Here is a 57,671-nt window from a genome sequence, read left to right as displayed (position 1 = left end):
TTTTTTATTTGTAACTAAAGGGCGCCCTAATTCAGCACCAAATCCGTTTACAATATTTAAAACTCCGGCAGGCAGAATATCTCCAATTAACTCCATTAAAACCAAAATCGAAATTGGAGTACTTTCAGCTGGTTTTAAAACTATCGTATTACCTGCCGCAAGTGCTGGTGCAATTTTCCAGACTGCCATTAAAATTGGAAAGTTCCACGGAATAATTTGTGCCACAACTCCTAATGGTTCGCTCAAAGCGATAGAAACGATTTGAGAATCAAGTTCTGCTATAGAACTTTCTTCTGCACGAATTACTGATGCAAAATATCTAAAATGATCAATTGCCAGCGGAATATCTGCTGCCAGTGTTTCGCGAATTGGTTTACCGTTATCGGTAGTTTCGACAGTTGCTATATATTCTAAATTATCTTCTATTTTCTGCGCAATCTTATTGAGTAAAATACTCCTTTCTGTAGCCGAAGTTTTTCCCCATGTCTTAAATGCTTCATAAGCTGCATCAACCGCTAATTCTAAATCTTGTTTTCCGGAATGTGCAGCCTTTGTAAATACTTTTCCGTCTATAGGCGAAATAACATCAAAGTATTCTCCACTTACGGGCGCTGTAAATTTTCCGTTAATATAATTGTCATATTGTGCCTTAAATTCAGGTCTTTGTGCTGTTGTGCTCATAATATGTTTTTTTGATTCATTTCAAATTTACTTTCATAAACTGACTAAGAATAGCATTTTTCAGTCATGTAATAGCACAAATAATACACATTCGTTTTTATAACTAATTTTTAATATTAAATTAATAAAATATTAGCACCTAAATTACAAAATACTCATTTTTAAAAGATTTTATTTGAATATGAAGCAGTTTAAAAAAACCAAATAATTTCTTTCTTACTACAACGCGCAATCCTTATATTTGTATCCTTATACAAGAATAATTAATATGAAAATATCTTACAACTGGTTAAAACAATTTATCAAAACAGATTGGACGTCTGAGCAAACTTCAGAATTACTAACAGATTTAGGTCTTGAAGTTGAAGTTGTAGAAAAATACCAATCGATAAAAGGCGGTTTACAAGGAGTTGTTGTAGGACATGTACTGACTTGTGAAAAACATCCTGACGCAGACAGATTGAATGTTACAACCGTAAATATTGGTCTTGAAGCCCCTGTACAAATTGTTTGCGGCGCTGCTAATGTGGCCGCAGGACAAAAAGTGCCGGTTGCTACAATCGGAACGGTTTTATATGATAAAGATGGTGCGGAATTTACAATAAAAAAAGGAAAAATTCGCGGACAAGAAAGCCACGGAATGATCTGTGCAGAAGATGAACTAGGCTTAGGAACAAGTCATGAAGGTATTATGGTGCTTGCTGAGGATTTAATTCCGGGAACTCCTGCTTCAACTGTTTTTCAAATTGCAGATGATGAAGTTTTTGAAATTGGATTAACTCCTAATCGTGCCGATGCCATGAGCCATTTTGGTACTGCACGCGATTTGAGAGCAGGAATGCTGCAGCGTGGTGTAAACGTAGAGTTAATCACTCCGTCTGTTAGTAATTTTAGAGTAGACATGCGTACCTTAAAAATTGACGTAAGTGTTGAGGAACCAGCTTTGGCTCCCAGATATTGCGGTTTAACAATTTCGGGGATTTCTGTTGGAGAATCACCAGCATGGCTGCAGGATCGATTAAAAGCTATAGGGTTAACTCCTAAAAACAATATTGTAGACGTAACTAATTATGTTTTACACGAACTAGGACAGCCATTGCATGCTTTTGATGCTTCTAAAATAAACGGAAAAGTAATTGTAAAAACTTTACCAGAAGGAACCAAATTTGTAACCCTGGATGATGTTGAAAGAACTTTGCATGCAGAAGATCTAATGATTTGTGATGAAAAAGGACCTCTTTGTATCGCAGGTGTTTTTGGAGGGAAAAAATCTGGAGTAAGTGACGGAACAACTGCAATATTCCTAGAAAGTGCTTATTTTGATGCTGTAAGCGTTCGTAAAACTGCAAAAAGACATCAATTGAACACAGATGCTTCTTTTAGATTTGAAAGAGGAATTGATCCTACTATTACGGAATATGCATTAAAACGTGCTGCGCTTCTTATTCAGGAAGTTGCAGGAGGAAAAATAACATCTGATGTTGTTGAAGTATATCCTAAAAAAGTAGAAGATTTTTCTGTGCTGTTAAACTTCAGTCATGTTTCAAAAATTATTGGGCAGGAAATTCCAAAAGATACTATCAAAAAAATATTAGTTTCTTTAGACATTAAAGTAAACAGCGTTTCTGATTCTGGATTAGGATTAACGATACCTGCTTACCGTGTTGATGTACAGCGTGAAATAGATGTAATCGAAGAAATTTTAAGAGTTTACGGTTATAATAATATCGAATTTTCGAAGAAATTTAACGCGACAGTTTCTAATTCTCCAAGAACAGAAGATTATAAAGTACAGAATATCATTGCTTCTCAGTTAAACTCACAAGGTTTTCATGAAATGATGGCAAATTCTCTGACCACTGCAGCTTATGCAAAATTGTCTACTGTGCTTAAAGAAGAGCATAATGTAACAATGCTTAATCCTTTAAGCGGTGATTTGGCAACAATGCGTCAGTCGTTATTATTTTCTGCCTTAGAAGCTTTATCGTACAATATAAACAGAAGAAATTCGGATTTAAAATTGTTTGAATTCGGAAAAACATATCATAAATATCTAAATGGTTACGAAGAGCATAAACATTTAACATTATCTATTTCTGGAGATCGCAATAGAGAAAGCTGGACAAATCCGCAAAAAACTACCGATTTCTTCTTATTGAAAGGTTATGTAAAAGCGATATTGTCTCGTTTAGGAATTGATAAAATATCAAATGCTCCCGTGCAGTCCGATATATTCTCTGAAGGAACCTCAATTTGTTATAACAATGACACATTGGTTGAAATGGGGGTTGTTAAAAAATCAATTTTAAAGCATTTCGGAATCAAGCAAGATGTTTATTTCGCTGATTTTAACTGGGATTTAATTTTAAAAATAATTACAGGAAAAATTAAGTATTCTGAAATTCCAAAATATCCAGAAGTTCGCAGAGATTTAGCTTTATTAATTGATCAGAAAACTACTTACGAAAGTATTTACAACTTAGCAAAACAAACTGAAAAAGCACTTTTAAAAGATGTTAATTTGTTTGATGTTTACGAAGGTAAAAATCTTCCCGAAGGAAAGAAATCATATGCTTTGAGTTTCACAATTCAAGACAATACCAAGACGCTTACAGATTCTCAAATTGACAAGATTATGTCTAAATTGCAACAAACATTTGAGACTGAACTTGGAGCGACTTTAAGATAATTTGATTCAACTGCAGTATAAAGAAACCCGATTCTTAATTGAATCGGGTTTTCTTATTTTAATATGATATGGCTGCAAATATTGGATACTCCTTTATTTTATCTCTTCCGTTTAAAAATGTTAGTTCCATTAAAAAATTACATTGTACAATTGTACCTCCAAGTTTTTCTACCAATTCACAAACTGCACCTGCCGTTCCGCCGGTTGCCAAAACATCATCATGAATTAGAACACGATCTCCCGCTTTTATAGCGTCTGTATGCATCTCTAAACTATCAAAACCATACTCAAGTTCGTACGATGCTGAAATGGTCTCATAAGGAAGCTTATTAGGCTTACGAACGGGAATAAATCCGGCATTTAATTCTTGCGCCAGCAGCATTCCGAAGAAAAACCCACGACTTTCTGCTCCTACAACTTTATCAATTTTCTGATCTTTTAGAGAATTTAGCAAAATTGACAAGCATTCTTGTCTTGCTTCAACGTCATTTAGCAGCGGGGTGATATCTTTAAATAAAATTCCTTCTTTAGGAAAACCCTGAATATCACGTACATAATTTTCAATCTTCATTTTTTTTTATTTTTATGTTATTTTATGCTTGTATATCTCGTATTTATGTCTATCTTTGCACCCGCAATAAGCAATCAACAAAGCTACGAAAAATTAGCTAATTGATAACAAAAAGGCCTCGTGGCGCAACTGAATAGCGCACTTGATTACGGCTCAAGAGGTTACTGGTTTGAATCCAGTCGAGGTCACTACTCGGGACAAAAGAGAAATATCATCTTTTGTCCCGTTTTTTTTTGCCCGTAACCTGTTGTTTACCAGGTAAATACAGTTAATGATTTCGTTCACTCTAGCGGTGCGGATTTTGTTTTCTGAAAATGTAAAATTTTCAGGGAAAATTAAACCAATTATCTCCCTAGAATCTGCTAAAGTACCACCATCAAAGGCTTCACCTAACTTTAAAAGGTTTTCCAATCCAGTTGTCGTTAAGTGCTCTATAGTGGTTCTGTCGTCCTCTACATTTCCTATCTCTTTTTCCAGATTACTGATAACAGCATTGTATTCAATTTTCATAAGATTATAATCCTCAGGATCAATTTTCTCACTTACTAACAGATTTCTGGCAACCGATAATTTCTTTTCGTAAGTTTCAATTTGCTCCAGTGACTTCTTTTTTTCATTAGCGACTAATCCAGTATGTTCTCTGTATCCTTCAAGCAGAACTGCTGAATATAGTTTCTTCACCTCCGGTAAAGGTTTAAATTTATTTAAATGCTCTTTAAAGACCTTGTTAGCTATTTCGGAATTCACTCTCCATTTACAAACTTTATCACAGTGATAATAGTAGTAATATTTATTCCTTCCTTTACATTTACTCCCTGTTAACTTCTGACCGCAATTTGGACAAAGAAAAAAACCTCGCAAAGGAAAATTCTCAATAGTCTTAATTTTTGGTCTATAAGTTCGCGCTTTACTATCAAGAACATCCTGTACCCGATAAAATAATCCCTCACTGATTATTGGCTCATGCTGACCATTGACCCACCTCTCCTCTTCATCTCTATACTTAGGAACAACTATCTTTCCGCAATAAAGTGGATTTCTTATAATAAGCCACAAGTTATTCTTAGAAATGGCAAAACCTTTTTCTTTGGCCATTTGATAAATAGATTCAGTGCTAAAAATATTTTTCGCAATCTGTTCAAAAACCCAAATAACTTTTACAGCTTTATCCGGTACAATGGCAATATACTTTTTCCCATCCTCCGTTATTTTATTAGCGTATCCATAAGGAGCCATTCCCATATGCCTACCCTCTTTCTTTCCACGTCTAAGCCCTTGAAATGTATTTAGTGCCCTTCTGTCATTTTCAACCTCAGGTGCAGCCAAATAAAAAGCCAGCATCATTTTGTTCTCTGGAACACTCAAATCAAGTGGCTGTTCAATAGCCTGCGGCTCTACACCCAGTTTCCTTAAAACATTTATCATTTGGTAAGCATCACCCGCATTGCGGCTGAACCTATCCCACTTCATAAAAAGAACCAGGTTAATTTTATTTTTATTTTTTTTTACATCAGCAAGAAATTTTTTCCATTGCGGCCTGTTAAAAGTCTTTGCTGAATGATCTTCATAAATTACATTACGTATCGGCAAATTATATAAAGTATTTATTTAAGACTGTTCGTAAGTTCTTTGGCGAGGCCATTGTGGTGACCCAAGAAGTTGATGACATTATCCAATCCCCTATTGTTAAGGAAAGCATCATCAATAATTCGGACTGCAAGATACTTCTCGATCAGCGCAAATACATGAACAAGTTTGATGAAATACAGGCCATGCTCGGACTAACAGACAAGGAAAAAGCGCAGGTGTTATCCATTAATATGAACAACGATGCATCACGTCTTTACAAAGAAGTATGGATCGGGCTTGGAGGGACGCATTCGGCTGTCTATGCCACAGAAGTGTCCGCTGAGGAATATCTCGCGTACACGACAGAAGAAACAGAAAAAATGGAGGTGATGCAGCTTGCCGCTGAACTTGGCGGCAATGTAGAGATCGCCATCAAGCATATCGCCAGTAGGCGTCGCGAACAGGAAAATCAGTAATCAATAACAATTTAAAAACCGATAACAATGAAAAAAATACTATTTATGGTGTCTGCGGCAATTATGCTTGCCTCGGCGCCATCAGCAAAAGCCCAGTTTGTGGTTACCGATCCGGCCAATCTTGCCTCGGGGATTCTCAACAGCGCCAACGAGATCATACAGACTTCCTCAACTGTTAGCAATGTGGTCAAAAATTTCAAGGAAGTAGAAAAGGTATACAAGCAGGGCAAAGAATATTATGACAAGCTTCAGGCGATTAACAATCTGGTAAAAGACGCCCGCAAGGTACAGCAGACCGTCCTTTTGGTGGGCGATGTATCGGAAATGTATGTGCAGAATTTCGGTAGGATGCTCAATGATCCAAACTTTTCAGCAAGGGAACTCACCGCCATTGCCAAGGGATATTCGGCGCTGCTGGGAGAGAGTACCGAGCTTTTGAAAGAACTCAAGCAGATTGTAACCTCCTCGAGCCTGTCACTCAGTGATAAGGAACGAATGGACATCATCGACCGTGTATACAAAGAGGTAAAAGAATACCACAGCTTGGTGCGCTACTACACCAATAAAAATATTTCGGTTAGTATCCTGCGAGCTAAAAAGCAGAATAGCACCAAAAGGGTTCTTGAGCTTTACGGCACCCCAAACCAAAAATACTGGTAATATGGAATTCAATAATCTTCATGAGGTCCTTCGCTCGCTGTATGATGAGATGCTGCCATTGTCCGCCGATATGGCGGCGGTGGCCAAAGGACTGGCAGGACTCGGGGCGCTGTTTTTTATGGCCTTGAAAGTCTGGCAGGCACTCAGCCGGGCTGAACCTATTGATGTCTATCCGCTTCTGCGCCCTTTTGCACTGGGTCTCTGCATCATGTTTTTTCCGACGATCGTGCTGGGTACAATCAATGCCGTATTAAGCCCGATAGTTCAGGGAACACATAGCATTCTGGAAGATCAGGTATTGGACCTGAACGATCTGCAGGCAAAAAAAGACCTGTTGGAGCATGAAGCGATGATCCGCAATCCCGAAACCGCCTATATGGTATCGGACGCTGAGTTCGACAAGAAACTGGACGAGCTGGGCTGGTCGCCTTCGGACATCGGGACTATGGCCGGAATGTATATGGACAGGCAGACCTATGAGATAGAGAAAATAATAAAAGAGTGGTTTCGCAACCTGCTCGAAATACTATTTCAGGCTGCAGCGCTGGTGATCGACACCATACGCACTTTCTTTCTCATAGTGCTGTCCATCCTGGGGCCTATCGCATTTGCCATATCAGTCTGGGACGGATTCCAGTCAACTCTCACGCAGTGGATTACACGGTATGTCAGCGTTTATCTGTGGCTTCCCGTAGCGGACCTGTTCAGCTCGATGCTGGCCAGGATCCAGTCCCTTATCATTGAAAGGGACATAGAAATGCTTACTGATCCCACTTTCCTTCCCGACACCTCAAACACCGTATATATCATTTTTATGATTATCGGCATCGTGGGATATTTTACCATTCCAACTGTGACAGGCTGGATTATCCAGGCAGGCGGCGCAGGGAATTTTTCACGCAACATCCACCAGACTGCCATGAAATCCGGAAATATAGCAGGCGCAGGCGCTGGTTCGGCCGCAGGCAACATTGCCGGAAGGCTGGTCAATAAGTAATCAATAAACATTCATTTAAATGGAATTTAAAACACTCAGAAATATAGAAAACAGTTTTCAGCAAATCAGGCTGTATGCCATTGTATTTGCCGTGCTATGTGCAGTAGTGACCGTATACGCGCTTTGGAGATCGTATGGTTTCGCCGAGCAGCAGCGCCAGAAAATTTACGTGTTGGACAATGGCAAATCGCTCATGCTAGCACTCGCTCAGGACGCCTCAATCAACCGTCCTGTGGAAGCCCGAGAGCACGTTAGGCGTTTTCACGAGCTGTTCTTTACCCTGGCGCCCGACAAAAATGCCATTGAAAGCAATATGAAAAGGGCATTTAGCCTTGCCGATAAAAGTGCCTTTAACTACTACAAGGATCTTTTGGAGAAAGGCTATTACAACCGGATCATATCGGGCAATGTGCAGCAGCGTATCGAAATGGACAGCGTGGCCTGCAATTTCGAGACATATCCTTATGTGGTGCGGAGTTATGCAAGGCAAATTATCATACGCTCGAGTAATGTAACCCGGCGCAGTCTGGTTACATCCTGCCTTCTGGTAAACTCGGTGCGCTCGGACAATAATCCGCAGGGCTTTAATATTGAAAAGTTTGCGGTGGTTGAAAACAGGGATATAGAAGTCATCGAACGCTAAAAAAAATCTTATGGAAGCATTATTAGATTTAGACACATTTGCGAGAATCCTGACTGAAAAAGGATTTAACGGCTATTTCCATACGCAGGGTGCGCATGCTGGAAAGTTAAAAGACAGCATCAGCGAATACCTTGAAAACTGCAAAAATGGAAAAGACAGTTTGCCTAAAGAGGACTTGCTGCTGACAGGCTACCTGCAATGGTCGGGTGAAGACAAGCCCATTGTACGATGCAATATGCTGGTAAAATACCTGAAAGGTAAATTTTCTCTCAACAGAATGGAGGTGGCAAGGAAAGACCAATTTGGACAGCTGCTGAAAAAAGCGGAACTGACAAAACTGTCTGTTATATCTGCGCCCAGCGCGTCTCAGGCAGTCGCCTTGGTCAATGATGAGCAGCACCAAAAAACAGATAAATGTCCAAAGCGTTTTAAGCTTTAAAAACAAAAATAACAAGGTTATGAATAAATTAAGAGCAAATATAGACCAGTGGCTGGAAGGGCTTGACAAGAATTGGGAAGCAATGCCAATAAAAAGGCAACATCAGGTGATACTGTACTTTTTTGCGGCGTACGTGCTGCTGACCGCAGTTGTCATTTTTAACGTATGCCGCGATACGGCATACGCGAGAAACAATATGGCTGTAGAACATATCGAAAACCCTGCCTCGGCAGGGAAAGAAAGTCCGGCGTCCCTACAGGACTCCCTGAAGCCAATTAAAAAAATAGGATTATGAAAGAAAATAAAAAAAAGGTCAGCCTTCTCTCAGAAGAGGCTCGCCAAGACACTTCCTCGTTTCTGCCTGATGAAAAAAAGACAACTGTCGAGCGCATTAAAAAACCGTTGATTTTCACACTGATGGGAATTGTATGTATCGGCTGTATGTATTTGATCTTTAAGCCGTCGAAGGATAAAAAGCAGATCGAAAGCATTGGTCTGAACGACAGCGTACCACAGGCAAGCGGATCTGTACTGCAGGCAGACAAACAGAAAGCGTATGAGCAGGAAATACTCGAAGACAAAGAAGAGCAAAAAAAGAACACTTTAACCACGCTGTCCGATTACTGGAATGAGGGCAACGCTGAGCAGAAACAATCACTGCCCGATGACGCGGAAGGAACTAACAATCCGGCGCTGAACACTTACCGTACTGCCCAAAGCACGCTGGGCTCATTCTATCAGCAGGATAACGGAGAAACAAATGAACTTCGCCGACAGCTCGATGAACTGAAACAGGAACTCGCGCAAAAGGAAATTCCCAAAGCTGCCACGGTTGATGACCAGCTGGCACTTATGGAAAAATCCTATCAGATGGCCGCCAAATACCTTCCCTCAGGCTCCGGTTCTGTCGAGACTGCAGGAAAAAACACTGCAGTAACAAAGGCGGAATCAGAAGAGAAGAATTTTTCGGCACTGGTCCCTGCAAAAAAAAGCAAAGTCTCCTCGCTGTATCAACGTGCGTCAGACAGCACTTTTATTGCAGAATGGAACACGGGCAGAGGGTTTAATTCAGCAGGCTCAATGCAAGAAACGCTTCAGCCAAAAAACAGCGTCAAGGCCTGCGTGCACCAAACACAAGCTATTATTGGCGAGGCAGGCGTTTCCCTTCGTCTTGTAGAACCTGCAAGGATTTCAGGTCGTATCATAGCAGCGGGCACAATAGTGACGGCAAATGCGAAGATACAGGCAGGCCGCCTGCAGTTGAAAGTCACTTCCATCGAACTGGAGGGCTCCATCATTCCTGTAGACATTACTATTTATGACCTTGACGGCAAGCAGGGAGTGCCAGTTCCCTATTCTGCCGAAAGAAGTGCCCTAACTGAAATGGCGGGCAACATGAGCCAGCAGTCCGGCACGAGCCTTATGATGACACAATCTGCAGGACAGCAGGTGGCCGCTGACCTGAGCCGCGGGGTGGTTCAGGGCATCTCGGGCTATTTCGCAAAAAAAGTGAGGACGCCTAAGGTTACCCTAAAAGCAGGACATCAGGTGTATCTGGTTTCCAAAAAATAACAGCAATCTAAAATAAATTAATTATGAAAAATCAATTTAAACTATTTTGGGCAACAGCCCTTTTAATAACATATTCATTAGCCGCATCTGCGCAGGAAAACGAAGCCACGAGCCTTGATTTAGGAACGATACCGCCCTACCATATGCAGGTTACTTATGACAAAACTTCCCACCTTATTTTCCCGTCCGCTATCCGATACGTGGATCTTGGAAGTGAATACCTGATCGCCTCAAAGGCCGAGGATGCTGAAAACGTCCTTCGCGTCAAGGCATCGGTCAAGACTTTTGAAGAGGAAACCAACTTTTCGGTGATTACAGATGACGGCCGTTTTTACAATTTTAACGTGCAGTACAGCGCCAACCCGCCTACCCTCAGCTATGATCTTATGGCGATGCAGAAGAACTTCGACAAAGTCAGTGCAAGCGATGTTCTTTTTGAGGAGCTTGGAAAAACACCGCCCTCACTGGCAGATTTGATCCTGGAAACTATTTACAAAAACAACAAGCGAATCGTAAAGCACATTGCATCGGAGAGTTTTGGCATTCAGTTCAGCTTAAAGGGCATCTATATCCACAACGGCAAGTATTATTTCCATACGCAGCTTGAAAACCAAACCAATGTACCTTTCAGCATTGACTTTATGAGTTTCAAGGCGATAGATAAAAAAACAGCCAGACGAACTGCCTCGCAGCAAAGGCCGATTGTGCCGCTCCGCATTTACAAAACCCTTGATGAGATTCCCGGAAAAGCCACAGATCAGAATGTGTTTCTCTTTGACCAGTTTACAATAGCGGATGACAAACTGCTGCTAATTGAGATTTTTGAGAAAAACGGAGGGAGACACCAGACACTTAAGATTAAAAATTCAGATCTGGTAAAAGCCAAGGTAATAAACAGTATGCACCTTAAATTTTAATAACTATTAAAAAATTAGAAATGAAAAAGTATTACAGCCCGAAGCATTGCTTTGGGCTGTTTTGTTTCCTGAGCTTAAGCCTTTCCTGCAAATACATTGCATAACTCAATTAACGTTAGTATCTTAGCATTAAAACAAAAGAACCAAAACCTATTTAACAACAAGGATCTAACTTGTACTGTTATGCAAAATGTTATCGACCGCACCAACAGCTTTTATCTCGAAATGTCCAGAAAAGTACTTTCTGAAAAGGAATACGATGTACTTGAGAAACTCTTGATAGAAAAGATGTCCCTGAGCGAGGTGGCGGAAAATTATGGGGTTACATCCGAATATGTAAACGAGCTTTACGAGATAACATATAACAAAGTAAAAGCGGTGACCGAACTGTTTTTAGAAATTGACCATTACATAGCAAAACTGCAGGAGTTAAAACACGAATTGAATCCAAGTCCCGCTCAAATCAGAAAAGAAAAAGCAGAAAAAGACCGGCAGAAACTGCTTTACAACAGCGAATTTCCTTTCAGCAGAAGACTGCAAGGTGTACTTGAAACTTTAGAAATCAGAACTATTGGAGATCTTGCCGATATACCGCTGAAGGATTTTCAACATTTCAGGGGATTTAAGATGAAGTGCAAGGCAGAGTTTATTGCCTTTATAGAATTTGAAAACATAGCCTATCTTTTCAAAGGCTTTTCCCGTTGGAAAACAGAGCCTATTGTACAATTAAAATAAAAGCCACTATAACAAGGCGGCCTTCTTTTGCTTCTTTTCTTTGGCCGCCTCGGAAAGAAAAGAAGTCCGTCCAAAAACAGCAAAAGGGATGATAAGCATCCCTTAAAAAAAACGCAGCGGGTTTGGTAAAATAGCGGGCACTGCATTTTGACAAAAGCGCTCCACCGTTTTAAACGCAAAAAGACGCTCCGCCCGAAAGGAAGGAGTATCTTTTTGCCGCCCGATTTCGGGCTTATATTGGAATGGGCTGTGATCGAAAATCTTTTAAATTCAGGAAAAATCCCCTGTTTGCTGTCATGCCCTCACGAAACAAGTTCCACAAAAGCGAGCATCCCATCTGCGCCAAAGCGGAATTAATAAACAAATCCTGTTTCTCTAGTGCCTCGGCAAGCGAACAGCTCGGCGTGTCGTCCTTCGTTTCAGATTCCTGTAAAAGCTCCCCAAATTCCTCTGTCACAAATGGCAGGCGCTCCACGGTTTCAAATTTTTCGGACTTGGGCTGTGGGATTTCCCCAATAGTCGATAATACAACCTGTCCTGTATACTGGCTGTTGCCAAAATCCATCCAGTATTTGGGGTCGTCCCTGTGATGTCTTTGGTTACTGTTTTTTAAAATATGGGCTATGTCAAAACGGGACTTTGCACTGTCTGTGCAGGTTATATAAATTTTAGCCTTCGCATTGGCGGGCAGTTTGCCGAAACTGTCCGTCTCAAATTTTACGGTTTCCGCTTTCCAATTTGTACCCGTAAAACGATTCGCTCTGTTGATAAGTGCCACGGATTTGTTCAGTCCGACCTCACTGGGCGCAAAACGCTGTCTGCCAAGGTTGGCATTTGTGATAGTATCATCATCCCAAAGGCGTACCGACAATCCTGCATGTCCTAGAGCCGTGAGGCTGTGGTTCATTTCCATAAGAGCGGTCAGCACTTTTGAGCCTGTACCTCCCGCCCCTATCAGGTTAACGGCAATGGGATTGGTCGGGCTTATGAAATATGGGTCTGTAAAATGCATTTTGGTTTTGCTTGTTTTCATGACAATAAATTTTTAAGTGTTTTGTTACTGCTTTTCAATAATGCTGTCGGAAAGGTCCTGTCCGATGTAACAAGGTCTTTCCACAGGGTTACACAGTTGCCCTTTACAGGGCTGTTTTCTCCCATCAGGTGACTGAAGTAGCTGTTAAAGAAATAATCCTCCCACGCCCTTGTAAATTCCTCCACCGATGCAGAGTTTTTAATATCGATACTGACTGAACCCATACATACCCTGCCATCCTCATAGATATTAAAAAATGGCGCATAGTACAGTAGTGTTTTTTCCGTAGGTCTTCTGTTACTTAAAAGGGCAAATACCCGCAGGCTATTTTTGGTAGCCTGCCAGACCATAGCAGGCACAAACCCCTGACCGCTCGGAATCCCTAGACCCTCTATAAAATAAAGCGGTCTTTTTTGTGATTTGGTGTACCATATCACAGCGCCTTTGTCCCTGCTTGGATTGATATGCAGTATATTTGTTGGCAGAATCCCGACGGGTTTTAAAAAAGCAGACTGCTTCTGCTTTTCAGTCGTAAGGGCTTTTGCGAGCACTCCTGCTTCACGCTCAGTAAGTGGGTGCGCATTAATAGGCGTACCGTTTTTATCCATATCGAAATGCTCTACATACATATCTTTATCTAAACCTTTACTTTCATAGAAAACAAGGGCGGATTTCGGGTGGTAAAGCGTCCCAAAATCCTCTGTTCTATCCATTGCATTATTCATTTTCGTTCTGTTTATAGTTATACAGTAAAGCGCACATATCGTCCAAAAGGTTAAACAGACGGCTTTCAAAATCAAGGCTGTTCTCTGTCAGTTCCCTTCCGTCAAAGCATTTTATAATGGTCGGTTCGTCCATTGCCCCGTACTCGTTAAATTCATTGTTGATACCTTCTTCAATGCTTTCATACAGCCATCCTTTGGTATCGGAAATAAAGGAAATGTACTTTTCCATTCCGATGCTCTCACTTTCCGTTTCTTCGTCTTGCTCCTCGTCATGTGTTGGTGCATTTCGAAAAATGCTCTCATTAGGATAATCGGTAAATAATGCAAAAGCTTTTTTCGCTATATCCAAACACTGCTTATCAAAGGCATCAAGGCTTTTAAAACCTTTTAAACGCCCTTCGAACACTTCTAAATTCATGCGGTTGAAAATCTTCTTTTCGATACAGTCCCCGATAAATTCTGCCTTGTCAAACTCCCGAATATACCGCTCGTTTTCCTCTCTGTCCTGCTCCTCTTCTGTCCAATCTCGGTGCATTTCATAGAGCCAGTACAGATAACTTGCCTGCTGTCTGAAATACGGTACATCTGCAATATGATACAGATACGAGCAGACCGATAAAAGCAGGTGCGCATTTTGTTTGTGCTTCGGTTCTCTGAGCATTTGATAAATCGGTTCTATGGGGATATAATACAGCGTTGTGCCTGTACTGTATTTTTCCTCGCTGAGCAAATACGCACTGTGGCTATCCTGCAATACACGCAGTTCGGAAAAGTTCTCTACACTTTTTTTGAGCTTCTCTTCCAAATCCCACACAGCCAATGCCATATTTAAAGGATATTCAAAATGACGGGTCGCCATCGGCATAATGCGGTAATGCCCTGCTAGGCTGTCGAGGGAGGCATAAAAATCGCTTTCCATTTTGGAAATATCCTGACAAGCCTGTAGCGTTTTATTCTCCAGTAATATGGGCAGAAATGAAACCTTTAGAAAACCATCGGTAGCATCCCCGCAGGCACTGACCTTGGTTTGTCTTTTTGCACCTCGTTGGCGTCCTTGGGTCTCTGCATCCAATGCATAAACCCTGCGAGCTGTGCATGAAGCTGTTTTTGTCTTTTTCGCTCGGGCAGTTGCACTGTTCCCGATATGACTGTCTGTTGCATAATTCATGGCTTTAAATTTTGGTCAGCCTTTTGTTCCCATTACCGTTTCAAATCGGTACTCGACCGCATCATCCCTGATTGCAGGGGCGGATATTTTGGCGGTGGTCAGTATCGGATAGGTCGGCGCATAAAAATTCAGTACCGCTTCGGTGCTCCATCTTGGCTCGGGGTCGGAAAGCCTGATTTCCTGCCCTTTGTCTTTGAGTATAAAAACCCGCTGTAATTGTGTCGCTAATAACATGATTTGTATTTTAGATTAGTATCGTTCCTCTTCGGGGTCTTCCCAGTTTTCCATGTCCCCTGCGTCCGTTTCTTCCTCGTCCGTTTCATGCCCCTGTGCATCACTATTATCATTAGCATACTCGGGAAAAAGCGCCTCTCGGGGCGGTTCGGTCTTTGCAGTTTCTGTTGTACTGCCGAACAGATCGGGCGCAAATTTTGCCGACAGTTCGGATTTGCGTCTGCGTATTTCCTCCGACTTAAAGGGAAACTCATGTATTTCGGGCACTTTTATCCATGCCTCACGGAATTTCCCCTCTTTTTCCAGTTCCTCGGCCTTTGCCATAGCTTCGCTGAATTTTTTGTCCTTGGCTTCCTGCTCTTTTTTCTTGCTATCGGCTTTCTCCTTCTCCATAGCCGACTGCTTTTTGGTATCTTCAAGCTGTTTCATATAACCTTCCATGTCAACCATAAGACCCGAAGCGGACTCCATGGGCGTAGTGATATTCTCAAAAAAACCGCTGTCGAGTTCCTCAGCTGTTCCCCGCAGGTTTAATGGCGGTATGCTGTGCTTGGCATTGTCCCCGCACGCCTCATTTTGGAGCATGACCAGTACGATAAGCCTGTTCTCTGCCCCTTTGGCTATGGTAATGTGCAGGTCGCCTATGATCTGCAACTGCGCTATCTGATTGAAAAAATTAGTTGTCGTTTCCATAATTTAATTTTAATTTTTTAATGATTGACTCTATGACGCTCTGCTCATCATGCCCTAACCTGTAGAGGCGTTCGATGTAGCTTTTCATATTTTCCTGATATTCCTTTTCTCCCTCTTCCCCTTTTAAGATAAGCAGATGGGTGTTCCAGTTCATTACTGCTTCCCTGATGATGGCTATAAGCTTTTGGGCGTACTTTTTTTCGGCTGTCTGGCTTTTTTTTGAAAGTCCCAGTTCTACGTACATGTCCAAAATATGCCAATACACCCGTGCTTCCTTGCCTATACTGCGGTGTTTGCCGACAAATTGATTGTAGAGATACAGTATAAACTCAAAATTGTTGCTGTCCTTCCTTGCCATAATTCCTGCGCTTTTATGTTGTTCAATTGTGCAAATCTTCATCTATTATTTGCACCGTTTAAAATTGATTTTAAAGGCAGTCGCCACGAAGGCGACCACCTGTGATTAGCTAATTAAGATTAAGGATTTGCGCACCATCTGCCTGAAAGGCGGTACATAGTTCAAATGCCTTTTGGGCTTTTCCTTGCGCTGTGCCTCCCATTACAATGGATTGAAGTTTGGCTTCGCTGTCTTTGTATTTGCGCACATTCTGATAGTAGCCCGTAACTCCATTGTAAGCCCCGAAAAGCGTGCCTTTAGTGGTTTCCATCTGCTGAGATTCGCTTGCCATGGCGTACGCAAAAGCATCATCTACCGTATTTTTAAACACGGTGGAAACTTCATCCTCTGCTCCTTTTCTGATTAAAGCGAGTGTTTCGGTATTGGGACATAATGCCAATTGAATCAATTTCTTAACCTGCGTATCTGTTACCTTCACTTTAGCCCATTCATTGAAAATGCCTTCGAGCTGATTGCTCAGTCTGTCCGCAAGTCCCATTACTTTATGGGCATCGTCTAAGCGCTGTTTAGCGCCTGATGTATGGCGGATGCGCACCACGTTGCTCATCGAGCGCAAAGAAGCGTTAAGGGTATTTTGGCATACGATGCGGATCGGGGTAAAAGCCGCTGTGATGCTTCCGCTCCCGTCGTGCGAAGTGGTCAGGAAAATATACTTTTCCGTTACGTCGTCCCCGTTTCCTACACGGATATAATCAGGAAGTTTGGCGGTAATAAAAATGCGTTCGCCCTGCCCTAGCGCCCCTGCCGTTTCGTACAGTATACCGTCGCCCCCGCCTACAATGGCATCAAAAAAACTGAACGCCTCACGGTTCTGCACGATTTGGTAGTCTTTCCCGACCACACCCAAAACGGCATTGCTGTCGGTGCGAATGGTGGCAAAGCAGTCAGGGACTGCCAGTTCAGTACTGCCCACTTCAATACCGCCCGCAGTTTGGATAATGCCCGATGCTTTTGTGTATAAAGGGCTTTTAGCCACCTCGTAATCAAGCCCTGCATGTCTTATGGCTTCTGAGCTTGTCGGGTACTGCTCCACGATCTGCCCGAGCCCGTGCCATGCTTTTTCCTTTACGCTGAAAAAAGAATACATTCCTGTCTGACTGTTGTAATTGATATTATGTGCCATGATATTTGATTTTAAAAGTTTGAAATTAAAATTGTTTAGAACCCTTTAATACCTGCCGTTAAAACGGGATGTCGTCCTCAGGCTCTTTTACTGTAACCTTTTTATTTTCCTGTTCCGCATTCTGCTCAGTTTTCACTCCCTGCGCACCTTCGGACTTCTTCCCGCCCCCGTGCAGTTTGATGTTCGAAGTATTGAAATTCAGCCCCGCGCGAGGTTCCCCGTCATTCCCTGTCCACGCCCTTGCGCTTACCATACCTGTGAGTTCCACCACCGTGCCTTTGGTCAGCCACTCGGCAACCCTTGGGCTTATCCAGTAGGCGCATTCGAAAAAGGTAGTCTGCTCTACCCTGTCGCCTTTTCTGTTTTTGTAGCTCTCGTTGATGGCTACTGAAAAATTTACTACCTGTCTGCTGTCTGACAATGTGCTTACTTTCGCATCTTTTGTCAATCTTCCTGTAATGTTCATGATTTCTAGTTTTTAAATTGTTGCTTTCTTTTTCCCGCCCCGCATTTTTACTTTTTACTTTTTTTTTACTTTTTTTTTTTGAAATTTTATTCGGCAATGAGAGCAGGCGCTGTTTTGTTTCATCATTGTTTTTTTCAATATTTCAATTCTCATTTCTGACATTTTTTTTTATTCGTCTAAAGAGCCGCAGTATGCTATGTTTTGTTTCATGAGCATAAAAAGGTGAGTGTCCGGCAAAAGCAAGGCTCTGGCAAAAAATACAACCCGGAGGGGTGGAGATTTTTTGCCAAGACCTGAAAGGCCCCGGCCTTGCTTTTGCTCAAGGACACGGACTACCTTTGCTCCTGAAATAAAACAAAAGCATACAGGGTCTTTGATAAAAATTAAAAGGGAAGCAATTGGGGTAATTATGGATAAAAAGCCATTAGGAAGAAAAGCAGACAGCTTGGGGATGAATTCCAAAAGATGGGCCCGCAAGTTCTAGGGTGCTGGCATCCTAGCTCTGCAGAACAAACTGAGATATTACACGCAATTAACTAATCTTCAGATATTTAAAAAACAGTAACAGGACAACTAAATAACTGATGTATAGCGGCTGCTGCAAGACTAAAAGATTAGTATATTATTGTTATATTCGCTTAAGGAAGATTACTAATTGGACAAAGCCAACTAAAAAAGGACGAATTGGTGCCATTTTATGGCTGGTATAAATTAGTTGTGCGTCATATCTCAGCAAATCGGGAGACACTATGTAGAAACAAATCTTATTTTTTAATTATAAACCAAAACACGACGTATGAAAATTACAAAAACCAAAGTATTTTTTTTCTTCTTAACAGCAATTATATTGACAAATCATTCTTTTGCACAAAAAGTTGCAGGTTATTCTTTTGACAAATACCCTGCGAAAGAAATTTACAAAGGACAAAAAGTGAAAGTAAATTTAAAGAGTAGTAATACAGCCAATAGTTATAGGACAGAAATTACAAATCAATATAATGAGTCAAAAATTGACTTTGCAGGAAAATATTCTTTTATTTTTTGGGGAGCTGGTACAGGTTTGACAATTGGGGCTATGGTAGATAACAAAACAGGAAATGTTTATGATTTGCCTCTAACAGAAGAGAATTCTACTAGAGGTTTTTGTGGCTACGAAATCTCTGAAGAAGACAACAAATTATACAAAAAAAACAGCAACCTGTTTATTACTTTTACCTGGTCTTGCGAAGAAAATGAAATAACAAAAACAAATGTTATAACGAAAAACTATTCTATTTTTATTTGGGACGAGGCAAATAAAAAATTCTCTCTATTAAAAAATAAAACTGAGAAAAAAACTGAGAAAATACCAACCGAATAATGATACGAACGCACAACATACGCTACAAGCAATTTGGGCAATTGGCTTAATGGAAAGTTGGTGTTGTATTTGGAATGATTTGGCAAATCCGAAGAATGAGTTTAATTTAGTACCAAACCCCGCCGTAGTACAGGAACGTTATAGGCAAGTTTTAAACCTGCTAAAATAGAAATCTATGAAATTAATACTCCAAAACAATTTTCTGAAGCTCATAATTTTACTTTTAGGTTTAAAATTATCTGTAAGCTGTAATACTAAATCAAATAATCCTGAAGAGTCAAAAGAAAAAATTATTGTTGACACTTTAAATACATACAAAAGTAAGCCTGAAAAAAAATCAGGTAAAATTGATTCTGTTAAAATGCATGCATTTGACGACTTATATTTCGGAATTCAAAGTGAAATTACCTCAAAGAAATATTCTGTAAATGACATCGATTATTCTGTGGCATCTTCAGGAAGTGAACCTGGAAAGGGATTATTTTATTTTATGCTTGAAAGCAAATCAAATATTACTACACAAAAAAAAGCAGATAGAGTTTTGAACGAATTAAAAAAAACAATTTCAAAAAAGTACGGCAACGGAGAAAATATAAACAAAACCTATTACATTAAGCATCCAGAAGAAAAAGAAAAAGCTGAAGACTTTTTTGGTAAACGTGCTCTTTATAAATATGATAAAAAAATAATTGGATTGCCTTATGAGGTTGTGAAATCAAAATGGGACTTAAAATATAAAGAAATCAAAATTGGATATTTAATTGAGCACAAAAATAGAACTGTATATTATCAATCTTCACCTGAAGATAATAATTATATAATATATATTGAATTAACGAGCAAAGTAATTAAATCGGAGAATGAAAACTCGGATAATAAAAACGCTGAAAAGGATTCTAATAAGTTCTAAAAAAAACCTGCCTATAATAGCCGTTTAGCGAGATTGGGGTTTTAGGCTTAATGGAAAGTTGCTTTTGTATTTGGAAAATTTGTGTTTAACCGAAAAATCTCGCATCTTTAATCCCCAACCTCGCCAAGGCCAAGACGTTGTGTGCTAGGTTGAGAATCAAAACTTGAAAACCCATATGACACGAAAAAACGACTTTTTTGAAAGTGAAACATTTACTGAAGCCAGATAAACCGTTGAAAAAATGATTGATTTTCAAAAAAAAATGTGTTAAACAAAAACTCTAACGAGTTTTTTATATATAGCGTCATATGACAATAATTGAAAAAATATTAGATTCTAACGGTCCAATGATGTCAAGCAAACTCGTTGAAATTTTAGAGACTACAGAAAAAATCAGTAAAAATACAGCAAGCCAAAAAGTTTCGAGAGACAATTCTATTATAAAAATAAAAGGCTTTTATAGCAGTGGTCAGTCATTTTGTTATCTAGAGAAACATATTAGTGATATTTCATTTTTTGATTTATTATTAAAATCAATGGAAGAAAATGGAAAAAAATATTGGTATTGTATTAATGCTATAAAAATGAACGGTGGGATAATAAGCCAAAAATATTTAGAATGTTATACTAATTATCCAGTTATTGCTTTAAAAAGTCATTTACCTTTTAAAATTGTTATGCAAAATTTTGTATCGAGCGGAATTTTGATTTTCGACAATGATCATTATCTAATTTCTCCAAAATTTAATCAATCATATAGTAATTATACACAATATAATACCATAGAAATGATTAAAGACGATATTCTAAATAACTTTCATAATTATGTTAAGAATATCGGATTAATATCTTACAATACAGGAAAAAAATTTTCAGAATTCGGGAAATTTAATTGGTGCTTTACCGGAGTGTGCCCTGTTAATGCACTAAAAACTAACAATAAATTTGGGTTTTTAATTGCAGACATTTTATTTGGACATTCAATTTATGAAAAAGATGTAACCTTCTTTATAGAGAAAATCAAAACCGTTCAAAGTTTTCAAAACGCTTCAAAAATTTTACCTTTTATATTGGTTGATGATATCGAGCCAAAAGCATTAGAATTATTGAAAAAAAATGGAATAATAGTAGGATTTATAAGAGAATTATTTGGTCAAAAATATGCTGATACATTAAAAAATTTGGTAAGCGTGTTAAATAATGCAGGAGCTAGTCTTAAGAATGATCCTGACAAATATTTAGACTTAATTTCAGAATTAAAAAAATATAATGAAGGTCTTGCAAATAATATAAAAGGAACATTGTTTGAATTTGTAATTGGTCATATTCATTCCGTTGATAGTAATAATAGTATTGATTTGGGAAGAGAAATATTTGAAAACAACGGAAAACACGAAATTGACGTATTAGCAGTTTATAACGATAAAATAATTTTTGCAGAATGTAAGGCAACAAATTCTTCTACATCAGTTGAAAAAATTGAAAAATGGAAGAATCAAAAAATACCTGCATTTCGAAAATGGGCAGAAAAACAAGAAACTTGGAAGAACAAAAAATTAGAGTTTGAATATTGGTCGACAAATGGATATGACAATGAAGCGGAAAATATTTTAAAATCAATTTCAGAAAGTGCAAAAAAGTTTAAGATTTCTTATTTTTCAGGTGCAGATATTAGAAAACGAACTTTGCAAATGAAAGATAAAAAACTTAAAGAAGCCGTGGATAATTTTTTCCTCAAAACAAACTTGTGAAAAACCCAGCACACAATACACGCTACAAGCAATTTGGGTATTAGGCTTAATTTGAAATTGGTTTTGTTTTTGGAAATCCGAATAATGAGCTTAATTTAGTCCCAAACTGCTTGTAGCGTGAGAACGTTAGCAACAATTTTCCCAAATATTTCACAGAAAATAACCAATTTTAAAAATAACAATATGAAAGATTATGGAATGTTACTTGAGCGAACTATTGAGAAATATTGGGGGCATCCAAAAACTCCAATTTATTTTGCTAATTATTATGGAGACAAATTCGAAATGAGGGCTTTGCTCTTTTCAATTGTCGTTCATGAGATAAATTACAAGTTTTCAGAATATAGCGAAGAGGAAATGAAAGAATTAAAGGCTTATGAGAAAAAGGGTTGGGATAATAAAATAAAACATAACGACAGTATCAAAATACTTGAAGTTTTGGCTGATCACAATAAAGTAGAATAAATAAAATACTAAGATGACAGATAATGACAGTCATACACGATGGCAAAATATCCTAATAACACAACTAGGTTTAGCTAACAACTTAATTATCCTTTTAGCTGTAGGATTACTTGGATTTGGTATAACATTTTTAAAAGACGTTACCGTATTAAGTTTTTACCAGAAAATTTTCTTTTGGTGCAGTTGTATTTTGATTTTAGTATCAATTGGATTTGGAATTACAGTAATTATTAATCGATTGGATGATTTTAAAATTACTGCGCAAATAGCAAGAAAAAGACAAACTGGAAATAGAGACGGAATTGAAAACGATAGACAGGAATCAAAAGGCTTGGGAAAACAAACCTGGAATTATTTTATAATTCAAGTTTCAACTTTTCTAGTTGGATTTTTATGTTTGTTAGTTTTGATTTTAATACAATATAAAGATAAAATAGCGTAAGAAAATTCTGGTAAAATTTACAGTGGATTTAGGCAAGTGCTTAATGGAAAGTTGGTTTTTGTATTTAAGATGACTTACTTCGTCAAAAAGATTTAGTAATTTATTCTTATATTGTTTAAAATCATAGTAATGACACAAAGCCAACTATAAAAGCCGTATTGGCACCATTTTATGGCTGGTATAAATTAGTTGTATGATATTTCAACTCAGATTAAGGAATGACATATAGTGAAAATATAAAATTTATAAGGGCTAATTTTCCACAATTAGATTTGCTTGCCGAAACCGAATTCCATTTATTTAAAAATGAATCTTTTGCATTTGAATGTATAGATTCATGTACTAAATTGTGTAATACTGCATCTCGAAATTTAGAAATTAGTGTAAACTTTGCAGTAGAATATAATTATAATTTCAATGCAAAGGCAATCATTAAAGATAATAATGGAATAATACTTCTAAATCTAGGGTTAATAGAAAGATTAGAAATAATCGTATCTGATTCTATCGAAGTTTTTTATTTAGAAAACATTTCTAAGTTAACATTTTCACAAACAGACAAATTAGAAATAAAAAATCTATTTTCTAATTTATGTATTTCATATCTATTTCATCATGAACTTGCGCATATTTTGCAATTTTTAAGTTTATCTTCAGAAAATCATTATAATTTAAATGAAGAAACTTCAAATAAAAATCAGTTTGAAATTAAAAACCATATTTATGAAATGGATGCTGATTTATTTGGTATAACAATGTGTACATCTGAATTGCTTGATTATGCTAAAAACATCAATTATCCTTTCAATACAATTTTAGTTTTTAATCTACTAACTACCTTACTTTTTTCAATTTCAAATATTATAATAGAATTTTCTAAAAATCAATTGGCTGATATATATTACAAAAAACAAAGCCATCCACATCCATTAATAAGAATAATAAAATGCAATGACCAAATTCTCTCTTTTACTTCTAAAAATCTTGTTATTCAAAAAGAATTCTTTTTAGCTGTTTTGCAACGAACGTTTAAAATAATAAATCAAATACAATATAACACTAAAGGTAGAATAGATTTCTCAAAATTATTACATGATAATATATCAGAAATTGAACTATATATTAATGAAATAGAAATGGAAAGTGAGAAATATAACGAACTTATAAGATTTAGAGTTCAGAAAATCTTTAATAGCCTTCATGAATAAAGAAACATCCTACAACCACGTCTTGCGCCATTTTGCGAATTTAGTGGAATTACCAAGTACACTTAAGTCGTTTTTATCTTTTAAAAAAAATTGATATTTAATTAGTCGTCTTGAGTAACAAATAGGCTAATTCTCATTTACAAATTTTACAATTTTTTCACATGCTTGCATAACAATACTTAAATCACATCGAAAAAACTCCCTACGAGAAGTTAACCTATACAATTCTAACTCTTTATGAATCAATTGTTCAGCAATTATACAATCTTTTGTATGATAAGTATTTATAACGAAAAATTTATCTGGCGAACTTGTGTTTGAAAGTTCTTTACGTCTAGTATCTGAATCTCGTTTAGTAAGGCCTATTTTAAAAATGTTGTCTTGGTGAGTTGGCTCACGCATTATATAAATATATCCTGCATTCTCGTTATTAAACCTAGTTAATTCTTGAGCTGTTGTTATACCTTTCGGGGTCGAGAAATATACATCGTTTCTTTCTACCCATGTTTTACCAACTATAATATTTCCCTTTTTATCATGTCCATTTTCGTCAATCCCCAAACGTTTCCAATATCCAGATTTTTCAATAGAAAAACTTTCGTCATTCAACTCAGTGCTCCTAAAGGCAACCAAATTATTTGATTCTAAATAGTAAAATGGCTTGGCAAATATTTTATATTTACTTGGAACGTCGGAATATTTCTTTTTAGTAAGTGGACCTTTGATTATACTTGCTAATTTTGTCTCATATGTAACATCTACTAGACGCGCTTCGTTTTCAAAGACATAAAAAGGTAAAGCCAAGCAATATTTTGCAAAATCAAAAACAGCATCATATTCTTTTAATCTTTCCTCATTTTCTCTAAAAAATTTTTCTCTATCTTCCAAAGTTGTAGAATTTTCATGGCGAAAAACTGCATTATAGTCATCTGTTGTAACTGTAAAACTAATATTTTCATCCCTTGCAACACGTCTTATATCAATCGATTTATTTTCTAAATCAAATAATAAACCAACGGAATGAAACCAGAGATCATCTCGTTCATTAAATTGTACAATTTTAGCTGGTTCACCTTCATTTCCGATAGTCATACCTAACGACTTTTTATATCGACTGATGGAATCTTCAGCTGCAGCTCTAGTATGTTTAGTGAAATATATTTTAGCCTCCTCTTTATCAAAAGTTTCACCGGCTTGCATTAAAATTGAAACTTCGTTTCCTTGCCTTATTAATGAAAGACCGCCTATAAAGAACTTTTTACCTTCATTATTTGAAAAATTTATTTCATCAAAACCTGTCGTAAAAGAAAAATGATAAATTACTTTTTCTGGAATGTTTTCATAAAAATCTATACTATTTAGTTCAAATTTCTTATCTGTTACAAAATCTAGAAAGTCAATTAAAGAAACTCCGTATGACTCTTCTTCATCAACTAATTCCAAAATGGAATTTTGTTTATTGAATACAAAAAATGGTTCAAAAACATTAAAAGATGTTGGAAATGAATTCGGACCATAATTAAGAAATCTATATGCATACTCTTTCAAATAATAACGTAAATCTTTTTCGTTATCCCAGTCTAGACCATTTAAATCTTGTATATCAATAATTTTTCTTCCAGTATCAAATTTTCTCTTCATTTTTTTCCATAACGTCGGATTCTTATACTGGATATTTTCTATATCAACCATGTCTATAGATGAAGAAATTTTAGAAAAAGCTTTATTTAACCTCATACTCACATTTTTATATATTGCTAATTTAAGAAAACTTAATGAATATCTTAATTACGGTAAATCTCGAAAGTACTTCTTTAAGAAGGCCAAATTGGACCCGCAGCAGCCCTAGCCCCGATAGAAGTGAAATCCTTTTGTGCCGGGGGTTCGGCAAAAAAGATTGGAACGTATAGCGGGAAAAGCTCCTAAAAAATAATATTAAATACAAGTAACAAAGCTGATCACCAAAATTAGATGTCATTTTTAATACAAAAAATTCAATTACAGCCGTACCATCAAAGGACTTTCAGATCCCACAGGCGACCCCAAAGAAATCCAGCTGCTGCTGAAAATGGAAAAATGGCTCAGGGAGTATCATAATGAAAAAATTGACGGTTAATCCCGTATATTTAATCTTTCGACTGCAGTCCTTACTGTCTGCTGAAGGTATGAGACCGGCATTGCTATCTACAGGTCACTTTTTGCTTTAGTCTTGACAATACCGCTGTTTATTTTGTCTGAATAGGATAATAGGACATAACAGCGCGTTACGCTTTCGTGCTGGATGGATAACTGGATTTCTCCCTTATCGGTTTTCCAGACTGAGAAATATTTGCAATTGTCAAACTTAACTTTGAACATCTTGGCACTGTCGTCCCGGGGCGGCGAGGAAGAATCAAATTTTTCAACGACTTCTGAGGGTCTGCCGTATTTTTCAGCCAGCATATCTTTCAAATCGAAGTAATTTCCCGACAGCGTCGACCAGGTATCTTTTTCGGGAAATATAACGGCTATCTTGTACACCAGATCTTTCTGCTTCAACGTTGAGACCGCGACAATACAATCTTTGTAGCCTGCGAACTCTCCGCTCAGCACTGCAGTTCCATTTTCTGTTCCTGCATTTGTAAATTCCTCCTGCTCCATTTTCAAAACATATTCACTAAGTGTCCCGTCTAGTGGAACGCCTTTAAAAACCAGATGTTCCGACGATTGGGAATAGGCAGAGCTGTAAATTGCCAGATAAGCCACGAACAATAAAATATTTTTAGTCTTCATATTTTAAATTTAAAGTTTCTATTTCTATCGGTTTCCGATATTCTGATTCATAACATTCTGATCCGCGACCTTGTGACATTACATAGGTTCTGAAACTGTATTAGCTGATATTTTTGGATTTGCCATCCAAACCAATTCAGTTTACTCATTAAATTTTATAGATGTCCGTTTTAATAAGTATCAGAATTCTACCTATAAGAATTCACAAAAGTAAAAATGTAATTCAAATAAAATATATTATAATTTTAATTGAAGGCAGATAGCTTACATATTGCGGAACTAGTCAAACAAAGTTACAATCACACCCTCCTCCTCTGGGTAAATTGTAGTATAGTTGTACCTATCCTGAAGTGATGACAACTCCCATATCCGGTTGTCTCGAGATTTATAATTAAACGTGATATTTATATTTTGTTTTAAAGTTATTAGTCTTGCAATGGTAACCGCATCAGGGTGATGGTACATAGTACCGCTGGTAGATATAACAAAATTTCTACAGTCAACCTGCTTCATCAAATCGGGACTTGTATTGCTCTTACTCCCGTGATGAGAGAGCTTTACCAAATCAAATTTTAAACTTTTTTCAAGTCTGCTTAGAGAGCTGCTTATTATTCCTGGAAATGAATCACCGGTAAAAAGAGCCGCTTTTCCTTCATAACTAGCTATAAAAGCTATACTGCTCCCATTCGCAGAGGAAGTATCCTCTTTGAACTTTTGATTTTTAAGTGTTTCGATATCTGGAATGTCTGGCACTCCAAATGCCTCAGCATTTCCTGTATTTATATCTACAGCAATTTCTCCAAAACCTGGATCAAGTCCGGCTTTCCTGACTTCATTTTCCCAGTCCCTTCGAAGATTCATTAAATTTTCTTTCATTGGCGAAAGCATTGTAAGTTCCATACCTCCTTCAAGCCTAATCTTTGGCAAAGGTCCTTCTTCAGAAACCATTATCGCACCGCCGTCAAAATGAGAATTCCATGGAATTTTGTGCTTTAATATGGCCGCCGTAAGACGTTCCCCCTGAACGGCACCAAAAGGCTCCACTGAAGGATTTGGCTGAAGATGTTTCCATCCGTTAAACCACACAGACTTTATCTCACATATCAATGATTCCTCTTCTAAGAGCTTTAGAATACCTTCTATATGATCCCTGTCAATATGCGTAATGACCAATAATTCGATCACACGCTGCTCTTTGGGAAGTTTTTCGAAAAATTCCTTAATGTTTGCTTTTGTTCCACCTGTTCCACCATCTATAAGAATATAGCTGCTAGTCTCCGTAAGGCCATACTCAATCACAATGCAATCACCATAACGTGCAGGCAAAAAATTAATATTATAACTCATGATGGCTGGATTCGTTTAATTTTTGCACAATATCATAACTTACTGAATTACCTATTAATCTATTTTCCGTAAATAAAGGTGGAAGAATTGGATTTCCAAAAGGCTCCTTATCAGGCAGCTCCGGATATGAACCAAAATAGGTCGTCGTTTCTTTTGTACTGTCTGAATTGGCTAAAAATGCTCTCACATCTTTTAGTGCTTTTTCAATTGACTCATCACTTTGCTCAAAGGTATAAGAGCACATCACCAGTCCATCATAAAGCAGACGCACTCCTTCACTGAAGATCGGCATTCCGCCCTCCATAGACCTCAAAAGCGAATTTCTGATCCTACGATCATTATTTTCAAATGCTTCTTTGTTATTATTTTCTAAAATCATCTGCCATGCATATATAATATGCCCGTCAGGAAGCCACTCAAACCACCGGGATAAATTCTCTGCCCAGTTGTGCATCCGTAATAATTCGCCTGTCTTAAGCAGATAATATCCTCCTATGGCGGCAGCTATAGGATCACTAATTTTTTCTTGTAAAAGATCTTCCGCGTCATTAAGGCTCCATAAGGACTTTGCTCTGGACATATCGCCTGAATTCATTAAAGAAAGTAGTGCCTGTGCTCTTCTATTGGAAAGCTTCAGTGTTACATCATAAAAAGCAGCAATAAAAGGATTTGATGTCCTGCGTATGATGCATTTAACCGTATTTCCTTTCGGTACCGAGATAAACTGCGACACGCGATTGGGATTTTGGATCTCTAAAAGATGGAATAGCCCTGTAGGTTTTATAGTCACAGTTAATTCGCCACTGATTAATTTCTCCTGCTTAATTTCAGGCAGTAATTTGGTAGTCCAAACCCCGTTTTGCCTAGTCCATAACCGTGCCACGGTAATACCTAATTCTAAGGTTGCATTTAAGGGATTTGATTTTTTTATTATTCCTTTGTCTCCAAAAATAGAATGTAATAATCTTTCTTCGGGAGTCAGCTCTAAAGGCAAAACCGAGATTTGCTCCAACAGACTCTTTTCATCTCGCAAATCAAAAACTATTTTGGCTGTACTATTTTTATCTGCTGCCGCAATCAGGTCATAACGTTTCCCGGAAACTAAATTTAATCTAATGGTATACAATTGATTCGGCAAAGAAAAAGAGTAATTCCTTTGTGAGATCCAATGCTCTGCAATAACAGCAAAATTAGCATCAAGTACCTGAAGCTGCTTAGGTTCTGTATTTTGCCCTCCAAGAATCTTTACTTTTATATCTAAATCCATTTTATATACAATTTATTTCTTCCTTACAAAAAGGCGGTGCTACAGATTTAGCTTTGGATCTGCCAACATAGCCTCCCTGTTCAAAACTGGCTCCGACCTGATAAATTCCCGCTGTAACATTGACATTCCACGGTTCCATCGCAGGCGCTCTTGTATCGCCTGTATTATTATTTAAATCCCTATACGATAAAGATGCATGAAGTAAAGCCTGTTCAGGATTACAGGTTATAAGCAACGGGACTGTCGGCGGACCCGAAAGACGCAATATAGCCCTAACATCACTGGTAGTACTCATACAACGCTGGTCATAACCTTGCTCAACGGCTATATCGCGAAGAAATTCCGTCATTTTAGAGGAAAGCTTCCCCATGGAAACCGTCCAGAAATCTCCCGCATCATTGTCGGCTGCATTTCCTTTAAGAGCACCAATAAGTGCCTTAGTATAAAACGATACATCATTGGTAATCCCATAAGCAGCCTCATTTGGTGCGGCTGCCTTTTGCACCAGACTGTATCTGCATTCCCGATTGAAACGATTTGGCGGTTCAATCGGATTTCTGGGAAGCTCGGTAGCCAACATATCAGGAGTCAGTTGTCTACAGGAATCAATCAAAAATATCTGCGTTTGCGCCTGACAAGACGAAAAAGCACGGCGTGTCATATCAAACGCAAAAGATCCTTCCCAGGGATTATCAGGGTACTCCCCAAAATCCTCGGTAAGAAGGTACTGCTCTCCGTTATCTAAACCATGTCCGCAAAAAAAGAAAATAGCTGTATTCTCTTCATGCTCATTGCAGCGATTCTTCCAATTCCTATAAGCCGTTTTAATGTTTCTAAGTGTAGCTGCATCATGTTGCCTGCCAGCAAATACTTGGGAAGAGCCTGCAGGTGCAGAGACAAGCACTTCAACGCTGCCTAAAGGTGTTATCCAGGAGTTACTGTTTTCCAAATCCACAACACAATTGTAAAATGCCTCAGCTGAAACAGCCGGGGATCCTAATTGTCCCATGAGCTGAGCGCCGTCAAAACTCTGTTGTATAGCATTGGCTCCTCCTTGTAAATAAGGGTAGGCACCTACACCTATAATCATTATATGAGTGGAGGGTTCTTGGCGCGGGCTATTAAAATATAATGCCATAATTTAATTGTTTTTTTTACAGAATTTAATTGTTTTTTGGATCGGTAAGAGCATCATATAAAAACATCGGATCCCTTTCAAAACTTATCATCATCGCTCGTAATTGCTCCAAAACCATTTGGATACGCTGCTTGGATTCGTCGCTTAATGCAGAAAAATTTCTACTATGCCTCAATGATAAAGTATAGCGAAGCAGACTTGTGCAGGTGCTGAACTGTCCTGTGGCAATAATGGCCTTGCGTACATTTTCACTGCCCGCTGTTTCTTCTTCAGCCGAAAACCACAATGCTGTGGGCGCGTTATAGGCAATCTCCGCCAAATCTTGCATTTGACTAGTTAATTTGCAAGAAGTGCGGATATCATTTTCAAAGTCTTGCTTTCGTTTGGCATATTTTTCTTCATCCTCATCTTGCTCAATACTTTCAAAAGTAGCAGCTCTGCCATTTTTATCATTGGTATAAGAGAGCCTATAGATCGGATTATTCAAACGTCGGTACTTATAATGCTCGTTGGCAAAAAACTGATCGTAAATTAGACGACGCACCTGTTTTAAAAAAACATCGCTGATCATGGTCTGTGCTGATTCTAACCTTGTATATATCATATTGAGGATATCCTCTGTTTTAATCCCTTTTAAATAGGCAATCATTTTTAAAATCGTTTGATTTCTAAAAGTAGGTTCCGGGAAATAATGTACATAAAGATCCTCCAAGGTATTTTTCTTTAAGGCCTCTGCAAATGAAGGCCTTGCTGTAATTAAGTCCCTAATTTTAGATTTTAGATATACCATTGCGGCCAAAAGAAGTAGCAATACAACTTCACACAAAACTGATCCGAAAGAAATGCTTTCAAATAAAAGAATTAATAAGGAAGCAATATTGAGCACAATAACTCCGTAAAACGTTATTGAGAACCATTTTTTTGTGTTCCTTTGGTATATTTTTAAAGCATTCCAATAATTTTGAATGCTCTGTTGATTCCACTTTTCCCCTTTTACTACAGGTTCACCAAAGGGCTTCATATAAAAACTGGCAACATCACTTACCATCATCAAATCAAACCGACTCTTAAAAGTCTTTTCGTCTTTTGTCGCATTTAAAGTTTTTCTTTCATTGGCAAGCAATAAACTAAGCAGTCCTTGATTATCACAGATCCCTCCATCCATCAAACCAAATTCACCCTTATCTACAAATTTTTTTTCATCCAAAGCCCTGCTGCTTTTAGAATTGGTAATTTCATACTGCTGTCCTTCTCTCCAGCTATTGGTTCTTAAAACAACAGCCTCTTTTAAATCACTTATTTGCGGTCCATTGGGATAAGAAAAATCTCGGGGAAAGATAATCGGTTCAAATCCTAGTGGAAAACAGGAAGAAGACGCCAGAATATCGCCCAAACGGATCTGTCTTAAAGTTTTAAAAGATTTTTCAGAGGCTTTCCAATTAATGCCGATGTTTCGATTTCCCAACTTTCCACCCTTAAATTGCTCCCAGTTTTTTTCACCACCCTGAAAACGAAAAGACAACCCTGTGTAAAATTCTGTAGCATTAAAACAAAATTCCTTTAAATGAGTGATCTGTTCACCTTTATCGTCGTCCATAATAAAATCAAAGCATTTTTCCTCTTCATTTAAAAAATCGAGCAGCGAAATATGATAAGCCCTCGCAAAAGCATTTATTGGATTACGTCTTTTTTCTCCATCTTCCCAATGACTATCTTCTTTTAAAATATCCAATGCCTGATGTAATAAAATTTCTCCAGTAAGTTTCTTATTTAAATGACCAAAAAAATCTCTGAATGACTTCCCCTTTCGAAGTGAGGCCGTGTACATCAGTAAGGTAATGGTTCCTCCTGATGCTGATGAAATGAATTCAACCTTATCAAGAAGACGCAAGGTCTGCTCTGCCGAGTTATTGATTTTAAGAGCATCAAAAACACTCAAAACCCCTAGGCCGTACGCTGCAGCACGAAAACCGCCTCCTGATAGAGCAAATCCAATTGACTCAAAGGGATGCTGAGGAAAGCTATAAGTATGATCGATATCAAATAATGTTTCTTCAGTAGTACCTTCTTTCATAAAATATTATTAAAGTGTTCAATCCTATTTAAACAGGTTATTTCAGTAGTCGAAAATCATTCAGATGAAATAATCCAAAATATAATAACAGTAAAATTATAGCGCAATCACAAATCTACTATTAAAAAAAATATGGTATACACGCAAAAATACCCCTTTTAAATACATCACATTAATAAAAGTTAATTCTCAATCCAAACGGACTAAAAGGGCACCTAAGATAGAGCGCCATTAATGTGCAAGGGAAGTATCACAGCTAATAATAAATAATAAGTGGTTGTGCTTATTTATATCCTGCCCTAGCCCCGATAGCAGTGGAAATCCTTTTGTGCCGGTGTTCGGCACAAAAGATTGCAACGGATAGCGGGAAAAAGCTCCAAAAAATAAAACTATATACAATTCACTAAGTACAAAGTACAAACAAAGTACAGTACAAACCCGGACAAGAAAGCACCCCGAGACACCCCTTTAAAAAAACCACTGCAATAATTTAATTCAAAAAATAAAATTACAACTTCCCATACAACCAAAAATTACCACAAGCACCACCGTAATTCCCAAAACCCGATCAAAGCCCCAAAACACGCAGCCAAAAACAACCAGCCCCTATGACCGCAGAACCCTTATAAGGAACCCCAAAGCGGCCCCAAAGACATAAGGGGGAAGGACATAGAAAAGGACCTTATAGAGAATGACCCATCCAAAGGGGTTTGAAACTGATATGGATAACCAGAGGAGCGATGAGGATGAAAATGATTCCTTAGAAACCATTGAGCCCGAGATGGACAATTCGGTGCAGAGGGAATTCGATATCGGGCAGCTTGGCCAGAAGTAGCTTCAGGAAGATGAACGCGCAAGGGATCACACCGGTGGTGGTGCAAATAATTAACCTACCCAGAGAAAATTTTAATGCATCTGGATTTGATGCTATAAAAAAATCGTTACCACTAATGTTTTTTTATAGCATCATCGGGAGTGAATATTTATAATCTAAAATTGTAGTAACTTTATTAAAGATATATACTAAAAAAAATTTGATGGAAAAATTTATTCTCTCAGTTGTTTCCTTACTTTTTGCGTGCTTTACCATAGGGCAAAATACAGTTCAAAAGGATTCTATAGTAAATGACACGGTTAAAAACATCACCTTCAATTACAAACAGCTTATCATTCCGGGAGTTTTGATAGGATATGGTTTTTGGGGAGCTGAAAGCGGGCAGATTAAAAGTTTTAACTTTCAAATCCGTGATGAATTTACAGAAGACATTGATAAAAAAGTTACAATAGATGATTTTTCACGATATGTTCCTGCAGTTTCTGTTTATGCGCTTAATGCTTTTGGGGTCAAGGGAAAAAATAATATGCGCGACCGTTCTGTAATTCTGGCAACTTCAACCATTATAACCGTGGGAACTGTTTTTGCCTTAAAATCAGTTACTAATGTAGAACGCCCCGATGGATCTTCCAATAATTCATTTCCTTCCGGCCATACCGCTATCGCTTTTGCAGGCGCTGAATTTTTATATCAGGAATACAAGGACAAATCCATATGGTATGGTGTGGCGGGTTATGCGGTGGCTGCAGGTACCGGCATATTTCGAATGTACAACAACAGGCACTGGCTTACAGATGTAGCGGCAGGCGCCGGAATTGGAATTCTGAGCACCAAAATTGCCTACTGGATGAATCCCTATATTACAAGGAAATTATTTCATGGTGAACAAAATAAATCGACATCCTTTATAGCCCCGTCATACGATGGAAAGAATTTTACAATCTGCTATTTTAAAACATTTTAGGCTGATTTAATTTCAATAAAGAGTCCTTTTATTCAGATTTTCTTCAGAATTCATTTGTAAATTGCAGCATGAAAATTTTGATTATTGAAGATGAGCGCGAAATTGCGCAGAGCATCAAAGACTATTTTAAAACAAACGGCATTCAATGCGAAACCGCCGAAAACTATAATTTGGCACGCACCAAAATTGACAGCTATGATTATGATTGTATCCTGCTGGATCTTATGCTGCCGGATGGTGATGGTTTTGATATCTTAAAAGAGTTAAAAGCCAAAAATAAAACCGAAGGCGTAATTATTATCTCAGCCAAAGAAAACCTTGAAACGCGTTTGGAGGGATTTAATCTGGGCGCTGACGATTATTTGACTAAACCTTTTCATCTGGCTGAACTTTTAGTCCGCATGCAGGCGCTTATACGTCGTAAAAATTTTAAAGGAAGCAATAGTGTTGTCTTTAATGAAATTACGGTCGAAATTTTCTCCAAAACAGTAACTGTAAACGATATAAAACTCGATCTTACCAAAAAAGAATTAGATTTACTTTTGTTTTTAATTGGCAACGAGAATAAAGTGCTTTCAAAATCGGCTATTGCAGAGCATCTTTCCGGGGATATGGCCGATATGCTGGACAATCATGATTTTATATATGCCCATATCAAAAATCTTAAAAAGAAACTAACTCAGGCCGGCAGCGGAGATTATATAAAAACGGTGTACGGCTTAGGATATAAATGGGAAAATGAGCAATAAAAAATTACTTCTTAAAACAACCAACAGTTTTCTTATTTACGCTGTTATTATACTTTTAGTAGCGGCGCCGGTATTTTATTATACCTGCCAGTGGCTCTACATTTATGAAACAGACGAAGTACTGCTTTTTCATAAAGGGGCTTTTGTAAAGGAAAGCCATAGCAATTATACCGCCAATGACATTGCAGCATGGAACAAATACAATCATAATGTTACTATTGTGCCCGATATGGGCGTGAACAAAGACTCCATCGTCGGTGAGATGATTTTTGAAGCCATGGCCAATGAAAAAGAGCCATTTCGCATACTGTATGCCCCGGTAGAAATAAACGGAAAAAAATATACTTATATAGAAAAGCGTAATCTGGTAGAAATGGAAGGAATGGTGATCAGCGTTGCTTTCATGTTCCTTTTTATCATCATTATCCTGCTTATTGGGATTATCTGGATATCCAAAAAATCGGCTGCACAAATCTGGAAACCCTTCTACAATACTCTGGGCCAGATTGAGGAGTTTGAAATTGATAAAAATAGTCCGCCTGAATTTATTGCAACAGATATCGACGAATTTGACAGGCTTAATAAAAGTCTTGAACGGTTAATTGAAAAAAACACTGTTATTTATAAAAGCCAAAGAGAATTTGTAGAAAATGCAGCTCATGAACTTCAGACCCCATTGGCTTTATTTCAGACTAAAATTGACACGCTCCAGCAATTGGACTTAACCAGAGAACAATCTGCCTTAGTAGGATCTCTTAACAAGGATGTTTCAAGGCTTAACAGACTCAATAAAAACCTTTTATTACTTTCTAAAATTGATAATGAAAGTTATCTGGATCGCGATACTATTGTTCTGAGCGAATATATTGATAAACACCTCGGCTTTTTTATTGAACAGGCACAAGCCAAAAATGTAAAAATCAATACGCATTTTAAAAATATTCTAAGAACAAAAGGAAATACTGCCCTGACAGAAGTGCTGCTTAATAATTTATTCCTGAATGCCATTCGCCACAATATAAAAAATGGCGTCATTGATATTATCATAGAAAACAATTCACTAAAATTTGTCAATACGGGTCAGCAAACGCCACTCGGAGCGCAGAGTATCTTTAATCGTTTTTCAAAAATAAATCCGTCATCGCAGGGAAATGGGCTGGGACTTGCAATTATCAAAAAAATCTGCGAAATTAACCATTGGGATATCCGTTATTCCTTTACCGATAATCTGCATACTTTTGAGGTGATTTTTTAGAAAATTCAAACTTCCTACAGAATCACCTATGAGCTTTGTACTATTCTTTTTTAAATAGTACAAATGAAATCAAAAACACTACTGCTCTTCTCTTTTCTGCTGATAGCCGTAATGCAATTATCTGCCCAGAAAAAATCTGTAATTCTTTCGGGAATTATTACCGATAGTAAATCCAAAGTTGCGATACCTTACGCCAATGTTGTTTTAAAATCTTCAAAAGATCCTAAAATTTTCTTCGGAACTGTTAGCACCGAAGATGGGCGCTTTACAATAACAGGAGTAAATTCAGGAAATTATACCCTAGAGGTCACTTCAATTGGTTTTAAAACCAAATCCCAAGCCGTATTTGTTGGCAGCCTTTCTGATTACCTGGATCTTGCAGCTATCGAAATGGAAGAAGACATCAATACTTTATCTGAAGTAATTGTGAGATCAGACACCCAAAAAAATCCTGTTACAATGGATAAAAAAGTGTTTGCAGTCGCTGATAATATTACCCAAAGCGGAGGTTCAGTTCTGCAGTCTATGCAGAGTTTGCCCGGCGTTACGGTTCAGAATGGAAAAGTGCAGTTAAGGGGAAATGATAAAGTAACCATCTTAATTGACGGCAAACAAACCGCGCTCACAGGATTTGGAAGCCAGTCCGGATTGGATAATATCCCGGCTTCAGCCATCGAAAAAATTGAAATTATCAATAATCCATCTTCTAAATATGATGCAAACGGAAATGCCGGAATCATCAATATCATTTATAAAAAAAATAAGCAGGATGGCCTCAATGGTAAAATAGGAATTAGTTCGGGTTATGGCGCGTTGTGGGAGCGCAAGTCAAATCTTCCCACTATCAGGGATCAATATCACATGACCCCTAAAATCAATCCGAGCCTGTCTTTAAATTACAGAAAAAATAAAGTAAATACCTATTTACAAGCTGATTATCTGTATACAGAAACCCTGAACAAAAATGAGTTTGTAACCAGAACCTACGATGACGGCACCATAATCAACCAGCAAACCAAGCGAAATCGCGACACGCATTTTACCACCATTAAAACCGGAATCGACTGGAATTATAACGACCAGAATACTTTTTCATTTTCCGGATTATTTGGAAGCGAAAAAATTATCGATCACGGTGATGAGCCTTTTTTTAATGCCGATTATTCTGAGCGTTTGCGTCTCTGGCAATTTCTAGAAGATGAGCTTAAGACAACTGTGATGGCAAGCGCTTCCTATCAGCATAAATTCAGACAGGCAGGACGAAAATTAAACGCGGGAATTAATTACACGTATCATCAGGAAGATGAAAAGTATTTCTTTGATAATAATCTGCCAGCTTCTACAGGAAAAGATGCTTTTAAGTTACTCTCAGATGAAAAAGTAATCGATCTGAATTTAGATTATATCCAGCCTTTAAAATACGGTCGTTTTGAAACGGGCCTAAAATTTAGAAACCGCCAAATTCCAACCAATATGCAGTTTTTTCCCGGCGAAAACTCCCCTATCGATGCCAATGCCGGAGGATGGGCCACCTATAAAGAAATCATACCTGCTGTTTATGGCAGCTATATTTATGAAACAGAAAGAATTGAAGCGGAGCTCGGACTGCGTTATGAATATGTACAGCTAAAGTATGAGGTAACCCCCAATCATCCTGTTTATAAAAGTGACGGTTACAATTATACAGAACCTTTTCCGAGTGTTAAACTCGCTTACAAAATAGACGATAAAAATAAAATTACCGCTTTTTACAACCGCCGTGTCGACAGGCCTAATGAAGTCGATATTCGTATTTTTCCAAAATACGATGATGCTGAAATTATTAAAGTAGGAAATCCTGCCCTTCGTCCGCAGTACACAAGTGCCTTTGAACTGGGTTATAAAACCGATTTTAAGAAAGGCTATTTTTTAGGTTCACTTTATTACAGGGTGGTAAACGGTACCATTACCCGAATTGCAACAACGGTTCCGGGCAGCCCAATCATTTATAATGTATTCCAAAATGCCATGGAAAGTTCTTCTTTTGGCATTGAGCTTGTCTTTGCCAAAGAACTCACCTCGTGGTATTCTTTTAATCTGAATGGTAATTTATATAAAAATACTATTGACGCTTTTACGGTAACCAATTTATATCCCGTTCCGTCAACCTATAACGCAAGTCTGCAGGAAGCAACTTCGGGAAATGTAAAATGGAACAATACTTTTCAATTGAGCACAACACTTTCGGGGCAGGTTTCAATGGTTTACCTGGCACCCGATATTATTCCACAAGGAAAAATTGATTCACGCTTTTCTACAGATCTCGGTGTAAAAAAGATGGTGCAAAAAGGAAAAGGCGAAGTATTTTTAAATGCCACCGACATCTTCAATACACTGGTAATAAAAAAAGAAATCCAGGGTGAGGGTTTCCGCTACACCAGCAAGGATTACTATGAGACACAAGTAGTTCGCTTTGGCTACAGTTATAAATTCTGATTTCCCAATAAAAACCAAAATTCAAAATAAATTCAGAATTGGATTATAAAATTTGCTTTTCAATACTAAAAATATATGAATAAATTATCTTCAAAATACGGCAGATATTCGCTGTTGTTTCATTTCATTATCTGGTTTTTAACCCTTTCACTGTTGCTGAGAATTGCTTTTTTTATATGGCAATATGACGAAGTTTCTTGGAGTTTAATTTCCATTTTAAGAACATTCTTTACAGGTTTGTTTTTTGATTTTGGTACTGTTACTTTCATTTCACTCTGCAGTATATTTTATTATAGTCTAATGCCCAATAAATGGATTGGCTCGATATTAGATAAAATCCTTATTTATTTTTTCACATCACTGGTGGTCTTTATTCTTGTATTTACTTTTTTTGCCGAATTGACATTTTGGGATGAATTCAAAACCCGATTTAATTTTATAGCCGTTGATTATCTTATCTATACACATGAAGTTGTAGCCAATATTAAACAGTCTTATCCGCTTCCTTTGCTAATTGGCGGGGTTTTACTGTTAAGTGCAGCATTTCTGTTTCTTTTTTATCAAAGAGGAGCCTTTACAACGACCTTTACGTCTAAAGCGACTTTTAAAACCAGGCTTTCAGTTTTGTCTTCAGCTATAATTGTCGCTCTGTTTTTTGTTTTTTTTATTACCAATAATCAGGCGGAATGGTCTTCCAACCGCTATAATTCTGAAATTTCAAAGTCCGGAATTTATTCCTTTTTTGCTGCTTTTAGGAATAACCAGATGAAATATGTGGACTTCTATACTTCAATTGATAACGACAGAGCTTTTGGTGTTATAAGAAAAAAACTGGCCGCTGATAATGCTGTTTATTTTAAAAGTGGTTCTTCCATTCACAGAAAAATAACAGACAGCGCTGCTTCCCCTGAAAATAAAAATGTCGTCTTTATTTTAGTGGAAAGCCTTAGCGGAAGTTTTCTTAAGGAGTTCGGAAACAAAGAAAACATAACTCCGTTTCTGGATAGTCTTGCCCAGAAAAGTATCTTTTTTGAGGATTTATATGCCACTGGAACCAGGACCGTCAGAGGTATGGAAGCCGTTACTTTATGCATACCTCCCACGCCGGGCCAGAGCATTGTAAAAAGACCTAATAATCACAATCTTTATACGGTTTCTAATGTTTTTAAATCCAGAAAATACGATTGTAATTTTTTCTATGGCGGAGACGGTTACTTTGATAATATGAACGCCTATTTTGGAGGCAACGGATTTACGATTTACGATCGTGGACGGGGAAGCGTTTTGAGCGACGAAATTAAAACGATCCGAAATAATATCAATGATAGCGAAGTAACGTTTGAAAATGCATGGGGAATTTGTGACGAGGACATTTTCAATAAAATGCTAAAAGTGGCAGACGCGCAATACAAAGCCGGAAAGCCATTTTTCAATTTTGTTATGACAACATCCAATCACAGGCCTTTTACTTATCCGTCAGGAAAAATTGATATTCCATCGGGAACAAGCCGACAAGGAGCGGTAAAATATACCGATTTTGCCCTGAAGGAACTATTCAAAAAAGCCAAAACAAAACCCTGGTTCAAGAATACTGTCTTTGTTATCATTGCTGACCATTGTGCCAGCAGTGCCGGAAAGGACGAAATAGATGTTGCCAATTACCATATTCCCGCTTTTATTGTAAATTTAGATGAAAATCAGAATCAAAAAATAGCCACGCAATGTTCGCAAATAGACTTGTGGCCTACCCTTTTTTCTTTGTTTCACTGGAACTATGAATCTGATTTTTTTGGAAAAAATGTTTTGGATAACCGTTTTGAACAACGTGCTGTTATGGGAACTTATCGCAAACTGGTTTTGATGAAAAAAGATAAAGTAATGATTTTATCAGACCAGAAAAAGCAGGCCTTTTACTCCTGGAACAAAAAAGATAACAGCCTTAAAGCTCTTACTATCGACGAGTCATTTTTAGAAGAAACAATTTCGTGGTACCAGACTGCCGATTTTCTTTTTACCAATAAACTTTTAAAATAATGATTTATATTCATTTTATAATCAATCCAATATCGGGAAGCGGCAAACACAACCTTTCTGCTTCCTATATTTTAAGTCAATTTTCAAAAGAGGAGTATAAAATTCAAGTTGATTACACCAACCAGAAAAAGCATGCCATAGTACTCACAAAAGCTGCTATTACTAGAAATCCCGATTATATAATTGCTTGCGGTGGGGACGGAACCATCAATGAAGTAGCTTCATGCCTTGTGGGAACTTCAATTAAGTTAGGGATTATTCCCGTAGGTTCAGGAAACGGACTCGCCTCTAACTTGAATATTCCCAGAAATTTTGACAAAGCGATTGCTATTATAAAAAAAGGAAATTCAACAGCCATGGATGTTGGGCAATTGAATCACAAATACTTTTTCAGCAATATGGGCATTGGTATTGATGCCATGATTATCAAGAAATATGAGAGAGCAGGAAAAAGAACACTTCCCGCTTATATCAAGGCTGCATTATCTTCCAGCTTAGAATTTAAACCCCAAAAAACCATTGTACATTATAACGATCAGATTGTGGAAACAGATCCTTTGATGTTATTCATATCCAACTCAAACGAAATGGGTTATAATATGAGCCTAACCCCAAAAGCAAGTCTTCACGACGGATTACTTGATATGATTATTATACCGAAATTGTCCTTTCCAGAAAAAATTATGCTGGGTTATCATGTGCTTCGAAATTCAATTGAAAAATTTGAAAAGGCAAGACACTTTTTAGTAAAGAATATTCAAATCGAAATGCCTTCCAAAATCTTCATTGATGCCCAAATTGACGGAGAAAGGTATAATTTAAAAACAAATAAAATAAAAGTAAGCATACTTCCGGGCGCTTTGCAGGTTCTTGTTTTATAAAAACATAAATTCCATAGAGAGACTTACATAATCTGTCTATGGAAATTAATTTTGTAGTTCCTAAATTATTTACTGCTTTAAAATTGCCTTACGAAACTGCATCCCAGTTCTTTTCCGTTATAAAAAGGCATAATCATCGATGTGGTTTTATTTTCTTTTGAGGATTTAAAGACCTTATTCTGCAGATAAGGATAAATCCAATACGCAGCTTTTGTGCTTAATATTCCTATACCTGCGCCCGCCACTACATCTGTAAGCCAGTGCCTGTCATTATACATTCTAAAAAGTCCCGTTCCTGTAGCTACTGCGTATCCTGCAATTCCGTACCAAATGGATTGGTCCTTGTATTCCTGATACATAAATTCGGCTCCCGCAAAAGCAGTGGCCGTGTGCCCTGATGGAAATGAATTATTAGAAGATCCGTCCGGTCTTTCAACTTTAGTAATATTTTTCAGGGCAAATACCGACACGCTCATCATCAAATAAGAACTGGCCAAAATAATAGAGCGGTCTTTTAGGTTATTTTTCCCTTTTAAGCCAAAAGCATTAAGTGCATAAACAGAAGCTGCAGGTGCCCACTGAGAAAAATCATCAATTGAAACTTTATGATCAATATCCTCATTTACTTCTTCCTTAATTTCTGAATTATAACTCTTAAGCTGATCACTTTCCAAACCAATAAATCCATATCCCAAAAGAACCCCGGGAATGATTAATTGTTTGTAATTAAATTTTAAATTGGGCAGGGTATCTTGTACAGCAATTGTATCACTTATTGTGTTTTGTGCATAAATCGAAGTCATACCAAAAAGGAATAAGAGGAAGGTTTTTAACATTTTAGAAAAGATTAGAAATTACTAATTACGCCTGTTGAAATAAAAAATAAACGTAGTTTTTCCCCATAGAAAACAGATTAAATTAAGTGATAGGTTTTTATCTTAAAGATTAATTATAAGGCAAAGTTGAAGATGAAATCTGAAGAAATTCTGTATTTGTAGTGTTGAAATTTATTTTAACATATTATATCTAAAAAAGCATCGATAAAATTTGCCAAAGACTGGCCAAAATAATTTCGTTCAAGAAATTATAAAAAGGGAAAGGATTAAAGATAAAAGTTTTGTCAGCGGCTTATGAAATTATTATTGAAAAACTACGCCGAAACATAAAACATGGATTCAGCTTTTTAGCCCCGATAGCAGTGGAAATCCTTTTGTGCCGGGGTTCGGCACAAAAGATTGGAACGGATAGCGGGAAAAAGCTCCAAAAAATTATATAAACCCTAAAAATTATATTACATACAAGCCTGATAATAAATCACAAAGCACAAACGCAGGACAAGCACACCCATACTACCCAGCCTATACCACCACACCCCTTTAAAAAAAACAACAGCAATAATTTAATTAAAAAAATAAAATGGAAAATTCCGATACAACAAAAAATTACGACAAGCACCACCGTAATTCCCAAAACCAAACCAAAGACCCAAAACCCGCAGCCAAAAACAGCAAACCCCTATGACCCGCAGAACCCTTATAAGGAACCCCAAAGCGGCCCCAAAGACATAACCGGGAAGGACATAGAAAAGGACCTTATAGAGAATGACCCTTCAAAGGGGTCTCATACGGATATTGATACTAAAGAACATGAGGATAAAAGTGGCAAATTTCAAACCATAGCGCCCGAAGAGGATAATGCTGTAAGGAAGGAATTCGAAATTGGGCAGCTTGACCGTGAGGAACTAAAAGAATCTGAACTGGCCAGAAATGAGTCGCATCAAAGCGCACAGGGCAATAAAAAAAGGGCCAATGACTTAAATTAAGTACGAATTGGCCCTTCCATGAAACAGTTAACACTATACAATAAATTCACGATCAAAATGTCGGGAAATTAATGCAGGCTTTGGATGAGCTGTTATGCTAAAATCACAAAAGGCAATGTAGCAGGATACTATTGACTCTGCATAAAAATAAGTGCTATCTATATTCGACAGCACTTATGGTATGTATTCACATCTTATCAATTGATTTCAATCTTATTCTGCCATTCAAAATAACCTACTCTTTTCGCAACCAACCATTTATTATTTTTACGAATGTACTCATCTTCGTAGGTTGCACCGATAGTAGTTTTTATTTTTTTTTCATTCTCATTTCCTATTAGTGTAATTAAACAATAGCATTTCCCTACAGCGTTATCTCCATCTATTGTAACTACCTGCTGACCATTGAAATGATAAACAGTTTCAATATTTTGAAGAAAATTCTCAAATGCTTGTACCATTTCTTTTCTTCCCTCCAGTTTTAAAATTGTTTTTCCTGCCTCTATGGTTTCGGAAATGGCATTTTCTGAAAATAATTGCACTTGATTTTTAAAATCTTTTTTATCTCCAAGAATTGAAATTTTATCAACAAGTTCTTTTAGAGCAATTCTGTCTTCTAAATTTTTTATATTCATATCTAAATATTTTACTTAAACAGTAAGTGCTATTTTTCCTTGAATATGTCCTTTTGCGGCTCTTTCGTGTGCTTTACGAGCTTCTGCTAACGGAAAGACACTATCAATAACAACTTTAATTGTGCCATTATCTAGCAAATCAGCAAGTTCTGAAAGCTGTGAGCCGCTTGACCTTACTTGCGTTGCAGATACGGTAACACCTAATTTTTCGGCTTCATCTGCACCAGAAAAACCCAAAGGAAAAATTGGAAATAAGGCACCTCCTTTTTTAAGTGTTTTTAAGAAGCGACCTGTAGTTGAGCCTCCAACAGAATCGACTACTAAATCAATATCAGAAACTATGTTTTCAGCTGCATCTTTAGTGTAGTCGATAAATTCATCAGCACCAAGCTCACGTAATAATTTTTCTTGTTTACCTGATGCTACTGCAATAACATAAGCTCCTTTCCATTTTGCCAATTGTACTGCAAAATGACCTACACCTCCACCTGCGCCATTTACAAGAATTCTCTTTCCAGAGAGAGAAACTGGTTCGTGTTTGTTAGGTTGTAAGGGATTTGGTTCGTTATGCCCAAGGTCAATCATAAATTGCCAAGCAGTAAGTAATGACATTGGTGCAGCAGCAGCTTGAATAAAATCAATATTTTTGGGTTTAATAGCTATTTCATTAACCGCCACATTCACATATTCAGCATACGCTTGACTCGGTCCATAGCTTGGAAACCGAACCATTGCATACACTTCATCACCGATATAAAATTGATTTACATCTTCACCGACTTCAACAATTACTCCCGAAATATCTGTACCAAGAATAATAGGAAATGCTACTATAGGTTGCCATTCAGGAGGTAACATTTTATAGCCATCTCGTAAATACCAGTCAGGCGGATTTAGTCCTATGGCTTTTACTTTTACTAATACTTCTCCTTTTTTTACTTTAGGAATCGGTGCATCTTCATAACGAAGTACTTCAGGTGTGCCATATTCATGTTGCCTAACTGCTTTCATAACAGTAGGTCTGTCTTTTTTTATTTCTAAACTTGAATTCATTTTTATTTGTTATTATAGTGAGCAGCAAAATTAAATTATATATATCTTTGTGGCAAGTATGTACTTTAATGTATGATACGTACCAAAAATAATGTATTACTGATTATCAATTAATTAAAAAATGAAAAAGAAGGAAAAAATTTGTCCAGAAGAAACAACTTGTTCAGTTGATTTCGCTTTTAAACGTATTGGAGGCAAATACAAAGGCAGAATTTTGTGGTATTTACACGAGCATACCATCTTGCGTTATGGGGAATTAAGTAGAACAATGCCAGATATTACCACCAAAATGCTGACACAAACTCTAAAAGAATTGGAAAGCGATAACTTGATTAACAGAAAAGTATATCACGAAGTACCTCCAAAAGTAGAATACAAATTGACAGAAGTAGGGCAAGAACTTATTCCTTTTATCAGTTATCTTAAAGATTGGGGAGATAAACAAATTGAGAAATGAAAAAAAAGTGTAATTGGATATGAATTTTGACAACATAGAATATTTGCAACGTGGCAACAACCGACAGCAACAAGCGTATTCTACCTTGACCAACAATCAAATTTTAGTAAAACTCAAATATTTTGACCCTATTCTTGTCGGGACAATACCAATTGATATTGACATTGAAAGTAGCGACCTTGATATTGTATGCTGTTTTGCCCACAAACAAGAATTTATAATAACAATCACCGACAGTTTTAGAAACGAAGGTAATTTTACAATCAGGGAGCAAAAAAGCATATCTGATTTTTCTATTGTAGCCAACTTTTTTGTAGATAATTTTGAAATTGAAATTTTTGGACAAAGCACTCCAACAAGACAACAATTTGCATACAGACACTTAATAGTTGAGAATTATTTACTTAACAAATACGGAGAGAAATTCAGGCAGCAGATTATTGAACTCAAACGACAAGGACATAAGACAGAACCTGCATTTGCAATAGCACTTGAATTGACAGGCGATCCTTATACTGAACTACTAAAATATGAAACAGAGGACAAAAGCCCGAACCGCTAACAAAAACTTTGATAAGTCGGGGCTGACGGAAGTTATTGAACATTTGTGACAGAAAATCGGGCAGCCACTAACATTGCATTGGCATTATGGCGGCTGAAGAATATAGGCTCAACATTTGTACTACTATTTAGCTTTTGTACTATATTCGGCTGACGGAATTCTATTTCCGCCACAACGCCAATGCTTCAACGTTAGCGGTAATGGTACGACACACCCAGCAAACTCGACAATTTCGACAACATCCTCATTTCAGTTACGAAATTCCCCAATTAGGTTACTTCTCTTTTTTACTTGTTGCTGACCTTTGTATCAACAAAATAAAACAGAAATATGAAAATAGTAATTACAGGTTCTTTGGGGAACATAGGAAAATCACTTACACCAATTTTGGTGCAAAATGGACATTCAGTAACAGTCATCAGTAGTAAAGCCGAAAGACAAAATGACATTGAAGTATTGGGTGCAAAACCGGCTATTGGCACTATGAATGATGTCGGTTTTCTAACCGAAACTTTCAAAGGTGCTGATATAGTTTACTTGATGGAAGCTTGGGAAGGAATCGGCAATATTTTTGATAAAGAAGTCGATTTTTTAGCTGGATTTCATCTTATAGGTAACAATTACAAACAAGCCATTGAAAATTCTGGAGTAAAAAAAATCGTGCATTTAAGTAGTGTGGGGGCTCACAGTGCTAGTGGCTATGGATCGCTTTCTGCTCATTATGATGTGGAAAACATTTTACAACAAATTCCAAATGATGTTTCTATCAAATTTATGCGACCAACAGGTTTTTACAACAATTTATTCAGGTCGATGCAATCTATAAAAGAAAAAGGTGCAATTATTTCAAATCACGGTGGTAATAAAAAAGAACCTTGGGTGTCGCCATTTGATATTGCTGATGCCATTGCCGAAGAAATGGAATTGCCTTTTGAAGGAAGAACAGTGCGTTATATAGCAAGTGATGAAGTTTCACCCAACGAACTAGTGAAAATTTTGGGAGAAGCTATCGGAAGCCCTGATTTGAAGTGGATTGAAATTTCAGATGAAGAAATGTTAAAAGGAATGCTGGATATGGGAGTAAATACGAAAATTGCCGAAGGAATGGTAGAAATGCAAGCAAGTCAGCGTAGTGGTTTGTTGTTTGAAGACTTTTATCGCAACAAACCAATAATGGGTAAAATAAAATTTACAGATTTTGCTAAAGATTTTGCATTGGCATATAACAGTTAAAGACACATAAAATGAGGACAGTATTAATAACAGGAGCCAACAAAAGCATTGGCTTCGAAACAGCAAGACAACTATTACAAAATGGCTATTATGTTTTTTTAGGCAGTCGAAATTTAGAAAATGGCTTGACAGCAGTTGAAAAACTTAAAGCCGATGGTTTAATACATGTTGAAATAATACAATTGGATGTTACAAATGATGATTCAGTAAAATCGGCAAGAATTGAAATTGGTAAAAAAACGGAAATTTTAGATGTGCTTATCAACAATGCAGGTATTAACGGTGGATGGCCTCAAGCTGCTTTGGAAGCTAGTATTGACCAATTCAAACTGGTATTTGAAACCAATTTATATGGTGTAGTAAGAGTTACACAAGCCTTTATCGATATGTTGCATAAATCTTCACAACCACGTATAGTAAATGTATCATCAAGTGGATGTTCACTTACTTTACATTGCGATCCTACTTGGAAATATTATACACATAAGGCGGCAGTTTATCCAGCATCAAAAGCAGCATTGAATATGTACACTATCAATTTGGCTTATGAATTACGAGATACTCCATTTAAAGTAAATGCCGTTTGTCCTGGATTTGTTGCTACCGATTTTAATGGACATCGTGGCACTGGAACCGTTCAAGAAGCAGGTACAAGAATAGCAAAATATGCAATGATTGATGAAAATGGACCAACTGGAAAATTTATTAGTGAAGAACACAATCCAGAAACGGGGGATTGTCCTTGGTAAAAACCTATTACTTATAAATTTTGTAAATTTGAAAAATGAAAAAAGAAGAAAATTCATTGTATAAATTTGAATCATTAAGCGACTTTCATCAGGTATTTGGGCTACAAAAGCCCTTACACCCGATGGTTAGTTTTATTGATATTAATGAAATAAAAAAACTGCCAGAAGATTTTCCAAAAGCGATGGTAATGAATTTTTATAAGATTTCTTATAAAACAGGACTTTGCGGTCAAGCAAAATACGGACAAAATTATTATGATTTTGGCGAAGGAGGTTTGGTGTTTACTTCGCCCAATCAAATTTTTGAAAGCCCAAGCGGAAATTCTGCAAGCGGTTTCTTGTTACTTATTCATCCTGATTTCTTTTTGACATATTCATTGGCAAAGAAAATAAAGGAATATGGCTTCTTTTCGTATGCTGTCAATGAAGCTCTGCATTTATCGGACAAAGAGAAAGAAACCATTTTATCCATTTTCAATATAATTGACGAAGAATTAAAAAGCAGAATAGACGATTTTAGCCAAGATGTAATAATAGCTCAAATTGAATTGTTACTTAACTATTGCAACCGTTTTTACAAAAGGCAATTTATTACCCGAAAAGCAATAAACAATGACTTATTACAAAAATTGGAAGAAATTTTAGACAATTATTTTAACAACTCAAGCTCAATACAACAAGGCATTCCAACAGTGCAATTATTGGCTGATAAACTGAATATGTCGTCCAGTTATTTGAGTGATATGTTGCGTTCAATAACAGGACAAAACGCACAGCAACACATTCAAATCAAACTTATTGAAAAAGCAAAAGAGAAATTATCTACTACCAATTTATCTATTTCAGAAATAGCATATGAATTGGGTTTTGAGCATTCGCAGAGTTTCAGTAGGTTATTCAAAAGCAAAAGCGGAATATGCCCTTTGAAGTTTCGGCAATCCTTCAATTAATCTATAAAATACAATTTTATTGTTTCAATAGATAAACCAAATATAAAAAATTGAATCCCAAAATAAACCTCCTACTTTCCAACATCAACGATCAACTCAATTTTCTTGATTTAGAATTTATCGACCCTATCAAACATTCCGAAAAAAAGCAAATGAAATAAGGGCTACTGCTAACAAATACAACGGATTTAGGCAATAGTCTTAATGGAAAGCTGATTTTGTACTTGAAAAATTAGTCATTAACCAAAACTTACTGCTTACCTACTCCACCATATTGCCAAGCGGCCAAACGTAGCGGATATATTTAAAACAAAACAAAAAAAGGAACATGACTGTAAACAAAGTAATTGCAACATTTAAAAACAAACTGGATATTTTCGAAACCTTAATGAATAAAGGCCTAAAAGATTTTGAAATAGATGACTTTCAAAAATATGTAAAACAGGACTTGCCTTCAGAGTACATTGAATTATTAAAAAATTACAATGGAGAAAAGCATATTCTTTGTTGCATGGCGGGATTTGGTTTTTCAAATATTGAACAGGTTAAAATTAATTGGGATTCTTTTAATAATGAAGAGCAAAATAACAGACCTGAGAAAATTTTCCAGAAGCATAAAATAACCCCTTTGTTATTTTCAGATAAAAGAATTCCGTTTGCCCACGATGGTTCGGGGAATTTTTTATGCATAGATTACATACCTAACTTTAGTGGTAAAACAGGCCAGATAATATATTTACCGCAAGGAGAACCCGAGCCAATTTCTGTAATAGCTGATAGTTTTAATGATTTTTTACTATTTTTAATAGCATCCATTAAAAATGAAAGTTTGAAATTAGTGGATGAAAGAGAGGATTGGGATCAAGAAGATTGGCATATGGCTGATTTATATTTTTACAAAACCTGGAAAAATGATTGGACTGATATTGCTGATAACTATAATCAAAATCACCAATAATATATCTGCTAACAATCACTGCAACATATTTGTGCAATTGAGTTATTCCCAGGCCAGAGCGCATCTTGCTGTGTACGCAATCAAAATCAATAAAGTATTTCCAAAACAATTTCGATGTATTCAACCAAGATATTTTCCGGTTTATGTTTCTTTATAGGTCTGCTGCTTCTTGCAGTTGGTACTTACATGAAATTCAATAATATTTTATCAAATGGTCAATCCTACAAAACCCGTTTAGGAACCAGCATGAATTCCGGATCCATTAACGGAAATGGAGCGTTATTTTTTGGCATACTCATTTTAATAGTATCTCTCGTTAGTTTCCGAATTTATATTTCCCAAAAGAAAGAGAGAAACAAAAGACTCGAAGAAGAAAACACCCTTAATTTAAATGGCATCCAGTAAAAAACGGGGGTACTTCCCTAGCCCCGATAGCAGTGCAAATCCTTTTGTGCCGGTGTTCGGCACAAAAGATTGCAACGGATAGCGGGAAAAAGCTCCAAAAAAATAAGATTAAACCTAAAAAAACAACACCAATAATCTAATCCAAAAAATAAAACAACAAACTCCCATACAACCAAAAATTACCACAAGCACCACCGTAATTCCCAAAACCCGATCAAGGACCCAAAACACGCAGCCAAAAATACCCAGCCCCTATGACCCGCAGCACCCTTATAAGGAACCCCAAAGCGGCCCCAAAGACATAACGGGGAAGGACATAAAAAAGGACCTTATAGAGAATGGCCCTTCAAAGGGGTCTCAAACGGATAGGAATGCCCACAAGAGCGAGGCTGAAAATGATTCCTTTGAAACCATAGCACCCGAAAAGGATAATCCCGTAAAGAAGGAATTCGAAATTGGGAACGTTGGCAACCAGGAGCTTAAAGAAGATGAAATCACCTGGCATTATTAAACCTTCCCAGCGAAAATTTTAATGTATTGATCCTGAAAAAAAATAAAAAAGGTACCGACAGATTTGCTGGCATTTTCCTGCTCTGCTAATTCTAAATGAATGCTAGGATTCTAAAAAAAAGTATCTTTTATGAAAACGAGATGCCAGTAATCTTGTCGCAAGTGGACAAAAAGCGCTCTTGCAATAAAACATCATCAGCCTGCGGATTGTAACTTACCGGCTTTTTATGATAAAAATAATTTCCGCTTACCTTCACTTTTTCATCACTGCTTCCTGCAAGCCATACCTGAGTTTCATATCCCTTATTTAAATCCTCAGGCGCACCTCTGCCACCCATTTTGGTCGGAACCCAACCCGGATTCAAAGCATTGACATAAACATCCGGCCATTTTCTGGCAACTGCCTTGCAAAGTAGCAGAACATGTAATTTTGTATCGGAATAAGTTATTTTGCCTATTACTTTGTCAAAATATTCAAGTTTTGCATGCCCGCTTTCATGCATGTCAGAGCTTATATAAATTAGCTTTTTAGGCTTTTTGATCAGGCAGGTTAAAATATATGGGGCAAGGGTATTTACTGCAAGAAGCTCAGGCGCCGGGTAATAATAAACACCCGCATTGTGAATAACAGCATCAAAGCTTCCTAAAGCATTCACTTTTTCTGCCAGCTGTATTGTATCCTCTATATTAGCCAGGTCTCCTATAAGAACTGTTTGTGCATCAGGCGCTTTAGCCAGTGCCTCTCTGCCTCGTTCTTTATTTCTCGCATGAAGGACTACCTGATGACCTTGGGCGATTAATGCGCCAGCTGCCAACAGCCCAAGACCATCTGCCGAGCCGGTGATAAATATTCTCGCCATTTAAAATTTAGTTTCTCAAAAATTATTTACTGATTATATTGTGGCAGTCTTCCATGTATCGTCATTATGGCTTCTGCATATTATAAACTTACAAAAAAAACCTCCAAAATCAAATGACTTTGCAGGTTTAATTAGCGTGAGCGTTAGGAGATGGGGCTAATTGATATTTGATAAAAACCGCGCGATATCTTATTTCAGATTATCATTAAAGAAATGCCCTAATGTATCAAAAGGAATCACATCCACTTTGTCATACAGATCAACGTGAACTGCATTTGGTATAATGATTAATTCTTTTGGCTCATTGGCCTGTTTAAAAACATCTTCACTAAAATATCTTGAATGCGCCTTTTCCCCTGCGATCAATAACATTGGTCGTGGCGCAATTTCCCTTACATAAGAGAGTATCGGCATATTCATAAAAGATATTGGATTGGTTGCAAGCCATGCCCCGTTTGAGTTCACAGAATTAACTTGAAAACCACGCGGGGTTCTGTAATAATCAAAATATTCTTTTATAAATTGCGGTTCATCACCTTTCAATGCTTCCGGTAAATTTCTTGGACCATCTGCCGGTTTTCCTTTTTCAGCATCTTTCCAACGCTGCTCACCTAAATTCTCCAATGTTTTTGTTCTTTGTTCGAGAGTAACTGAATCATTGTAGCCTTTCGACATTACTCTGGTCATATCATATAAACTAGTCACAGCAACGGCTTTAACCCTTTTATCAACAGCAGTTGCATTTAAAGCAAAGCCGCCAAAACCACAAATCCCGATGATCCCAATTTTATTTCTGTCAACATTTTTCTGCAATCCCAAAAAATCAACCGCAGCGCTAAAATCTTCGGTATTGATTTCCGGAGAGGCCAGATTTCTTGGCTCGCCACTACTCTCCCCTGTATAAGCCGGGTCGAAAGCCAAAGCAATAAACCCGCGTTCAGCCATTTGATTGGCATATAATCCAGACGATTGCTGTTTCACCGCTCCAAAAGGCCCGCTGATGGCTAATGCAGACAATTTTTCAGTTCCAGCATTTTTAGGAAAGTATAAATCTCCGCTTAAAGTAATACCATAACGGTTTTTGAAGCTCACTTTTTGACGGGTTACCTTATCGCTTAATTGGAATGTATAATTTTCTTTTGATGTGTTCATTTTTTCTGAATTTAATTTTATTTTTTGTGCAAATAATTGCCCTGTGATCAGAAACAATATTGTGATTGCCAATGCTTTTTTCATTTTATGTTTGAATTAATTTTTAATGCTTAAATACCACTCCTGAGTTATGGATTTTTTTTAATTTACTATATTTTCTATATTTGGATCAGAAGTCTATTAAAGCTCCTGCGCTGTTGGGCGAAAGATAATTTCGTTAATGTCTACATCCGAAGGCTGGCTAATTGCAAAAGCCACTACACGGGCAAAACTGTCCGCGCTAATTCCTACTTCGCCTACATAATCCTTGTTGGCCTGCTGGATATCTGCCTCTGAAATATGTTCCAGCAGCTCTGTTTTAACAGCACCCGGACATACAATGGTGGTACGGATATTATAGGGTTTCAGTTCCATACGCAAGCCTTCCGTTAAGGCGCGAACCGCATATTTGGTAGCCGAATAAACTGCAGAGCCGTAAAATACCTTATGGCCTGCCACAGAAGAAGTGTTGATAATCTGGCCAGACTTTTGCTCTTTCATATAAGGCAGAACAGCGGCAATGCCATTAAGAACGCCTTTGATATTCACGTCTATCATGGTGTTCCACTCCTCTACATTCACTCGGTCCATTGGGGACAAAGGCATGACCCCTGCATTATTGAGTATAACATCTACACGTCCAAATTGCCGGACTGCTGAATCAACCAGGTTTTTTACCTGCTCCATATCTGTCACGTCCACTTCTACAGCAAGGGCATGCGCGCCCGTTTGCTGAATATCTTTTGCCAGCTTTTCAATTCTGTCAGCTCTTCTTGCACCAAGTACCACTACAGCGCCAAGTTCTGCCAGATGCCTGGCAGCAGCCTCTCCCATCCCGCTGCTCGCTCCTGTAATGATTACTACTTTATCTTTGATATTATTTTCCATAATTAATTATATTTAATTTCAATTCTTTTTGAAAAACTATTGAACACTTTTATACAACTTATCGGTTACCGCTTCGTTCCAGTTTACAATTCCTTTTTCGGTGTTGGGAACGATGTACAATTGCTGCAAACCCACATCAGCGCTAGCACCGTGCCAATGCCTTACATTTGGCGGACATTTTATGACGTCACCTTTTTTGATAATTTCAACAGGCCTGCCCTCAATCTGATGATAACCAACACCATCGGTAATAATCAGGATTTGACCCGCGGGATGACTGTGCCAGTTGCTTCTTGCACCAGGCTCGAAATAGACATTGCCAACCGCTGTTGTAAAAACACTATCGGCATCAACCAAACCGGTATTGTATGCATTACCTGTAAATAAGGTTCTGTCGCATCTTTCAGAATCAAATATAAGAATTTAAATAATTTAAAATTTAGCCCGCCAATTTACAGAATGATTTAAACATAGATATCCCTGGTCCAATCATCTGATTCTTTCTAAGCATATGCACAACTTCAATTCCACTCAATGTTCGTCTGGCCGATTCAAAACTTTTAAAACCTAATCCGTTTTGTATGCGCCACTTGATAAAACGATGGTCCTGTTCTACAATATTGTTGAGATATTTACACTGTCGGATCTTAATCTTTGAGAATGAACGTTTGTTATATACTTTGATAGCGGCAGTATTAGAACCGCTTTTATCAATATTTATTACTCTTGGACGGGAATTATTACCAATTGCTTTAATTAGAAAAGACTGAGCGCTCATTCTTTGTCTTTTTCTGGTCAAAAGAAAATCAACCGTATTGCCTAATTTATCTACCGCTCGATATAAATAACACCAAATTCCTTTTACTTTGATATATGTCTCATCCAATCTCCAGCTCGTCCCCACTCTGCCTTTTCTCTTCTTCATCTCTGTCTCAAGCAAAGGTGTAAACTTATAGACCCAGCGTTGAATAGTAGCATGATCAACATGAACTCCGCGCATTTTCATGATCTCTTCAACATCCCGATAACTAAGTGTAAATCTTAGTTTGAAATATACTGCCTGAAGAATTATTTGTTTTGGGTAACAATGACCTTTAGTATTCATTTTTTGATCGGTTTAAATTCTAAAGATAAAAGTTATTCCAAGATGCGACAGAACCATTATTAATTTGTTTAGGCTGTAAACTGGATATGCGACTTTTTTGCAATGTTAGATTCTATTAATTCTCAAACTGGAGTTGCCTCCAATTTTACAACAAATAGTTAAGGCGGTTTTATCGAATATTTCAATAGAACAAATTTTGTAGCAAATCGTGGTATTCGGTATTTTCAACAACTAAAAGTTTTGCTAAATCAAGCCCTAAGAAGTTTAGGCTCAAATCTGCAACTGAATAACATTTTAAGTAATGTTAATTATACAACCAAAAGTTAATTTCACTTCTACAGAATTGAAATTTCAAACAAGAAATTCAATATCGATAGAGACCATGGAATCTAGATTCATATATAATGTTCCTTAAAAATATTAAAAGACGCGAAAAAGGCAACTTTTTTTTTTAAAACCCCTTACCGAAACGATAATTAAGTATAATACCATGAGTATTGATATTATTATATTCTTTTAACGCATAACTATAATTATATAATATTTTAAAATTAGCCCCTAGATGAAGTCCCGCCACTAAATTAATTGTTTCGCTAGTACGATATCCTGCTCCAAATTCTACCTTATTTAGGTAATTTATCATTAAATTAAAATCAGCCTGAAGTGGGGCTCCGGAAACGTATTTGATCAGCATGCTGGGATTAATCAATACTTCCTCGAATTGATTGGTAAAAAAACGATAGCCAAAATAACTGTAAAATGGATTTTTGAAATTTATATTTCTTTCTGATGACAATGAATTTCCTAAAAAATTGGGAGCAGAAATCCCCCAGTAAAGCCGATCTCTATTATACAAAATACCAACACCTATGGCAGGCACAAAAGCATTAATATTACTTTGAAATTCAGGATCATTTTCGATTCCCAAACTCAATAAATCTTCGTTATACAATGTTCCGCCTGCACTTATACCAAAAGATATAATATTTGGATCATAAGCCCACCATCTTCCCTGCCCGTATTCCGAATCAAAAAAAATCTTATAAGAATAGGCTCCAAAAAAACTTGCCGCTGTTGTAACCCCTATTTCATCTGTTGAAACTCCACCTGCTAATCCCATATGTTTCGAACGAAGCGGTGCATTTACCGTCAACCCCATGCTTTTGGGACTTCCTTCAACAGCATTAAAAAAACCTGAATTAACGAAAGTTAGATCCGTATTTTCATAGTAACCCGCATGTGCAGGATTAATGACTACGGTATTATAACTATAATTAGCAAATACTGGGGTCTGTTGTGCAAAAATTAAACTGATTTGCATGGTGAATATAACTACAAATGCCGGCGTAAAATATTTATTAGTCATTATTTATCGTTTTAATACAAGGAATCCCTTGTTTTTTTTAAGATGATGCGTGCCTTTTATTTTAATGTCAAAAAAATAAGTTCCCTCTGGAAGAACATCAGCGCCAAGACTTCTTTTATTGTTTGCGATTCCACTAAAAACATTTGTGGCATTATCATAATTTTTAATATAAAAAACCAGATCTCCCCAACGGTTGTATATGTAAACTTCGTTATCAGGATATTTCTCTAAAGTATCAATCTCCCAAAAATCATTTATTCCATCATCATTTGGAGAAAAACCGTATTTTGTATCGTCTTTTAGATCTTGCTCAACAAATACAGTAATACTGTCTTCAGACAGACACCCCTCTAAACTTTTAAAAACTACTGTAAATGTGGTAGTTTCTAAAGGACTTGCAACAGGATTTGCTACAAGTAAATTACTCAGTCCGGCAGCTGCATTCCATTTAAAACTGCCTGTTTCAGCTGCTATTGCGTCAAGCTGAACCGTTTCTCCTTCTTTTATATAGACATCATTTCCGGCATCTGCCAAAACTATTTTTTCAAATACTTTAAAATTACATTTCGAACTATTACCACTCTTATCCTTTGCAGTAATTTCTACAACTGTTTGAGCTGAAAATGCAGTTCCGGCCGCTGGAGTTTGGTTAAATGTTGGTGATGTATCACAATTGTCTAATACAGAAATTAAGGTTCTGTAATCAGGAATTGTCGTTTCTCCACAAGATAAGGTCTGATCTCCAATGCAAGTGATAACTGGTGCCATAGTATCAGCAATTGTTACGGTTTGATTTTGGGTGGATGTATTTACACCGTCACTGTAAGTCCAAACCACTGTTGTCGATGCTGTAATAGGGAAAGTTGTGGTTGTGGTTCCCGTTACAGTTCCCAAACAATTATCCGTCGCCGCTGGAGCTGTAATACTCGCTACGCTGCATTGCGCCGTAACGGCTGGCAGTGAAGCCAAGTTAGCAACTGGTGCCATAGTATCAGCTATCGTTACGGTTTGATTTTGGGTGGATGTATTTGCACCGTCACTATAAGTCCAAACCACTGTTGTCGATGCTGTAATGGGGAAAGTTGTCGTTGTAGTTCCCGTTACAGTTCCCAAACAATTATCCGTCGCCTCTGGTGCTGTGATATTCGCTAAGCTACATTGTGCCGTAACAGCTGGCAGTGAAGCTAAGTT

General features: G+C 37.3%; 55 protein-coding genes, 1 tRNA gene and 1 pseudogene (1 of these 57 running past the window's edge). 30 read left to right on the top strand and 27 right to left on the bottom strand.

Annotated features, from left to right (window positions below):
• On the bottom strand, positions 1-681 hold the start of the coding sequence (locus B0A68_RS12630; protein WP_035680849.1) for an aldehyde dehydrogenase family protein. The gene continues 825 nt to the left of window position 1, outside the view; only the first 681 of its 1,506 coding nucleotides appear in the window; it begins with the start codon at positions 679-681; its stop codon lies beyond the left edge, outside the window.
• 268 nt (positions 682-949) lie between these two features.
• On the opposite strand from B0A68_RS12630, the gene pheT reads away from it, so the two are divergent.
• Complete coding sequence (gene pheT, locus B0A68_RS12625) at positions 950-3,370, top strand: phenylalanine--tRNA ligase subunit beta (RefSeq protein ID WP_035680845.1); 2,421 nt, start codon at positions 950-952, stop codon at positions 3,368-3,370.
• 58 nt (positions 3,371-3,428) lie between these two features.
• Here the strand turns inward: pheT and B0A68_RS12620 are convergent, their stop codons facing one another.
• Positions 3,429-3,941 (bottom strand): adenine phosphoribosyltransferase, encoded by a 513-nt coding sequence (locus B0A68_RS12620; protein ID WP_035680842.1) that lies wholly within the window; start codon positions 3,939-3,941, stop codon positions 3,429-3,431.
• Between the two features lie 114 nt (positions 3,942-4,055).
• Here B0A68_RS12620 and B0A68_RS12615 point away from each other — a divergent pair.
• Positions 4,056-4,129 (top strand) — tRNA-Arg (locus B0A68_RS12615).
• Here B0A68_RS12615 and B0A68_RS12610 read toward each other — a convergent pair.
• The gene (locus tag B0A68_RS12610) at positions 4,095-5,531 is read right to left on the bottom strand and encodes a recombinase family protein (RefSeq protein ID WP_240475224.1); all 1,437 of its coding nucleotides are present in this window, start codon (positions 5,529-5,531) and stop codon (positions 4,095-4,097) included. The genes B0A68_RS12615 and B0A68_RS12610 overlap by 35 nt on opposite strands.
• Here B0A68_RS12610 and B0A68_RS12605 point away from each other — a divergent pair.
• From B0A68_RS12605 to B0A68_RS12565, 9 genes and pseudogenes are all read left to right on the top strand, one after another.
• Positions 5,528-5,986: pseudogene (locus tag B0A68_RS12605) on the top strand (TraG family conjugative transposon ATPase); the annotation flags it as partial. The gene B0A68_RS12610 and the pseudogene B0A68_RS12605 overlap by 4 nt on opposite strands.
• A 27-nt stretch (positions 5,987-6,013) precedes the next feature.
• Positions 6,014-6,646 carry a DUF4141 domain-containing protein gene (locus B0A68_RS12600; protein WP_035680836.1) on the top strand — a complete coding sequence of 211 codons (633 nt, stop codon included), beginning with the start codon at positions 6,014-6,016 and terminating at the stop codon, positions 6,644-6,646.
• Between the two features lies 1 nt (position 6,647).
• The gene (traJ, locus tag B0A68_RS12595; RefSeq protein WP_035680834.1) at positions 6,648-7,643 is read left to right on the top strand and encodes a conjugative transposon protein TraJ; all 996 of its coding nucleotides are present in this window, start codon (positions 6,648-6,650) and stop codon (positions 7,641-7,643) included.
• Positions 7,644-7,662: 19 nt separating this feature from the next.
• Positions 7,663-8,286 (top strand): conjugative transposon protein TraK, encoded by a 624-nt coding sequence (gene traK / locus B0A68_RS12590; protein ID WP_035680831.1) that lies wholly within the window; start codon positions 7,663-7,665, stop codon positions 8,284-8,286.
• Between the two features lie 10 nt (positions 8,287-8,296).
• Positions 8,297-8,725 carry a hypothetical protein gene (locus tag B0A68_RS12585; protein WP_035680827.1) on the top strand — a complete coding sequence of 143 codons (429 nt, stop codon included), beginning with the start codon at positions 8,297-8,299 and terminating at the stop codon, positions 8,723-8,725.
• A gap of 19 nt (positions 8,726-8,744) precedes the next feature.
• On the top strand, positions 8,745-9,020 hold the full coding sequence (locus B0A68_RS12580; RefSeq protein WP_035680826.1) for a hypothetical protein: 276 nt from the start codon (positions 8,745-8,747) through the stop codon (positions 9,018-9,020).
• Positions 9,017-10,297 (top strand): conjugative transposon protein TraM, encoded by a 1,281-nt coding sequence (traM, locus tag B0A68_RS12575; protein ID WP_035680824.1) that lies wholly within the window; start codon positions 9,017-9,019, stop codon positions 10,295-10,297. Before B0A68_RS12580 ends, traM begins: the two co-directional genes overlap by 4 nt.
• Before the next feature lie 23 nt (positions 10,298-10,320).
• Positions 10,321-11,214 (top strand): conjugative transposon protein TraN, encoded by an 894-nt coding sequence (traN, locus tag B0A68_RS12570; protein WP_035680822.1) that lies wholly within the window; start codon positions 10,321-10,323, stop codon positions 11,212-11,214.
• A 183-nt stretch (positions 11,215-11,397) separates the two neighbouring features.
• Positions 11,398-11,949 (top strand): sigma factor-like helix-turn-helix DNA-binding protein, encoded by a 552-nt coding sequence (locus tag B0A68_RS12565; protein WP_035680819.1) that lies wholly within the window; start codon positions 11,398-11,400, stop codon positions 11,947-11,949.
• Positions 11,950-12,181: 232 nt separating this feature from the next.
• On the opposite strand, the gene B0A68_RS12560 is transcribed toward B0A68_RS12565, so the two are convergent.
• The 8 genes from B0A68_RS12560 to B0A68_RS12525 all read right to left on the bottom strand — a co-directional run bounded on the left by B0A68_RS12560 (position 12,182) and on the right by B0A68_RS12525 (position 17,809).
• The gene (locus B0A68_RS12560) at positions 12,182-12,982 is read right to left on the bottom strand and encodes a PRTRC system ThiF family protein (RefSeq protein WP_035680816.1); all 801 of its coding nucleotides are present in this window, start codon (positions 12,980-12,982) and stop codon (positions 12,182-12,184) included.
• Entirely contained in the window at positions 12,979-13,707 is a 729-nt protein-coding gene (locus tag B0A68_RS12555) for a PRTRC system protein B (RefSeq protein ID WP_035680813.1), read from the bottom strand. The genes B0A68_RS12560 and B0A68_RS12555 overlap by 4 nt, the downstream gene beginning before the upstream one ends.
• A complete protein-coding gene (locus B0A68_RS12550) occupies positions 13,700-14,875 on the bottom strand; it encodes a hypothetical protein (protein WP_035680811.1) in 1,176 nt (391 codons plus the stop codon). The genes B0A68_RS12555 and B0A68_RS12550 overlap by 8 nt, the downstream gene beginning before the upstream one ends.
• A gap of 15 nt (positions 14,876-14,890) precedes the next feature.
• Complete coding sequence (locus tag B0A68_RS12545) at positions 14,891-15,109, bottom strand: PRTRC system protein C (protein ID WP_035680809.1); 219 nt, start codon at positions 15,107-15,109, stop codon at positions 14,891-14,893.
• Positions 15,110-15,124: 15 nt separating this feature from the next.
• Positions 15,125-15,802, bottom strand: coding sequence for a PRTRC system protein E (locus B0A68_RS12540; protein ID WP_051892432.1), 678 nt, complete (start codon positions 15,800-15,802; stop codon positions 15,125-15,127).
• On the bottom strand, positions 15,786-16,160 hold the full coding sequence (locus B0A68_RS12535; protein WP_123947508.1) for a hypothetical protein: 375 nt from the start codon (positions 16,158-16,160) through the stop codon (positions 15,786-15,788). The genes B0A68_RS12540 and B0A68_RS12535 overlap by 17 nt, the downstream gene beginning before the upstream one ends.
• A gap of 109 nt (positions 16,161-16,269) precedes the next feature.
• The gene (locus B0A68_RS12530) at positions 16,270-17,343 is read right to left on the bottom strand and encodes a DUF932 domain-containing protein (protein ID WP_035680805.1); all 1,074 of its coding nucleotides are present in this window, start codon (positions 17,341-17,343) and stop codon (positions 16,270-16,272) included.
• Positions 17,344-17,401: 58 nt separating this feature from the next.
• Positions 17,402-17,809, bottom strand: coding sequence for a single-stranded DNA-binding protein (locus tag B0A68_RS12525; protein ID WP_035680803.1), 408 nt, complete (start codon positions 17,807-17,809; stop codon positions 17,402-17,404).
• A 796-nt stretch (positions 17,810-18,605) separates the two neighbouring features.
• Between B0A68_RS12525 and B0A68_RS12515 the strand changes: the two genes are divergently transcribed.
• The 6 genes from B0A68_RS12515 (at position 18,606) to B0A68_RS12490 (ending at position 23,945) form a co-directional block, all read left to right on the top strand.
• Positions 18,606-19,169 carry a hypothetical protein gene (locus B0A68_RS12515; RefSeq protein ID WP_035680798.1) on the top strand — a complete coding sequence of 188 codons (564 nt, stop codon included), beginning with the start codon at positions 18,606-18,608 and terminating at the stop codon, positions 19,167-19,169.
• Positions 19,170-19,344: 175 nt separating this feature from the next.
• A complete protein-coding gene (locus B0A68_RS12510; protein WP_035680796.1) occupies positions 19,345-20,079 on the top strand; it encodes a hypothetical protein in 735 nt (244 codons plus the stop codon).
• A gap of 308 nt (positions 20,080-20,387) precedes the next feature.
• Positions 20,388-21,830, top strand: coding sequence for a hypothetical protein (locus B0A68_RS12505; protein ID WP_035680794.1), 1,443 nt, complete (start codon positions 20,388-20,390; stop codon positions 21,828-21,830).
• Between the two features lie 183 nt (positions 21,831-22,013).
• On the top strand, positions 22,014-22,295 hold the full coding sequence (locus tag B0A68_RS12500; protein ID WP_035680792.1) for a hypothetical protein: 282 nt from the start codon (positions 22,014-22,016) through the stop codon (positions 22,293-22,295).
• A 13-nt stretch (positions 22,296-22,308) separates the two neighbouring features.
• The gene (locus tag B0A68_RS12495; RefSeq protein WP_035680790.1) at positions 22,309-22,737 is read left to right on the top strand and encodes a hypothetical protein; all 429 of its coding nucleotides are present in this window, start codon (positions 22,309-22,311) and stop codon (positions 22,735-22,737) included.
• Between the two features lie 218 nt (positions 22,738-22,955).
• A complete protein-coding gene (locus tag B0A68_RS12490; protein ID WP_035680788.1) occupies positions 22,956-23,945 on the top strand; it encodes a hypothetical protein in 990 nt (329 codons plus the stop codon).
• Between the two features lie 126 nt (positions 23,946-24,071).
• On the opposite strand, the gene B0A68_RS12485 is transcribed toward B0A68_RS12490, so the two are convergent.
• The 6 genes from B0A68_RS12485 to B0A68_RS12460 all read right to left on the bottom strand — a co-directional run bounded on the left by B0A68_RS12485 (position 24,072) and on the right by B0A68_RS12460 (position 32,543).
• Entirely contained in the window at positions 24,072-25,682 is a 1,611-nt protein-coding gene (locus tag B0A68_RS12485) for a GIY-YIG nuclease family protein (protein ID WP_051892431.1), read from the bottom strand.
• Between the two features lie 447 nt (positions 25,683-26,129).
• Positions 26,130-26,717 (bottom strand): hypothetical protein, encoded by a 588-nt coding sequence (locus B0A68_RS12480; protein ID WP_035680785.1) that lies wholly within the window; start codon positions 26,715-26,717, stop codon positions 26,130-26,132.
• 279 nt (positions 26,718-26,996) lie between these two features.
• Positions 26,997-28,064 carry a ComEC/Rec2 family competence protein gene (locus tag B0A68_RS12475; RefSeq protein WP_035680782.1) on the bottom strand — a complete coding sequence of 356 codons (1,068 nt, stop codon included), beginning with the start codon at positions 28,062-28,064 and terminating at the stop codon, positions 26,997-26,999.
• A complete protein-coding gene (locus B0A68_RS12470) occupies positions 28,054-29,331 on the bottom strand; it encodes a hypothetical protein (RefSeq protein ID WP_035680780.1) in 1,278 nt (425 codons plus the stop codon). Before B0A68_RS12470 ends, B0A68_RS12475 begins: the two co-directional genes overlap by 11 nt.
• Position 29,332: 1 nt before the next feature.
• Entirely contained in the window at positions 29,333-30,469 is a 1,137-nt protein-coding gene (locus B0A68_RS12465; protein WP_084678970.1) for a caspase family protein, read from the bottom strand.
• Positions 30,470-30,494: 25 nt separating this feature from the next.
• The gene (locus tag B0A68_RS12460) at positions 30,495-32,543 is read right to left on the bottom strand and encodes a patatin-like phospholipase family protein (protein ID WP_035680775.1); all 2,049 of its coding nucleotides are present in this window, start codon (positions 32,541-32,543) and stop codon (positions 30,495-30,497) included.
• Positions 32,544-33,580: 1,037 nt separating this feature from the next.
• Here B0A68_RS12460 and B0A68_RS12455 point away from each other — a divergent pair.
• The 6 genes from B0A68_RS12455 (at position 33,581) to B0A68_RS12430 (ending at position 41,736) form a co-directional block, all read left to right on the top strand.
• Complete coding sequence (locus B0A68_RS12455; RefSeq protein ID WP_035680773.1) at positions 33,581-34,342, top strand: phosphatase PAP2 family protein; 762 nt, start codon at positions 33,581-33,583, stop codon at positions 34,340-34,342.
• A gap of 68 nt (positions 34,343-34,410) precedes the next feature.
• The gene (locus B0A68_RS12450; protein ID WP_035680771.1) at positions 34,411-35,091 is read left to right on the top strand and encodes a response regulator transcription factor; all 681 of its coding nucleotides are present in this window, start codon (positions 34,411-34,413) and stop codon (positions 35,089-35,091) included.
• Positions 35,081-36,346, top strand: coding sequence for a sensor histidine kinase (locus tag B0A68_RS12445; protein ID WP_035680768.1), 1,266 nt, complete (start codon positions 35,081-35,083; stop codon positions 36,344-36,346). Before B0A68_RS12450 ends, B0A68_RS12445 begins: the two co-directional genes overlap by 11 nt.
• Positions 36,347-36,409: 63 nt before the next feature.
• Complete coding sequence (locus B0A68_RS12440) at positions 36,410-38,821, top strand: TonB-dependent receptor domain-containing protein (RefSeq protein ID WP_035680763.1); 2,412 nt, start codon at positions 36,410-36,412, stop codon at positions 38,819-38,821.
• A 75-nt stretch (positions 38,822-38,896) separates the two neighbouring features.
• Positions 38,897-40,855, top strand: coding sequence for an LTA synthase family protein (locus B0A68_RS12435; RefSeq protein ID WP_035680760.1), 1,959 nt, complete (start codon positions 38,897-38,899; stop codon positions 40,853-40,855).
• Entirely contained in the window at positions 40,855-41,736 is an 882-nt protein-coding gene (locus B0A68_RS12430; RefSeq protein WP_035680758.1) for a diacylglycerol/lipid kinase family protein, read from the top strand. The genes B0A68_RS12435 and B0A68_RS12430 overlap by 1 nt, the downstream gene beginning before the upstream one ends.
• A 77-nt stretch (positions 41,737-41,813) precedes the next feature.
• Here B0A68_RS12430 and B0A68_RS12425 read toward each other — a convergent pair whose 3' ends face one another.
• The 3 genes from B0A68_RS12425 to B0A68_RS12415 form a co-directional block, all read right to left on the bottom strand.
• On the bottom strand, positions 41,814-42,572 hold the full coding sequence (locus tag B0A68_RS12425; protein WP_084678968.1) for a phosphatase PAP2 family protein: 759 nt from the start codon (positions 42,570-42,572) through the stop codon (positions 41,814-41,816).
• A 1,183-nt stretch (positions 42,573-43,755) separates the two neighbouring features.
• Positions 43,756-44,193, bottom strand: a complete 438-nt coding sequence (locus tag B0A68_RS12420) for a nuclear transport factor 2 family protein (protein WP_035680753.1) — start codon at positions 44,191-44,193, stop codon at positions 43,756-43,758.
• A 15-nt stretch (positions 44,194-44,208) separates the two neighbouring features.
• A complete protein-coding gene (locus B0A68_RS12415) occupies positions 44,209-45,246 on the bottom strand; it encodes an NADP-dependent oxidoreductase (RefSeq protein WP_205623776.1) in 1,038 nt (345 codons plus the stop codon).
• A 121-nt stretch (positions 45,247-45,367) separates the two neighbouring features.
• Here B0A68_RS12415 and B0A68_RS12410 point away from each other — a divergent pair, with 121 nt between their 5' ends.
• From B0A68_RS12410 to B0A68_RS24335, 7 genes are all read left to right on the top strand, one after another.
• Positions 45,368-45,703 carry a winged helix-turn-helix transcriptional regulator gene (locus B0A68_RS12410; RefSeq protein ID WP_035680751.1) on the top strand — a complete coding sequence of 112 codons (336 nt, stop codon included), beginning with the start codon at positions 45,368-45,370 and terminating at the stop codon, positions 45,701-45,703.
• Between the two features lie 19 nt (positions 45,704-45,722).
• Entirely contained in the window at positions 45,723-46,265 is a 543-nt protein-coding gene (locus tag B0A68_RS12405; RefSeq protein WP_035680749.1) for a DUF4269 domain-containing protein, read from the top strand.
• A gap of 330 nt (positions 46,266-46,595) precedes the next feature.
• Complete coding sequence (locus B0A68_RS12400; RefSeq protein WP_035680747.1) at positions 46,596-47,498, top strand: NmrA family NAD(P)-binding protein; 903 nt, start codon at positions 46,596-46,598, stop codon at positions 47,496-47,498.
• Positions 47,499-47,509: 11 nt separating this feature from the next.
• Positions 47,510-48,247, top strand: coding sequence for an SDR family oxidoreductase (locus B0A68_RS12395; RefSeq protein ID WP_035680746.1), 738 nt, complete (start codon positions 47,510-47,512; stop codon positions 48,245-48,247).
• A 35-nt stretch (positions 48,248-48,282) separates the two neighbouring features.
• Entirely contained in the window at positions 48,283-49,197 is a 915-nt protein-coding gene (locus tag B0A68_RS12390) for a helix-turn-helix domain-containing protein (protein ID WP_035680743.1), read from the top strand.
• A gap of 328 nt (positions 49,198-49,525) precedes the next feature.
• Positions 49,526-50,155 carry an SMI1/KNR4 family protein gene (locus tag B0A68_RS12385; RefSeq protein ID WP_035680740.1) on the top strand — a complete coding sequence of 210 codons (630 nt, stop codon included), beginning with the start codon at positions 49,526-49,528 and terminating at the stop codon, positions 50,153-50,155.
• Between the two features lie 114 nt (positions 50,156-50,269).
• Positions 50,270-50,560 (top strand): hypothetical protein, encoded by a 291-nt coding sequence (locus tag B0A68_RS24335; protein WP_123947506.1) that lies wholly within the window; start codon positions 50,270-50,272, stop codon positions 50,558-50,560.
• A 638-nt stretch (positions 50,561-51,198) separates the two neighbouring features.
• On the opposite strand, the gene B0A68_RS12380 is transcribed toward B0A68_RS24335, so the two are convergent.
• The 7 genes from B0A68_RS12380 to B0A68_RS12350 all read right to left on the bottom strand — a co-directional run.
• Positions 51,199-51,930, bottom strand: a complete 732-nt coding sequence (locus B0A68_RS12380; protein WP_035680737.1) for an SDR family NAD(P)-dependent oxidoreductase — start codon at positions 51,928-51,930, stop codon at positions 51,199-51,201.
• A gap of 189 nt (positions 51,931-52,119) precedes the next feature.
• Complete coding sequence (locus B0A68_RS12375) at positions 52,120-53,166, bottom strand: alpha/beta hydrolase (RefSeq protein ID WP_035680735.1); 1,047 nt, start codon at positions 53,164-53,166, stop codon at positions 52,120-52,122.
• A 96-nt stretch (positions 53,167-53,262) separates the two neighbouring features.
• On the bottom strand, positions 53,263-54,009 hold the full coding sequence (locus B0A68_RS12370) for an SDR family oxidoreductase (protein WP_035680734.1): 747 nt from the start codon (positions 54,007-54,009) through the stop codon (positions 53,263-53,265).
• 36 nt (positions 54,010-54,045) lie between these two features.
• Positions 54,046-54,366, bottom strand: a complete 321-nt coding sequence (locus tag B0A68_RS12365; RefSeq protein ID WP_240475223.1) for a cupin domain-containing protein — start codon at positions 54,364-54,366, stop codon at positions 54,046-54,048.
• Positions 54,367-54,448: 82 nt separating this feature from the next.
• On the bottom strand, positions 54,449-55,114 hold the full coding sequence (locus B0A68_RS12360; RefSeq protein ID WP_035680727.1) for an IS6 family transposase: 666 nt from the start codon (positions 55,112-55,114) through the stop codon (positions 54,449-54,451).
• A gap of 451 nt (positions 55,115-55,565) precedes the next feature.
• Positions 55,566-56,480 (bottom strand): PorP/SprF family type IX secretion system membrane protein, encoded by a 915-nt coding sequence (locus B0A68_RS12355; RefSeq protein ID WP_035680725.1) that lies wholly within the window; start codon positions 56,478-56,480, stop codon positions 55,566-55,568.
• 3 nt (positions 56,481-56,483) lie between these two features.
• The coding region (locus B0A68_RS12350) for a T9SS type B sorting domain-containing protein (RefSeq protein ID WP_123947505.1) at positions 56,484-57,671 on the bottom strand (1,188 nt) is incomplete at its 5' end.

Source organism: Flavobacterium reichenbachii, assembly GCF_002217435.1.
Classification (GTDB): domain Bacteria; phylum Bacteroidota; class Bacteroidia; order Flavobacteriales; family Flavobacteriaceae; genus Flavobacterium; species Flavobacterium reichenbachii.
This window is presented reverse-complemented; position numbering and strand designations above follow the sequence as displayed.

Excerpts from the sequence above, each read along its gene's own strand:
- pheT (WP_035680845.1), top strand. The coding sequence starts at position 950 with ATGAAAATATCTTACAACTGGTTAAAACAATTTATCAAAACAGATTGG.
- B0A68_RS12620 (WP_035680842.1), bottom strand. The coding sequence starts at position 3,941 with ATGAAGATTGAAAATTATGTACGTGATATTCAGGGTTTTCCTAAAGAA.
- B0A68_RS12600 (WP_035680836.1), top strand. The coding sequence starts at position 6,014 with ATGAAAAAAATACTATTTATGGTGTCTGCGGCAATTATGCTTGCCTCG.
- traJ (WP_035680834.1), top strand. The coding sequence starts at position 6,648 with ATGGAATTCAATAATCTTCATGAGGTCCTTCGCTCGCTGTATGATGAG.
- traK (WP_035680831.1), top strand. The coding sequence starts at position 7,663 with ATGGAATTTAAAACACTCAGAAATATAGAAAACAGTTTTCAGCAAATC.
- B0A68_RS12585 (WP_035680827.1), top strand. The coding sequence starts at position 8,297 with ATGGAAGCATTATTAGATTTAGACACATTTGCGAGAATCCTGACTGAA.
- B0A68_RS12580 (WP_035680826.1), top strand. The coding sequence starts at position 8,745 with ATGAATAAATTAAGAGCAAATATAGACCAGTGGCTGGAAGGGCTTGAC.
- traM (WP_035680824.1), top strand. The coding sequence starts at position 9,017 with ATGAAAGAAAATAAAAAAAAGGTCAGCCTTCTCTCAGAAGAGGCTCGC.
- traN (WP_035680822.1), top strand. The coding sequence starts at position 10,321 with ATGAAAAATCAATTTAAACTATTTTGGGCAACAGCCCTTTTAATAACA.
- B0A68_RS12565 (WP_035680819.1), top strand. The coding sequence starts at position 11,398 with ATGCAAAATGTTATCGACCGCACCAACAGCTTTTATCTCGAAATGTCC.
- B0A68_RS12560 (WP_035680816.1), bottom strand. The coding sequence starts at position 12,982 with ATGAAAACAAGCAAAACCAAAATGCATTTTACAGACCCATATTTCATA.
- B0A68_RS12555 (WP_035680813.1), bottom strand. The coding sequence starts at position 13,707 with ATGAATAATGCAATGGATAGAACAGAGGATTTTGGGACGCTTTACCAC.
- B0A68_RS12550 (WP_035680811.1), bottom strand. The coding sequence starts at position 14,875 with ATGAATTATGCAACAGACAGTCATATCGGGAACAGTGCAACTGCCCGA.
- B0A68_RS12545 (WP_035680809.1), bottom strand. The coding sequence starts at position 15,109 with ATGTTATTAGCGACACAATTACAGCGGGTTTTTATACTCAAAGACAAA.
- B0A68_RS12540 (WP_051892432.1), bottom strand. The coding sequence starts at position 15,802 with ATGGAAACGACAACTAATTTTTTCAATCAGATAGCGCAGTTGCAGATC.
- B0A68_RS12535 (WP_123947508.1), bottom strand. The coding sequence starts at position 16,160 with ATGGCAAGGAAGGACAGCAACAATTTTGAGTTTATACTGTATCTCTAC.
- B0A68_RS12530 (WP_035680805.1), bottom strand. The coding sequence starts at position 17,343 with ATGGCACATAATATCAATTACAACAGTCAGACAGGAATGTATTCTTTT.
- B0A68_RS12525 (WP_035680803.1), bottom strand. The coding sequence starts at position 17,809 with ATGAACATTACAGGAAGATTGACAAAAGATGCGAAAGTAAGCACATTG.
- B0A68_RS12515 (WP_035680798.1), top strand. The coding sequence starts at position 18,606 with ATGAAAATTACAAAAACCAAAGTATTTTTTTTCTTCTTAACAGCAATT.
- B0A68_RS12510 (WP_035680796.1), top strand. The coding sequence starts at position 19,345 with ATGAAATTAATACTCCAAAACAATTTTCTGAAGCTCATAATTTTACTT.
- B0A68_RS12505 (WP_035680794.1), top strand. The coding sequence starts at position 20,388 with ATGACAATAATTGAAAAAATATTAGATTCTAACGGTCCAATGATGTCA.
- B0A68_RS12500 (WP_035680792.1), top strand. The coding sequence starts at position 22,014 with ATGAAAGATTATGGAATGTTACTTGAGCGAACTATTGAGAAATATTGG.
- B0A68_RS12495 (WP_035680790.1), top strand. The coding sequence starts at position 22,309 with ATGACAGATAATGACAGTCATACACGATGGCAAAATATCCTAATAACA.
- B0A68_RS12490 (WP_035680788.1), top strand. The coding sequence starts at position 22,956 with ATGACATATAGTGAAAATATAAAATTTATAAGGGCTAATTTTCCACAA.
- B0A68_RS12485 (WP_051892431.1), bottom strand. The coding sequence starts at position 25,682 with ATGAGGTTAAATAAAGCTTTTTCTAAAATTTCTTCATCTATAGACATG.
- B0A68_RS12480 (WP_035680785.1), bottom strand. The coding sequence starts at position 26,717 with ATGAAGACTAAAAATATTTTATTGTTCGTGGCTTATCTGGCAATTTAC.
- B0A68_RS12475 (WP_035680782.1), bottom strand. The coding sequence starts at position 28,064 with ATGAGTTATAATATTAATTTTTTGCCTGCACGTTATGGTGATTGCATT.
- B0A68_RS12470 (WP_035680780.1), bottom strand. The coding sequence starts at position 29,331 with ATGGATTTAGATATAAAAGTAAAGATTCTTGGAGGGCAAAATACAGAA.
- B0A68_RS12465 (WP_084678970.1), bottom strand. The coding sequence starts at position 30,469 with ATGGCATTATATTTTAATAGCCCGCGCCAAGAACCCTCCACTCATATA.
- B0A68_RS12460 (WP_035680775.1), bottom strand. The coding sequence starts at position 32,543 with ATGAAAGAAGGTACTACTGAAGAAACATTATTTGATATCGATCATACT.
- B0A68_RS12455 (WP_035680773.1), top strand. The coding sequence starts at position 33,581 with ATGGAAAAATTTATTCTCTCAGTTGTTTCCTTACTTTTTGCGTGCTTT.
- B0A68_RS12450 (WP_035680771.1), top strand. The coding sequence starts at position 34,411 with ATGAAAATTTTGATTATTGAAGATGAGCGCGAAATTGCGCAGAGCATC.
- B0A68_RS12445 (WP_035680768.1), top strand. The coding sequence starts at position 35,081 with ATGAGCAATAAAAAATTACTTCTTAAAACAACCAACAGTTTTCTTATT.
- B0A68_RS12440 (WP_035680763.1), top strand. The coding sequence starts at position 36,410 with ATGAAATCAAAAACACTACTGCTCTTCTCTTTTCTGCTGATAGCCGTA.
- B0A68_RS12435 (WP_035680760.1), top strand. The coding sequence starts at position 38,897 with ATGAATAAATTATCTTCAAAATACGGCAGATATTCGCTGTTGTTTCAT.
- B0A68_RS12430 (WP_035680758.1), top strand. The coding sequence starts at position 40,855 with ATGATTTATATTCATTTTATAATCAATCCAATATCGGGAAGCGGCAAA.
- B0A68_RS12425 (WP_084678968.1), bottom strand. The coding sequence starts at position 42,572 with ATGTTAAAAACCTTCCTCTTATTCCTTTTTGGTATGACTTCGATTTAT.
- B0A68_RS12420 (WP_035680753.1), bottom strand. The coding sequence starts at position 44,193 with ATGAATATAAAAAATTTAGAAGACAGAATTGCTCTAAAAGAACTTGTT.
- B0A68_RS12415 (WP_205623776.1), bottom strand. The coding sequence starts at position 45,246 with ATGAATTCAAGTTTAGAAATAAAAAAAGACAGACCTACTGTTATGAAA.
- B0A68_RS12410 (WP_035680751.1), top strand. The coding sequence starts at position 45,368 with ATGAAAAAGAAGGAAAAAATTTGTCCAGAAGAAACAACTTGTTCAGTT.
- B0A68_RS12405 (WP_035680749.1), top strand. The coding sequence starts at position 45,723 with ATGAATTTTGACAACATAGAATATTTGCAACGTGGCAACAACCGACAG.
- B0A68_RS12400 (WP_035680747.1), top strand. The coding sequence starts at position 46,596 with ATGAAAATAGTAATTACAGGTTCTTTGGGGAACATAGGAAAATCACTT.
- B0A68_RS12395 (WP_035680746.1), top strand. The coding sequence starts at position 47,510 with ATGAGGACAGTATTAATAACAGGAGCCAACAAAAGCATTGGCTTCGAA.
- B0A68_RS12390 (WP_035680743.1), top strand. The coding sequence starts at position 48,283 with ATGAAAAAAGAAGAAAATTCATTGTATAAATTTGAATCATTAAGCGAC.
- B0A68_RS12385 (WP_035680740.1), top strand. The coding sequence starts at position 49,526 with ATGACTGTAAACAAAGTAATTGCAACATTTAAAAACAAACTGGATATT.
- B0A68_RS24335 (WP_123947506.1), top strand. The coding sequence starts at position 50,270 with ATGTATTCAACCAAGATATTTTCCGGTTTATGTTTCTTTATAGGTCTG.
- B0A68_RS12380 (WP_035680737.1), bottom strand. The coding sequence starts at position 51,930 with ATGGCGAGAATATTTATCACCGGCTCGGCAGATGGTCTTGGGCTGTTG.
- B0A68_RS12375 (WP_035680735.1), bottom strand. The coding sequence starts at position 53,166 with ATGAAAAAAGCATTGGCAATCACAATATTGTTTCTGATCACAGGGCAA.
- B0A68_RS12370 (WP_035680734.1), bottom strand. The coding sequence starts at position 54,009 with ATGGAAAATAATATCAAAGATAAAGTAGTAATCATTACAGGAGCGAGC.
- B0A68_RS12360 (WP_035680727.1), bottom strand. The coding sequence starts at position 55,114 with ATGAATACTAAAGGTCATTGTTACCCAAAACAAATAATTCTTCAGGCA.
- B0A68_RS12355 (WP_035680725.1), bottom strand. The coding sequence starts at position 56,480 with ATGACTAATAAATATTTTACGCCGGCATTTGTAGTTATATTCACCATG.